Raw genomic sequence first — 57,671 nt, 5'->3', positions numbered from 1 at the left:
CGTCGTCGACTTTCTTCCCAAGGTGAAAGTCGAAGTCATTGTAGCGGATGAAACCGTGGACAACGCGATTGAAGCCATCCGCAAGGCAGCCCAGACGGGTCGCATCGGCGACGGCAAGATTTTCGTCTCCAACATTGAAGAAGTCATTCGTATCCGCACCGGTGAATCCGGCGTCGATGCCATCTGATTAACACCTGCATACCTCTCCTTCGTCGTGCAAACAGGGAATTAAAATGACGACCGCCAACGATATTCTGAAACAGATCAAAGACAACGACATCAAGTTTGTCGACCTTCGCTTCACCGACCCGAAGGGCAAGCTCCAGCACGTTACGATGGATATCGGCCTCGTTGACGAAGAAATGTTCGTTGACGGCGTCATGTTTGACGGCTCCTCGATCGCCGGCTGGAAGGCCATCAACGAATCCGACATGGTTCTGATGCCTGATCCGGCGACGGCCCATATCGACCCGTTCTTCGCCCAGTCCACGCTGGTCATTCTTTGCGACATTCTCGAGCCGATCTCGGGCGAGGCTTACAGCCGCGATCCGCGCACGACCGCAAAGAAGGCAGAAGCCTACATGAAGTCGCTCGGCATCGGCGACACGGTCTATGTCGGCCCGGAAGCTGAATTCTTCGTCTTCGACGACGTCAAGTACAAGGCAGATCCGTACAATACCGGATTCAAGCTCGATTCCACCGAACTGCCGTCCAACGACGACACCGACTATGAAACCGGCAATCTCGGCCACCGTCCGCGCGTCAAGGGCGGCTATTTCCCGGTTCCGCCGATCGACAGCTGCCAGGACATGCGTTCCGAAATGCTCACCGTTCTGACGGAAATGGGCGTAACGGTTGAAAAGCATCACCACGAAGTGGCATCGGCCCAGCACGAACTCGGCGTCAAGTTCGACTCCCTCGTTCGCAACGCCGACAAGATGCAGATCTACAAGTATGTTGTGCATCAGGTCGCCAATGCCTATGGCAAGACCGCAACCTTCATGCCGAAGCCGATTTTCGGCGACAACGGCTCGGGCATGCACGTTCACTTCTCGATCTGGAAAGACGGCAAGCCGACCTTTGCTGGCAATGAATATGCCGGTCTGTCGGAAAACTGCCTGTTCTTCATCGGCGGCGTCATCAAGCATGCCAAGGCTGTGAACGCATTCACCAACCCGTCGACCAATTCGTACAAGCGTCTGGTTCCGGGCTATGAAGCTCCGGTTCTGCTGGCCTACTCGGCACGCAACCGTTCGGCTTCCTGCCGTATTCCTTTCGGCTCTTCGCCGAAGTCGAAGCGCCTTGAAGTCCGCTTTCCGGATCCGGCTGCCAATCCGTATCTCTGCTTCGCAGCGCTGCTGATGGCTGGCCTCGACGGCATTAAGAACAAGATCCATCCCGGCCAGGCCATGGACAAGGATCTGTATGACCTGCCGGCAAAGGAACTGAAGAAGATCCCGACCGTTTGCGGCTCGCTTCGTGAAGCGCTCCAGTCGCTCGACAAGGATCGCGAATTCCTCAAGGCCGGTGGCGTGTTCACCGACGACCAGATCGACTCGTTCATCGAACTAAAGATGGCCGAAGTGATGCGTTACGAAATGACCCCGCATCCGGTCGAATTCGACATGTACTACTCGGTCTAATAACGGCGATGCGGGAGCGCTTGCGCTCCCGCCATTCCATGAGTTACCGAGGGGAACGACGCGTTTTTAAAAACGCGCAAAAGAAAACCCGGCCTTATGGCCGGGTTTTCTTTTTGTAATCAATGCCTTGGATAAACTATTTGAGAAATAGTTTCAGTTGGCTCAAAGCGCCTTGATTACCCGCGCTGCGATCATCATTTCGACCGCGCGCGCCTTGCGCCGTGCAGCCGCTTCCGCGTCTTCGCCCCACTGTTCGGTCGTCCAGTCTTCGTCGATATGCGCCAGTGTCCAGCCGTCTTCGGCGGATACTTCGCCCTTGGCGATGGCCAGCGCGATGATGGCCGAGCCGGTTAGCGTCGTCATCGTATGGAGCGAAGCAAGCGCAATCGGGTCGGTGAATGCGGACAGATGAATGCCAAATGCCGTAATCGCCTCACGCGACTGCTCCACATGCATCACGCCTTCGGCAAGCGTAAAGCGCGCGCCCAGCGTTTCCGCCCAGTCGATCAGCGGGTCCCACCGCGCCGTCTGGCGCGACACCAGTTCCTGTGGCGCGTCGGCGCGATAGCAGAGCAAATCCGTGCCTGCGAAGCGCAATATGTCTTCAAGCACCGCCTGCGGGTCCTGCGCGATGCCGTCAATGGCCGTGTTCACAAGGCGCGTTGCGGGCATTTTACCCGGATCGATAACCTTTTCCTGCGCACGGAATTCTTCAGCAACGATCTCTGCCGCCGAAGCCGTCGGAAGCATGAGGAGACTGCGCGCTGGTGTCTTTACCGGGCGACCGTCGAGATGAACGGCAAAACCACCTTCCACTTCAGCGACTTCCACCTGCTCATAGAACCGCTTCGGCAGTTGCGCCTGCATCAGCTTCTGCGCTCGTATGATGGGATTCTCGTCGGAAAGCTGCTTTCCGGCTTCAAGATCGCTTAAAGTATCACGCATGGGGTCTTTCCAACTTTTTAAAGTGCATCCATTGCTTTCAGCAGCGGATGAAGGTCGTGCGGCGTAGCCAATATGTGGTGCGCACCGGCTTCGACGAGCGCATGCCGGTCATGATAACCCCATGACACGCCCGCCGCCATGGCTCCTGCCGAGCGCGCCATCTGCATATCGTAAATCGCATCGCCGATAACAATGGTTCGGTCGGGTTCTATCCCCATTTCCGCGCAGGATTCAAGCACCATCGCCGGATGGGGTTTGGACGGGCAGTCGTCCGCCGTGCGAATGACCAGAAAATGCTTGCCGATGCCATGGCGTTCGAACACCGCATGGACGCCGCGACGAGATTTGCCCGTGACGATCCCCAACAGAAGATCGTCCCGCTCGCCGAGTTCGGTCAGAAGCGGCAGAATGCCGTCATAGAGCGGCTCCGAGAAATCCGGCGCCTGCCGCAGTCGCACGAAATTATCCTTGTAGCGCTGCGTCAACCAATTGACCTGTTCATCAGGCTCGCGGCCCAGCAATCGCGCAATGGCCAACGGAAGCGACAGACCGATGATGGAATGCGTCTGGGCTTGTTCCGGTGGCGTTAGCCCCGCATCGGCAAAGCTCTCTGCCATGCAGCGATGGATGAAGTCACCGCTATCGACCAAAGTGCCGTCGCAATCGAAAAGAACAAGTTTCATCGTGCTGCTGCCGCCTTTGCCGGTCGATTGATGATTATCAAGCCAAGGCCGATCAGGATCAAGGCTGCGAATATCTTCCAGCTCAAGGCCTCGCCGAGCACGATTCCGCTCAGCAACACGCCAAAAGCGGGCGTGAGAAAGGCAAAGTTGGAAAGCTTCGACGCCGGATAGCGATTCACCATCCAGAACCAGAGCGGATAGGTGAATGCGACCACAAAGAAGGACTGAAACAGCAGCGAGATTACCGAAAGAACTTTCGGATCGCGCACGAGTGGGCCGGCAAGGCCGATAAACGGTAGCGGCACCAACGTGGCGACGACCAGCTGATACAGCAGGATTTTCTCAGGAACGGCATAAGCGAGTTTGCTGCGCTTGATAACCAGCGTGGTCAGCCCCCAGAGAATGCCCGAAACAAGCGCCAGCAAATCGCCATAGAACGCATAGGGCCCCGGTCGGCTGACATGATCAGAAAACACCACAAACACACCCAGAAACGCCACGCACATGCCGATGAACGCCCGGATCGACATGCGCTCGCCGAGCAGGAAATGGCTGCCGATCGCCACCCAGAACGGCATGACATTCATCATCAGTGTCACGCGACTGACGCTGGTGAGGTCCATCGCGAGAAAAATCAGCACAAACTCGGTGCCAAACAACAGCCCCGCAAGAATGCCCGGCAGCAGGGTTCCGTCATTTCTGAACAGCGGAATGCGTCGCCAGAAACACCAGAAAAACACGCATATGCCGCCGAGAGCGGAACGCCCGGCGGCCATCAGCATCGGATTGAAACCCTGATTGCCGATCTTCACGGCAACCTGATTAAGCCCCCAGCTGAACATGATGAAGATGACCAACGCCACGGCCAGCCCATCGAAAGAAGCCCGGCCCGGCGCCAGCGCTTCAACTTTCCCCTGCCCCATTTTCGCACCGAAATCGTCAGTTTGACTTTATTGGTTAGTCTTCCGCACTGTCCTCATCGAAACCAAGCAGGTTCCACGACTGAACCATGTGCGGCGGCAGCGGCGCGGTCACATCAATGATCCCGCCCGATGGGTTTGGGATGCGGATGCGGCGCGCATGCAGATGCAGACGCTTCTGAATGCCGCCGGGAAACTCCCAGTTCTGGTCGGCTTCGAAATATTTCGGATCGCCGATGATTGGATGACCGATATAGGCGGCGTGAACGCGCAGCTGGTGCGTGCGGCCCGTATAGGGCTCCATTTCCAGCCATGTCAGATTGTTGCCCACCTTTTCGATGATGCGATAATAGGAAACTGCGTGATCGGAATCCGGTTCGCCATGCTGGCAAACGCGCATCTTGTCGCCATCGGGTGTCTGTTCCTTGACCAGCCAGGTCGAAATCTTGTCTTCACGCTTGCGCGGAACACCCTTCACCAAAGCCCAGTAGGTCTTTTTGGTATCACGTTCGCGGAAAGCGGCAGTCAGAGCCTGCGCCGCGCCGCGCGTGCGCGCCACCACAAGCACGCCCGATGTATCGCGGTCGATGCGATGAACAAGCCGCGGCTTTTCGCCCTTCTTGTTGCGCCACGCTTCCAGCATACCGTCAACGTGACGGGTCAGTCCCGAACCGCCCTGCACGGCGAGACCCGCTGGCTTGTTGAAGACAAACACCTTCGGGTCTTCGTAAATCAGCATCTGCGAGAGAACGTCGCCGTCCTGCTGGCTGCGGATGGTACGCGCTGTGACTGGGCCAGTTGCCTTTTCATCGACACCGAGCGGCGGGATGCGAACCATCTGGTTCGCCTGAAGGCGCGTATCAGCCTTGGCGCGACCACCATCGACGCGAACCTGACCGGAACGCAGCAATTTTTGCAGATGGCCGAAGCCCAGCCCAGGAAAGTGAACCTTGAACCAGCGATCGAGGCGCATGCCCGCTTCGCTTGTATCCACAATCTTCTGTTCAACGCCTGCCATGAGAAACCCGATCAATATCTTTCTGCCACGCGCAATCGGCGTGTCTGAGTGTTATTCCTGTCAATAGACGTGAGTTTCCACGATTGCTAGTGCTCTGATGCCGACATTTGATTTCCGCCATCCTCAGAGCGGATTTTGACGCCGAATTCGAATGCGTGGCGTAGAATTCCATAAAACTTGAAACTGCAAGCTTTAAGTTTAGTTTTCGCTCATATTGGCGCGAAATCCGCTGAATCTTCACACTCAGTTACATACGTTTTTAATTTATGGCCGGATTTGACACCCGATAGCCACTTCTTGCAGTCATAGAATATTGATACAAAGGCGGGGCTATACCATGTAGCCCCGTAAATAGAACGAGCGGGAGTGCGAAAGTGTCATTGCTCAAAATATACTGGCGAGCCATGGAATATCTTGCGGTCGAGAAAGCCGCAACGATATCGATGTGTGTCGCGAGTGTCCTTGTTGCCCTTGTAACTCTGGCCGAGCCTATCCTTTTCGGTAAGGTCATTCAGGCCATTTCCGACAAGGGAGATATCTTCTCCCCGCTGTCGATGTGGGCAGCCCTTGGCGTTTTCAACATCATCGCAGCCGTTTTTGTGGCGCGTGGTGCGGATAGGCTTGCGCATCGCCGCCGTCTCGGCGTGATGATCGACTCCTATGAGCGCCTGATCACCATGCCGCTTGCCTGGCATCAGAAGCGCGGCACGTCGAATGCGCTGCACACGCTGATCCGCGCGACGGACTCGCTCTTCACGCTCTGGCTCGAATTCATGCGTCAGCACCTGACCACGGTTGTGGCGCTGGCGACGCTTATTCCGGTTGCCATGAACATGGATATGCGCATGTCGCTCGTCCTGATCGTGCTCGGCGTCATCTATGTCATGATCGGCCAACTGGTCATGCGCAAGACCAAGGACGGCCAGATGGCCGTTGAGAAGCACCACCACAAGCTTTTCGAACATGTCAGCGATACGATCAGCAATGTTTCGGTCGTGCAGAGCTATAACCGCATTGCCTCGGAAACGCAGGCGCTGCGCGACTATGCCCGCAATCTGGAAAAGGCACAGTTTCCGGTTCTTAACTGGTGGGCACTTGCCAGCGGTCTGAACCGGATGGCTTCGACCTTCTCCATGGTGGTCGTGCTGGTTCTCGGTGCTTATTTCGTGACCAAAGGCCAGATGCGCGTTGGCGATGTGATTGCCTTTATCGGCTTCGCACAGCTGATGATCGGCCGTCTCGACCAGATCAGCGCCTTCATCAACCAGACCGTGACCGCACGCGCCAAGCTCGAAGAATTCTTCGAAATGGAAGATGCGACTGCCGACCGTCAGGAGCCGCAGGACGTCGCCGATCTGGAAAACGTCAAGGGCGACATCGTCTTCGACAATGTCACCTTCGAGTTCCCGAATTCGGGTCAGGGCGTCTATGATGTTTCCTTCGAGGTGAAGCCCGGCCAGACGGTGGCCATCGTCGGTCCGACCGGTGCAGGCAAGACGACGCTGATCAATATCCTCCAGCGCGTGTTCGATCCGGCCGCAGGTCGCGTGCTGATCGACGGCGTCGATACACGCACCGTCAGCCGCCGTTCGCTGCGTCATGCGATTGCCACCGTGTTTCAGGATGCCGGTCTCTTCAATCGTTCCGTGGAGGAGAATATCCGCGTCGGTCGTGAAGATGCCACGCATGAAGACGTCCATGCCGCCGCCAAGGCTGCCGCCGCGCACGACTTCGTTCTCGCCAAGGCAAACGGTTACGACACGGTTGTCGGCGAGCGCGGCTCGCAGCTTTCGGGCGGCGAACGCCAGCGTCTGGCGATTGCACGCGCCATCCTGAAGGATTCGCCGATCCTCGTGCTCGACGAAGCGACAAGCGCGCTCGACGTCGAGACCGAAGAAAAAGTGAAGCAGGCTGTGGACGATCTGAGCCAGAACCGCACAACCTTCATCATCGCGCACCGTCTTTCGACGGTACGCTCAGCGGATCAGGTTCTGTTCATGGACAAGGGCCATCTGGTCGAACGCGGCAGCTTCGATGAGCTTGCAGCCCGCGGCGGTCGTTTCTCCGACCTGCTCCGCGCCGGTGGTCTTGCTCTGGAAGACAAGCAGGCCAAGCCCGCAGAAGGCAGTAATGTGATGCCTTTCCCGGCCCGTGCCTGATCGCTGATGATAGCAAACACGAAAAAGCCCGGCAGAGATGCCGGGCTTATTATTTTAGGCCGGGATTTCAAACCGGAGCCCATCATATCCGGGCTCAACATTCTCAGGCGTTTCACGCAGCACCGTTTCGTAGTCCAGTGGCACATGCATATGCGTGAGTATTGCCCGCCTGGGCGCAAACAGCTCAATCCATTCCAGCGCCTGTTCGAGCGAGAAATGGCTCGGATGCGGGCGATATTGCAAGGCACCAAGGATCAGCACATCCGCATGCCGGATATAGCGCAGGCTCTCATCCGGGAACGCACTGACATCCGTGCAATAGACAACATTGCCGATACGGAAGCCGAGCGACTCGATATCGCCGTGGATCTGCCGGAAGGGTTCGAACCGGATCTCACCTCCTTCACCGTCGACGGTGAAGGGTGTTTCCGCTGCAATATCATGCATGCTCAGGATCGGCGGATAGCTTGAGCCCGCCGGCGTCTCAAAACAATAGCCAAAGGCGTCGTAGAGCCGGTTACGCGTGAAGCGGTTGGCATAGACATCCATCAGCCGCCGATTATCCACCACATAGGTGCGCAGATCGTCGATCCCGTGAATGTGGTCGGCATGCGGATGGGTATAGACCGCCGCATCGAGCGCGTGCACGCTGGCATTGATCATCTGCGTGCGAAAATCCGGCCCCGTATCGATCACCACCGTGGTGTGGTTGCCGCTCTCATTAAAACGCTCAACCAGCAGCGAGGTACGCGTGCGACGGTTTTTCGGGTTTTGCGGATCGCATTTCCCCCAATCGCCATTGACGCGCGGCACGCCGGGCGACGAACCGCAGCCCAGAATCGTAAATCGCAGGCAATTTCGGGGAGAAGTCACGCTCAAACTTCCTCTGAAGGCCGGGGCATCTTGGAGAAGAGCCTGAACACGTTGTCGCTCGTGATGCGGGCGACTTCTTCATTGCTCACGCCAATCGTCTCGGCCAGCATGGCAGCGGTGTGCTGCACGAAAGACGGTTCGTTGCGCTTGCCACGATGCGGCAGCGGCGCAAGGAACGGCGCATCCGTTTCCACCAGCAGACGGTCACGCGGAACGATGGTCGCAATTTCGCGGATTTCCGGCGAGTTCTTGAAAGTCAGAATGCCGGAAAACGAAACATAGCCGCCCAGTTCAACACCTTTTTCCGCCAGTGCGCGACCGGACGAGAAACAATGGAGAATGAAGGGAAACGCGCCCTTGGCGGTTTCTTGCTCCAGAATTTCGGCCATGTCGTCATCGGCGCTGCGCGCATGGATGACCAGCGGCAGTTGCGTGCGGCGCGCGGCTTCGATGTGGACGAGAAACCCCTGGCGCTGCGCTTCCGGCGGAGCGTAGTCGTAATGATAATCGAGACCCGCCTCGCCTATGGCGACAACTTTCGGGTGTTCCGCGAGGCGCACCAGATCGTCAGCCGTAATGTCCAGTTCTTCATGCGCATTGTTCGGATGGGTGCCGACCGAGCAATAAACGGACTCATAGGTTTCCGCGATAGCGCGGATCGAATCGAATTTACGCACCCGTGTGGAGATCGTCACCATGCGCTTGATCCCGGCGTCGAGCGCGCGCTGCACAACAGCATCGCGCTCCGGCTCGAAATCGGCAAAATCCAGGTGACAATGGCTATCGACAAGCATCATCGCACTCAGTTCTGCTCTTCGGTTTCCACATAGCGCGGGAAGACCGGCTGCGGGGCTGGCAGATCGGCGCCACCGATGAGCTGGCTTGCTGCCACGTCAGTGAACTGGCGCTTGTCGGCAGGGATGGCCAGAATATCGAGCAGCTTTTCCGCCGACTGCGGGATGAAAGGCTGCACCATGATGCCGACACGGCGAATAACTTCCGCCGTCACATAAAGCACAGTGCCCATGCGCGCCGGATCGGTCTTGCGCAGTGCCCATGGCTCCTGCCCGGCGAAATAGCGGTTCGCTTCGGCGACAACCGCAAAGATCGCGCCGAGCGCCAGATGCAGCGCCTGATCGTCCATGGCCTTACGCGCTGTTTCCAGCGCCGCATCGGCCTGATCGAGAATGGCCTTGTCGGCGTCCGAGAATTCACCCGGCTGCGGCACCTTGCCTTCGCAATTCTTGGCGATCATCGACAGCGAACGCTGCGCCAGATTGCCAAGATCGTTGGCAAGATCAGCATTGGTGCGGTTGACGATGGCGTCATGGCTGTAGCTGCCATCCTGTCCGAACGGCACTTCGCGCATCAGGAAGTAACGCAGCTGATCCAGCCCGTAACGCTCGACCAGACCGAACGGATCGATGACGTTGCCGAGCGACTTCGACATTTTCTCGCCGCGGTTGAACAGGAAGCCGTGTGCAAACACGCGCTTCGGCAGCGGAATGCCTGCCGACATCAGGAATGCAGGCCAGTAGACGGCATGGAAACGCGAAATATCCTTGCCGATGATATGCGCATCGGCAGGCCAATAGGCCCACTTGTCGCCGGTCGTATCGGGATAGCCGAGTGCGGTAATGTAATTGGTCAGCGCATCGACCCAGACATACATGACGTGCTTTTCGTCGCCCGGCACCGGAATGCCCCAATCGAAAGTGGTGCGCGAAATCGACAGGTCCTTCAGACCGGACTTCACGAAGCTCACAATTTCATTGCGGCGTTCGGCAGGCATGATGAAGCCCGGATTCTTTTCATAAAGATCGAGCAGCTTGTCCTGATATTGCGAGAGACGGAAGAAATAGCTTTCCTCTTCAACCCACTCGACAGGCGTGCCTTGTGGACCGTAGCGAACATTATCCGCGCGGACTTCGGTTTCTTCCTCGCCGTAATAAGCTTCGTCGCGAACCGAGTACCAGCCCGCATAGCCGCCCTTATAGATGTCGCCATTGGCGGCCATTGCCTGCCAGATGGCCTGGCTGGCCTTGTAGTGACGCTCTTCGGAGGTGCGGATATAATCGTCGTTCGAGCTGTTCAGAACCTCGGCCATGCGACGGAAAGCTTCGGTATTGCGGTCTGCAAGCTCGCGAGGCGTGATGCCTTCCTTGCGCGCGCTTTGCAGCATCTTGATGCCGTGTTCGTCCGTACCGGTCAGGAAATGCACATCCTTGCCGTTCAGGCGCTGAAAACGCGCCATCGCGTCGGTTGCGATCAGTTCATAGGCATGACCGATATGCGGCTTGCCGTTGGGGTAAGCAATCGCGGTGGTGATATAGTATTTTTCGCGGCTCATTATGGACCCGGTCTTTCGATGTTTGAAAGCGCGCCTGACCGTTTGCGGGAACGATCACCAGACACACACAAGAGAAAATCGTCGGCTGTGACATAACCCATGTGAGCAGTCATGTCACGCCGCAGTGCAGCAAGTTGGGCCAATCTGGAGCTATGATCCAGCGCCAGTGTGAAAAGCGCGATGCGTCTTCTCCAGCAGGATCACAACCGCTTGCTTGCGATCAAGATTATAGGTTTCAGCATCGATGATCTCGCGACCGAGATCGCTCCAGAATCGCGACCACTGATCGGCCTCCCGCAATTGCCCTGCTTCGGCGCGCTGGCGCGCTTCCGTGGCGATGCGCTCCATCAGATGATCGCGGAAAAGTTGATACTGAATTTCCGCCTCACGCCCCGTCAGGACGCTGGCCAACGCCTGCGCCTTGGGCAGATCGAAGGCCGGCCTCTCCAGTATCCCATCGACGGTGTCGGAAATCTCAATGCCGCCATGCGCCAGAAGCAGAAGCGCCTTGCGCACGCTGCCTTCGGCGCGTTCCAGAAGCGTCGGCGTGACACCCGATGCATCCAGCCCAATATGCGCGCTGACATGAGTCAGCGCATCCTTCATGGCGATTTCGTCCAGCGGACGCAGCTGAATGCTCTGGCAGCGGGAACGGATGGTCGGCAAAAGGCGACCGGATGAATGCGACACTAGAACGAACAGCGCGCGCGCTGGCGGTTCTTCCAGTGTCTTCAATAGCGCATTGGCCGCATTGCGGTTCATATCGTCGGCGGGATCGACGATGACGATGCGCCAAGCATGGTCCGAGGCGGTGCGGGTCAGAAAATGCGTGACGCGACGGATTTCCTCGACCGTGATACCGGTGCGGAATTTGCCGGTCTTCTGGTCGAACGGGCGATTGATATGCAACACTGCTGGGTGCATGCCACCCGCGATCTGCCGCCAAAGAGGCCTCGAAAAATCCGGCGTACCGATATCTTCCGGCGCATTGGTCTGATCGCCGTGGGTCAGCATATGCCCCGCCAGATGGAAAGCGAGCGTCGCCTTGCCGATGCCCTGCTCGCCCTCGAGCAACAAAGCATGGTGCATCCGGCCTTCGCGATAGGCCTGCGCCAGAAAGCGTGTCACCTCCCCGTGACCGGTCAGAAAATCACTCGCGGATGGTCCCGGAATACCTTCAATGGAATCATGCGCCTTGGGGACGTCGAGTTCGTCGATCACAACAGCCCCTTCTTTTTCAAAAGTTCGCTGGCCAGTGCGCCGATATCTTCAGCTATTTCTTCCTGCGATCGATCAGCTGCAACAACCTTGCAGCGCTCTGGCTCCGCAGCCGCAATGGCCAGAAATGCCTGACGGCGCGCCTCATGCACGGCAATGTCTTCCTTCTCAAATCGATCCGCAGTCTCGTTACCGCGTCGCTTTCCGGCACGGGAAAGCCCTTTTTCAGCCGGAATATCGAGAATGATTGTCATGTCGGGAACAGCACCGTCGATTGCAATGCGTTCAATGGCTGCCATATAGGTCGCGTCGAGATTGCCAGTCACACCCTGATAGGCGCGGCTGGAATCGATGAAGCGGTCGCAAAGCACCACGCGCCCCTCAGCAAGCGCCGGGCGGATCAGCTGATCGACATGATCGGCGCGGGCGGCTGCAAACAACATTGCCTCCATGGCCGGACCATAGCTTTCGGCATTGCCGCTCAGGATGACGTGCCGCACAGCCTCAGCGCCCGGCGAACCACCGGGTTCGCGCGTAATGACGGGATCAAATCCGTTTGCGCGCAGATATTTGGCAAGCAAGGCGATCTGCGTCGACTTGCCTGCACCTTCGCCGCCTTCGAATGTAATGAATAATCCTGACACTCTGGCTTCCGCATTACGTTCTGAAAAGATTCAATAGCCACAAGAGCTTGATTCAAGTTCATACCGGCCTTTGGCGGTGAGGTCGAGAATTTTGAGCATGTCCCGAAAACTGTCTAAAGATATTTGCGCAACCAGCCGGTCGAAAGTTCCACCGCGCTGCTCCATGCTCTTTGCACAAGACTGCCTTTCTCGACGGATTGCGCAGCAAACAGCGGCACTTGCTGAACCATATTGCCGTTGAGATCAAACTCCAGCATACCGACCTTGCTTTCAACTGCGACCGGCGCATGCAGCGGCCCCTCATAAATGAACCGTGCCTTCAGCTTTTCCCGCCCCTCTTTGGGCAGCAGTAATTCGACATCGTCCTTCACTTTCAGCGAAACACTGGCCTGTGTCCCGCCGAAAACCTGCGCTTCCCCCACAATATCGTTTGCCGAATAAAGACGCATATCGTCAAACGACGTCATGCCCCACTGGATCAGCTTTCTGGCTTCCTCTTCGCGCTCCTTGACGCTGGCGAGACCGCTCAACGCAAGAAACAGACGCCGCCCGTTCTGCTCAGCCGATGCGACTAGAGCGTAACCAGATGCTTCCGTGTAACCGGTGCCCATGCCATCCGCGCCAACATCCAGCCGCAAAAGCGGATTGCGGTTGCGCTGGGTGATATTGTTCCAGGTAAAAGCTTCCTGCGCATAATATTTGTAGAAATCCGGATGGGCCGAATGAATATGCCGGGCAAGCTTGGCCAGATCATCGAGCGTGACGCTTTGCCCATCTGCCGGTAGCCCCGTTGAATTGACGAATACGGAACCCGACAGGCCGAGTTCCTTCGCGCGCCCGTTCATGCGTTCCGCGAAGCCTTTTTCACTTCCCGCAAGTCCTTCGGCAAGAATGATGGCGCCATCATTAGCCGACTGAACAATCAGCCCCTGAAGAAGATCCGCGACAGTCGGCGCGGACTTGATGCGGGCGAACATCGTCGATGTGCCTGACGGCGCACCGCCCGTCCGCCATGCGTTTTCGCTGACCGTATAGGGCGTTTCAAGCGTGGTCTGGCCTTTTTCCAGCGCTTCGAACACCACTTCCGCGGTCATGAGCTTGGCAAGGGAGGCAGGCGGGATCGGCACATCGGCGTTTTTCGACAAAAGCACGGTACCGCTGCGGTCATCGATCAGCAGGGCCTGTGGAGCCTTGACCACGAATGACGTTTCAACAGGAGCCGCTTCGGCGATCACAGAAGTCAGCGCAGCAGCGATTCCCATCGCTCCTGCTACCCAAACCCCGGCAATTCTCGAATGAAGCCCCATGGAAATCCTGTCACGCCAGCTGAGAGACAAGCTTACGCAACGAATTCGGCTAAAATCAATCCTTCAAACCGCATCACTCGATTATGATAGGGGTTGAATGACTTTAGTGTCTGAATCAAAAAGCGGCAGGCCGTGGCGAAAATGGTGATTTCGATAACCGGAGCGCAGCGTACATTTGGGTACGTGAGCACCGGAAGCGCAGAATTTGCCATTTGCAGACCGGCATGGCGACTTTTGGATCAGACACTTAATCCATGCGGACCACGAATGCGTCCCTTGCACCGGCTTTCCAGGCTGCGCGCAGCAGGGCGTCGTTGCCGCCCTTCTGCGCAACTGCCGTCAGCTCGTAGAACTCGCCTTTTTCGGTCGGTACCTTGGTGCGGCTGACCTTGGCCGTCTTCGGCAAAGCGCGCTGCATCTTGTCGGCGGCTTCAAGCGTATCGAAAAGGCCAAGCTCGACATATTCGCCGTGTTCCTCGGCGTTGCGGCGCTTCCAGGCATCGGAAACCGCACTCGCGGTCAGGATGCTGCCATAAGTGCGTTCTTCCGTATAAGCGCTCGCTGCGATCCGGTCAGATGCATAGCCCGCCAGCCCGCTGATGTGACCCGCATTGGCCACACCAAAGCTTCCATTCGGCTTGCGCGACGGCAGAGGTACGTTCGGTGGCAAAACCGGCGCCGGACCCGACGCATCGCCATAGGCCGGATTAACCGAGAACGGCGATTCCTGCGGCACAGGCGCGGAAACCGGCATGGGTGCGCTTTGCGGCGCCATGGCAGGTATCGGAACAGCAGATTTCGGCGAGGTTGGCGTCGGGCCGTTCATGGCCATCATTACGCCCGTTGCAGGCTGGCCGATCATATCGCTGCCAGCCGGGCGATAGGATGCCATCAGATAGGCATCATCTTTGCCGTCGAGCGGCGCACGCCCGACATATTCCACCTTCACATTGGCCGTGCCGTGATGCTGGTAATCGAGCATTTCCGCCGCTTTCTGCGACAGATCGATCACGCGATCATATTCATAGGGACCGCGATCATTGACACGCACGATGACTGAGCTACCGGTATCCATATTGGTCACGCGGGCATAGCTCGGCAACGGCATGGTCGGATGCGCTGCGGTCAGATGCGTCATGTCATAGACTTCGCCATTGGCAGTGAGACGGCCATGGAAGGCCTCGCCATACCAGGACGCACGACCGACGGCGGTATAATTCTTGTCTTCTTTGGGATAATACCAGCGGCCCTTGACCTTGTAAGGCTGGCCCGTCTGATCTCGTCCGCCCCCACGGGGCATAGGCTTACCGGTGCCATAGGCAACACGCGGGCTTGCCTTCACGCCATATTTGGATTCTGCAAAATATTCCTTGGAGCGCTTCGGCTTGGAAGCCGGCGGTGTCGCGCAACCGGCCAGAGCAACGGCCATGGCCATGAAAGTCATCATGGCGACCGAGCCGCGCTTATCACGCAACATCGCCGCCTTCTCGCTGACCGAAATTTTCAGCCCACGCTTCGAACTCATACGCCACACGCCCGCTACTCGACACGCAGCCAAAAACGCTGGCTGCACTTTACATAAATCCAGTGATGTCACCGATTTATTGACGGATCATTAAAACTTTCAGAAAAGCCGTCATTTGAGTCGCCACACGCACAAGATGATTAACGGAGCCGACGATCACCGCCTTGAATTGTGGAACCAATCTGCCTCCCACAGAGTTGGAAATACACAACAAGGAGAACACCATGTTTCGAGCACTCATTCTTTGGCTTCTGGGCGTACCATTCATCCTCGTGCTGATTATCTGGTATTTTTTCTTCTAAACACGGAACATTCGCAGGACTACTCCGTTTTAGAAGTGGCTCTCTTGACCTCTGAGCCAGTCACCTAACGTCATGATTAGGCCCGCGCTTCATAGCTGCGGGCCCTTTTTTTTGGCTCGAGTTTATCGGTCGCGCGCCGGTTAAGTGGGAATAAGCGCGTTGATGGCCTGCCGGTGGAGCTTGAAATGCGCCGGTGTCCAGGTGGAAAGCTCGCCATCGGTATTCACCGCGCGCGGCTTCTTGGTGCGGATAATCACTTCTGTCGTCGGAAAGGCGCGCACATCATTCCATTTCGACTGCGTGCCGCGCCGCAGGCTCGGCAGTAAACGAAGCAGATGCCACCAGTGATCAACTTCGAGACTGTAGAAATCCAGCTTGCCGTCATCGATGGCCGCGTCCTTTTCAACGGCCATGCCACCACCGTAAAACTTGCCGTTGCCGACGGAAACCTGCAATGTTTTGATCTTTTCGGTGATGCCATCATGTTCGAGATAGGCGGTAAACAGCTCTGACCGCATCAAAATGCGCGCCGCGACGATACCATAGCCGAGCTTGCCCCATTTCTTTTTCGCGTCCGCGCTCAGTTGCTGCGCAAGTTCCGCGCTGAAACCGATACTGGCGACGTTGAAATAGAGGTGACCGTTCACCTCGCCGAGATCGATGGGATGCACCTTATAGGTCGCAATCTGACGGGCAGCCTCCACCGGATCGGCTGGAATGCCCACGGTTCGGGCAAAATCATTAGCTGTTCCGAGCGGCAAAATGGCGAGCGGCATGCCGGTTTCCATAAGCCCCTTTGCAGCCGCATTGAGGGAACCGTCACCGCCGCCGATGACGACCAGATCATGGTCCCGCTCGCGCGAAATGACATCGGAGATCGTTTCGCCCTCGCGCGGCTGGTGCTCGAACAGTTCCAGCCCACCGCGCTCAAGTTCCGTCCTCATCGCGCCGCCGAACCCTTTCCCATTACGGGCATTGGGGTTCACAATCAGCAATGCGCGACGCTTCGTTGTCTTTGCCATAGAGTATCCGTCGGGTCCGTTTCGTTTCACCCACCGCAAGTTGCAGCAAGTCGTAAAAGGCTTGTTCAGCAGATGGCGACGGATCGGCGGATATCAATATGCGCAAATGCTAATTCTGCTACCTTTGACAGTAAAGTGAAGACTGTAACAGCATGTGATCGCGACAGCTGAGCGACTTTTCGCAGGCCCCACCCTGCCGCCGCAATCTTACAGATTGACGGGTGGATAAAGAGAACATAGCTTGTGCCCAAGAGTGCCAAACTCTCCAATCTGATCGAGCCCGATGTGGCTTCAAGATACTGAAATATCTTGCAGATTGCGGGTATGATGTAATGGTAGCCTGTCAGCTTCCCAAGCTCAGTACAATTCAATGTTTTCAATAACTTAATTGTAAAACATGGCAAATGCGCCCTATAAAAATCAATACGTTAGGTAGGCATTGTAAAACGATTTTCACGACTGAGGCGCTTAAGGTTTTTTATCTGACGCCAGCACGGCCAGCACTTGGTCGAGACGCTTGTTTGTCTCTTTCAAACCTTCTCGTGTCTCGTCGCGCATCTCTTTCATGCCGTCCCGCAATTGCTTTACGTGATCGTCAAGATCGACGCGGCGAACATACTCATCTCGTACTCGGTTCACACGGTCATGAAGCTGATCGTCGCCCTTCCGCTGAGAATTGGACAGTGAGCGAAACGCCGCGATCAGCGCGCCACTGAAAAAGACAATCAGCGTGACCGCCGTACCCATGAGCCATTTCAAGTCTTCGCTCATTACCCGCCGCCCCTTTTATTTTTTGTCATGAATAGCGCACTCGTCTTTCGACCAGACGCCGCCTGCACATCCGCGCACTATCGTGCGGTCGATCTTCCGTTGATCCGCCTCGGTTGCCCCGCGAGCGCCTAGCAGATCAGTTCCGAGGACGTTACGGACGCCGCTCACATTTGCCGGTCCTGAATGTCCACACCCCGCCAGCGTCAATGCACTCATCATAAGAATGAGCAGCGTCCAGAGCTTTGCCTGTGGCTTCATTGTTCTGTCTTTCGATTTTGGTTTCCGTGCTGGCCGTTCCTGAGAGCCTTCCGGCCACATACCCACCCGCCAGAAGTAGAAACGCCGCCACAAGGGCAGCGAGCGAGTATTTCAGCCATGAGGGAATGAGCGCCCAGATCATGAGCGCGTCTTCCGCCAGATGCCCCAGAGGGTCAGAGCGACAATCACACCAGCAATCGCCACACGCACCCACTGACCGCTAGACAATTCGTCCTGCTGATTTGAGATGGTGCTGACAATTTCCGGGATGACAGGGCCGACCGTTGCCGCTGCACCAGCAGCACCGGCACCGCCAATCGTGGCGACATCGGTCTTATTGGCTGTCGTCTTCGCTGGAACGTAATTTGACGATACGAAATCGCCTTTCGCCCAGAGACCAGCTTCAGCGGCCCGGCGATTGACAAGGCCCTGTACCTTCTTGCCGCCAGCATTCACCCATTTCATGAGTTCGACCGGAACGGCGGCATAATCGCCCTTGTTCAGCTTCTTCAGCAGCGTGGACTTATCCAGCGCTCCGGTGTTGAAGTCGAACGAAACGAGCGCGGCGAACTGATTGTCGGTCAGCGGAACCTTAACGAACCGCTCCACCCTCGCCTCGAATTTGGCCAGATCGGTTTTCAGGATGCGCTCGGCTTCGGCGTCTCCGATTGCCATCCCCGGCGTAACCGTAGGCGCACCGGCTGCGCTCGTATGGCCGTAACCGATGGTTAGGACACCGGCAACATCCCGATAAGCTGTATTCTTGAGGCCTTCCCACTGTTTGACGAGCGAAAGCCCCGCCGCGTTGATGCGTCGTGCCATTGGTGATTTCCTTTCGGCAAAGAAAAAGCCGCCTCAGTGGGCGGCGGTGACAGAATATTTTATCTGCCGTTCTACTGACCTGATGGTTGTACACCCTCTACGATGTCAGGTCGGTTGAGATAACCATCTCATCAGCCCAGCGAATGCTCTTATGTGCTGAGTGTATCTCCATCGTGAAGCAATATTTCTATTGTCCCCACAAGCTAAAAGTGTATCGAGAGGAGTGCAATTGAAATCGTCTTTAAAGACCTCTGTATACCACGTCCCGTAGGTGGCTACCGTATCTGCGAAATTGTGCTCCGCATAAGCATTCCCCCCTTTGATGCAATCGACGCAGAAGTTTGGATATTCTCCCCGCAAAATAGCTTTACGTGTTTGATAATAGGCGCTCCCGCCCCATACATCCTCTCCTGTCTTACCCTTCACGCTATCAAACCGGGTGGTAGACGGTGCGTTGCAGCAAGGCTTAACGTCGAGATTTCGCCCGATATACATCGTGTTGAACGGCTCCAAGCAGTACATTCCATCTGCTTTGAGTGGCCTGGCTGACAGTAAAGCCAAATCGTTGCCGGATATCTCGGTTACAGTAACTCTCGCCGGCTTTTTAGGTGTTACGGATTTCGCTATTTCTCGCAGTTCAATGATGGGCAATGCTGGCGGAAGATCATCCGGGTTAAGACCAAATCCACGCTGGAGCGCCCTCATCTTCTTTTTGTAATGATCTTCATCCGTAGCTCCACCGGAGAAATACAGATCGGCATTGAAGATAATGCCTCGCTCCTTTGCCTTGGCAATAGCCCGCTCTATTACCGGGCCTTCAACCCAATGGCGGAATATAGAGGCGTGCTGTCCAAGCACTGGTACAGTTGGAACAGGAACGAGCGGCTTCAAATAGATGACGCCCACACCAGCATCTCCCATGACGTCTACGAACCTATCCAGCGTCTCGACGTGATGGCGATACGCCAAGCTATTCACAGAAATGATTGGATAACTAGTGCCACGTTCCTTCTTGCGATCACTGATAAGCTTCAGGCCAGCAAGTACCGTCTCCCACACGCCCCCCATATAAACGGCCTCATAATCTTCCTTGGTCGAGCCGGAGAAGCTAATGGTAATTTCGTGGACGCGGCTTTCGATGATTTTGTTCACTACCACATCGGAGAAATGCATCCCGTTGCTGAAGAAGCTGATGAGTGTTTCGTATTCTCCTGCCAGATCAAGAAAATCGAGAAAGTCTGGGTTTAGCGTCGGTTCTCCATATCCGAATACTTGTATCCGCAAGGCGTGACGAAGAATATTCTCAATTCTCTCCCGTGGCGGGGCCTTCATGAAGCCCCGATCCTCTTCCTTCAAGGAAAAAAGGCGCATGTCGTTAAGTGCAGAAAACGGTCCGCACATTGCGCATTTCAGGTCGCAAAGGTTTGAAACTTCCAGAAACACATTCGCAGGATACTTCGGGTACTCCCTCCCTCTCATGAACAGATGGATAGAGGAGATGGTTTCATATTTTGATGCGACATGTTTCCCAGCCATACTGCAACATGAATTGCCAAGCCGCGATTGTCAAACCATCGCATCACATTAAACCCGCTTGCCGACTTCAACCAGACGATGTAATATGTTGCAGGGCAATTATGGGGTTTCGGCAAGTGTTGCAGGTATTGGCGCGCTTAGACCAGAGAATTGAAACACTGGTCGGTTCAACTATTCCAAACGAAATTATGTCTGAAGAAGACCAGCATGGCCTTTTAAGGTTAGTGCAATGGGTGGCAGACAACGGTGGTAGCGTTTACTATAGCCACGATTTCGATGATGAGACGCAACGTGTTGTTGACGTTGCTGAGAGATTTGGCCTTCTGAAAAGCTTATCACCAGATGGCATCTCAGGTGGTGCTCTTCATCTTACATGGAAATCCCGCGCAGCTTTGGACATGAAGACATTGCTTCAGAAATTATGCACGGGATTTCGGAAGGTTAGTACTGCGTCAGCGTAGCCCCGACGCATCGGGCAACATTGCCATTGGTTCCTGTTGAGATAAACATCGGGAACCCGCTTCTGATTGTGACCGCCCCAGCGCTAAAATCAGCTTTCAAAACGCCATCCACCAGGAACGAGGCTGCGCCGCTTGCTTGGATGATCATATCGACAGTGGCATCCAAATCACCGGCTGCGAAAGCCCCCGTCTCCGTATAGATCAGCGCTTCTGTACCAGCGACACGCTGATAAATTTGCATGTCAGTACCGTTTCTAAGCCAAAGCAACTGATTGTTGGAACCTCTGTCACTTGAAATATCGCGTCCGCCCATGATGCCAGCCCCGACGATTGCCGCTGCCTTGGCCTGAATGTGCGTCGAGATATTGTATGTACCAACGACCTTTTCACTCCAGTCCACCATGCGGAAGTTTCCGCTCTGACCGGGCGGCACGACTGATACGAGTGGCAGAGGCTTGTTTATTCCCGCTACCGATTGCGCGCTCGCTTCCGGGCGAACAAAGTCTATTCGTTCGATGAATAGTGCCTGCCCGCCCATGGGTACGATCTTGAAGCAACGATATCCCTTGCTGAGACGCATACCCACGAAACGGCGAGATGGGGTAAGTGAGCCTGTCTGGATATGGTCGTAGACCTCGTAATTCCGACCTGCAACGATATCGCCGCCATAAACGATTGTGAAAGAGCGATTAACCGCACCTGACGCATTGTATGCCCGGATGATGAGGATAACATCTTCCTGCGCGTCAATGCCAACAGTCAAAACATCATTATCTAGGCGAAGGAAAGCGCCGTCCACTGCGTCGTTTGATCCAAGTATCTCACCACCAACCCCAAGGCCATCACTGGCAGAAAATCGGCTCCCGCCCGCAACAGGCTTTACCCTGCCGCCTCGATCAGCAAACAATGATGCCAGATGAGCGCCCCATTCCTCATATGCCTCCGGCGTCAAATGAGAGCCATCAGTCCAGCGCTGTGCGATGTGACGGATTTGCTGTTCCACATCGATGCACGTCACGCCTGCGTCAGCTGCTGCCTCCGCAGCGGCCTGTTTGAAGGAGCGAACGTTCATGGCCTGCGGGGAAGACCGCAAACCCGGAGCGAGCAGAATGACCGGAACGGCACCCTGTGAGCGGGCATAGTCAATCCATTGAAGCATCGAGTGCCGGAAGTCCTTGACCGTATCGAAGCCGCCGATATCAACCGTTTCATTGGTGCCGTAGCAAATGAACCATACATCAGCGGGGTCAAGGTTTCCTTCCCATCGCTCATAACCACTCTTAGCCCGGTCGCCGGGGAAGCCGTAGTTTCGCACAGTTACGGAACCGAAAATATGCTGCAATGAAAGCGCCAGCATGTCGGGGTACGGGGTCGAACTACGCGTTGCTGTAGACCCGTTAATCGGTGGCAATGTTCCGGTAGCAGTCGTATCATAGCCATAGGTCAGGCTGTCACCGATGCAGTTTACCCGGATCGAGTTTCGGCCAACGGCCTCGTGAATACGTTGTGCCAGATTGAGATCGACGACGTTCTGCCACCAGTTTCCATTCGCGTCCGTAATCTTGCCAACATTGTTAGGTTCCGTGGCTTGCCTAGTGAAGTTCGCACCGCCACCGTCACCCACAGAAGCAAAGCCCCCGGTCTTGAAATGGTTTACGCCAGCAGGGATTGAAAGGCTCGGAACCGATGTTGTTGCAGAAATGCCAGGGTCCATTCCGCCTGTGAGCGCGTCACTAGCGTAATTCGAAGCTTGATCGCGCGCCGCTTCTGCCGCCGCTGCTGCCGCTTCGGCTTCACTAACAATGGCCTCCATCTCGCCGTAGGACAACATGCGAAGTTCCGTACCGGTGTCGATACAGAGCACGGCCATTCCCGGTGTGAGATAGCCCGCCGGAATAGGTTTGCTGGTGTTCGTTACAAGTCTTCGATTTATCGCTCCAGAAATCGTAACCGGTCCTGTGTTTTCCTGAGTAACATTCAGGATGTACAAAACCTGATATGCGGCAACAGGGGTAGGAACGGAGGCTGTCACTACGATATTATTGGGCGTTCCGAGATTGGCATTATTCAACCGAATAACGCGGTTGTCAGGAAAGGCGCTTATCCCTTCGAGCAGCGCCTTCAACGTATCGCGGATGTCTGGCTTGTACGGGTTAAATGCACCCGAAGCAGGAACGCCAGGAATAACGAAATCGCGAAAAATATCGTCAATCGTGCGAACGGTCATGCGAATGCTCCATAGCAAAGCACCCCGCCAAAGCAGGGTATGAATTTCTCAGGTTGTCTGGTCAATCAGGGTGTCGTTTTGATCGTGCTGGCTGAGTAAGAGCCTACTCGGCCTTTTTGCGTTCGTACTGCCAACTGGAATTCGTACTGGGTCGTTGCGGACAGGATAGGCGTCTCAAAACTTTCGGCACTGTTTTCCAGCGGCCCGGCTACCCGCCATTCGGTTTCGACGGTCTTTCTCCATCGCACCATATAAGTAAGCAAAATGTTGCCCGTAGGCGGGAAACCAAGTAAGGCGGCAGGACCATCAATTATGAGGACATCCGGCGCATCAGGAACCGGCAGTTCGTCATCCCGCGTTGTTTCATCCGACACCGGCGGAGTTCCCTCTTGCGAACTATCCCACTGGTATGCACCTTGCGGCATGGACTGAACCTGTATAGTCGCACCCTGAAGGATGCCGCCTTCACCAAGAATGAATTTGAAATCAAGGACTTCAAAAACACTGTTAATTCCAAATAGCGAGTATTGAATACGGATAAGCCGCTCCCCGAATGCTGCGAGGCCCATCAGGTTCGTATTGAAGGTTCCTACCCAGTTCGGGTTTGCTCGGAACCATTCGAGCTTCATCAGTCGTCTAGCCTGACTATGCGATGGAGCCATGTTGAACTGTACGTCTCTGGCTTCCTCACCACGCTCGGATACATCGTCTTCATCCGCCCAAGGGTCGGCGTCCGTGGCCTGATAATCCTGGCTTGGATCAAGGAATGTTGACGATCAAGCAGAAATTCGGCGGCAAGTGCGCTTATTGTGGCTGCGAACTTCCTGAAAAGGGCTGGCACGTCGATCATGCAGAACCCGTCATTCGCAAGTCTCAATGGGAAAGCACTGGCTATTCAACAGGCCGTTTTGTTCCGACTGGCGAGGTTTTCCGCCCGGAGAACAACACCATTGAAAACCTCATGCCTGCCTGCGCGTCATGCAATCTCTATAAGTCTTCGATGAATATTGAAGGGCTCCGTTGGGAACTAGAACGGCAGATCGAACGGGCGCGAAAAACCAGTGTGAATTTTCGTCTCGCTGAAAAGTTCGGGCTTCTGACTGTCAATGAAACAGCAGTCGTTTTCCACTTCGAGCGGTATTCTGCCGGTCGCCAAGCCCTGAACGGCGGTGACCATGGCTAAGCTCGAACGCTTCGATAAGGATTGTTACAGGATTGTCGAGGCAGGAAGCGTTGTCGCCTTTGCATTGCGCCTCACGAACGACAGGTGGCGCTTGTCAGATGTAGACGATGTGCCCCTGCTTGGTAGGAAATCTTTCGCAAAACCAGCTGAGGTGCTTGCCGCATGGGAAGCCATGAACGCCAGCCGCGCCGCACTGCGGGAAAGGGAGTGAGGATGTCAGCGGCCAATGCGGTGATAATCCTTACCCCAAAACCGAGACTTCGCAATGGTCTCACCGGCGCTCATGACTTCCCTGCCAAGGCGATCCAGAAGCTTATAATCTTCACTGCCAATCTCCAGATTGGTCAAGCAGCTGTTCATAAGCTCTTTCAACGCAATCATCCGGGACAGCAGTTGCTGCTTTTCAGCTTCGGTAAGCGCCGGATTGCGGATCGTTTTAAATCGAGACATGTCGTTTCTCCCTGTTCAAGCGGTCACTCATATACCGTGAACAATCAGAGAACAAATCACAATCTCAGAAAGGAGGATTAAATGGCACAGAAGGCACTTCGTTTCACGAAAGCGGATATAGCCCGCGCTGCCTCCGTAGCCAAAGACCTCGGTGTCATGCTTAAATTATGCACCGATGGGGCAATCCTGATTTATTCAGACAACGACGAACGTGTCATTGATCAGGATAGCGATCTAGACAAAGAGCTAAGGGCGTTTGAAGCAAAGCATGGTTACAGTTGATTTGAAAGGCGTCCACAAGGTCAATGCAAAGGGCCGCACGTATTACTATGCGTGGCGTGGCGGCCCTGCTCTTCGTGGAGAACCGGGATCGGCTGAATTTATGGCATCGCTTCAAGAGGCGAATGATAGCCGGATAATTCCCGACGCTTCCAAATTTCGCGCCGTCATTACGGCATATAAGGCCAGCCACGACTACCAGAAGTTAGCCGACAGCACGAAACGCAATTGGAATGGATGGCTGGATAGGATCGGCAGGAAATTCGGTGACTTGAGCATCGCGCAGTTTGATCGGCCTCAGAAAATAAGGCCAGTCATTCGAAAGTGGCGCGGGGAATTTGAGGAGAAGCCACGAACGGCAGATTATGGGATGCAAGTCCTTTCTCGCGTTCTGTCCTATGCCGTAGACCCGCTTGGCAAGATTAGCCAAAATCCATGTGAAGGTATTAAACAGCTCTATAAAAATGACCGCGCTGCCATCATATGGACAGATCAGGATATCGCGCAGCTTAAAACGAAATGCTCACCCGAAGTCGCATGGGCGGTTGATCTGGCTGCCCACACAGGTTTGCGAGCTGGCGATCTTTTGCGCCTGTCATGGTCTCATATCACCGAGAACGCCATAATTCTTCCCACCGGGAAAAGCCGACACACGAAGGAAGCGGTCATTCCTCTTTACGCAGAATTGAGGACATTGCTCCAAACGATCCCACGCCGGTCGCCTATCGTTCTGACGAATACCAGGAAGGCACCTTGGACGGTAAACGGATTTGGATCGTCTTTTTCCGACTGCCGAGAAGAAGCCAAGCTTGGCGATAGAGATTTGCACTTTCACGACTTCCGTGGGACGGCGGCGACAAAGTTCTATATCGCCGGTCTGTCAGAGCGTGTAATTGCTGAAATTATGGGATGGGAAGAAGAAACCGTGCGGAACATTATCCGCCGATATGTGAGCCGAACGGCAGCTATCGAGGCCACGATAAAACAGATTGACGAGGCCAGAAAGAGAACATAGCCTGTAAAACAGTCTGTAAAACTTTATTGGCGGTAAACCAAAATTATCGCCGTAAGATACTGAAATATCTTGCAGATTGCGGGTATGATGTAATGGTAGCCTGTCAGCTTCCCAAGCTGAACGCGCGGGTTCGATTCCCGCTACCCGCTCCAGTTTTTCCCAATACTCACAATCAATGACTGTTGCGACTGCGCCTCCTCGCACGACATCGCGCATCTCGCTTAATACTTTAAACGCCAAATCATTACACCATTATAAGTATATTATAATTTAGTAATTTATAATATTTATTATTTGCTCCCTAATACTTGCCGTATTAACTATTTTCATTTCAATATAGAATTTCGGATAACTTAAGAACGAGATATTTCATGCAGCGATATTCGATTCTGATTTCAGTGGTAACGAGAAACCGCCCGGCGATGCTCGCCGCACTTCTCAAGTCATTGGAAAGCGTCGTGGTGCCGGAACAGGTGTCGCTGCATTTTCTGGTCGTCGAGAACGATTCCCGCAAATCGCTGGATGAACAGGTGACGGCTTTTGCTGCGCGCATGCCGGACCATATCGTGCAGTATCGGCTTGAACCGAGGATCGGCATTTCGCACTCCCGCAATTGCGCGCTGAACCATGCCGTCGATAACGGCCACGATTTTCTGGTCTTCATCGATGACGACGAAATTCCAGAACCAAACTGGTTGATTGAACTCTTTGCTGAGCAACAGAGGGAGAGCCTGGATATCGTCGGCTCGCCGGTGCGCCCGATGCCTGTCGAGGGCGAATTGAACATCTGGCAGAAATTCGTCTGGTCCGGGCTGGACCGCCTTGCCAGTCGCTCGGAGCGGAAATCACGCGCGAAATGGGAAAATGGCCTGGCTGGCGGCATCAAGGTCGCCACGGGAAGCTGGATGGGCAGGCTCGATTTCTTTCGCGAGACGGGACTGCGATTCGATTCCTATTTCGGCCTGACGGGCGGTGAAGACTGGCATTTGTGGGCCAAGGCCAAAACGCTCAATGCGAAAACGGGATGGGCGCCGGACGCCATCGTCTACGAGACTGTGCCGCTCAGCCGCCTGACCCTCGCCTATCACTTCCGCCGTAATCGCGATCACAACACGACGGAGTTCATTTCGTCCTACAAGAAGAACCCATCGCGGGCGCTCGGTAAACTGCCTTCGCTGCTGGCCAGCCGCAGCTGGAAATTACTGGTTTCGGTTCTCTCCATTCCGCTGAAAGGCGCGCCGGCAGTGCTGGCCTCCGCGACAGCGCTTGGAGGTCTTGTCGGGTTGCTCCGCGGCTGCCGAGGCAAGCAATCCATGCATTATGCGAAAACGACCGGGCACTGAGCATTTTTTCGAAAGTGTGAGCGGTTCTCGTAATAGATCGAACAAACAAAAACAGCCCCGTAAGACGGGGCTGTTTGCATTTCAAAATCTGGACAGGCAATCAATACCAGCCGACAGCGACCTGCGCTTCTTCGGACATACGGTCTGCGGTCCATGGCGGATCGAAGGTCATCGAAACTTCGACCATGGAAACCCCTTCCACCGCTCCAACGGCGTTTTCCACCCAGCCCGGCATTTCGCCAGCCACCGGGCAGCCGGGGGCCGTCAGGGTCATTTCGATCTTTACGGTACGGTCGTCTTCTATATCGATCTTGTAGACAAGGCCAAGCTCGTAGATATCCGCCGGGATTTCCGGGTCATAGACGGTTTTCAAAGCCGCAATGATGTCATCCGTCATGCGCAGGAGTTCTTCCTGCGGAAGAGCGGAGGCAGAGAAAACAGCGCTGCCTTCGGCTTTCGCCGTTTCATCGGCAGGCTTGGTTGCAGCCTGATCCTGAACTTTTTGTTCCATCTCGGTCATCCGAAAAACTTCCTCGCCTTTTCCAAGGCTTCCGCCAATGCATCCACTTCAGCGCGGGTATTGTACATGGCAAAGGATGCACGGCATGTAGAGGTGACGCCAAAGCGTTTCAAGAGGGGCTGTGCGCAATGCGTACCCGCACGCACCGCCACCCCGGCCCTGTCGATCACCATCGACACGTCATGCGCATGGATGCCTTCCAGCGCAAACGAGATGATCGCGCCCTTGTCCGGCGCATGACCGAAAATGCGGAGCGAATTGATTTTGCCCAGTTGTTCGTGGGCGTAATCGCGCAAATCTTCCTCATGGGCGAGAATGGCGTGACGACCAATCTTTTCCATATATTCGAGCGCCGCACCAAGACCGATTGCCTGAACGATGGGTGGCGTGCCAGCTTCGAAACGGTGTGGCGGATGATTATAGGTCACGTATTCTTCCGTGACTTCCTCGATCATTTCGCCGCCGCCCTGGAAGGGGCGCATCTTTTCCAGCATTTCGGCGCGACCATAAAGGACACCGATACCGGACGGACCATAAACTTTGTGGCCAGTGAAGACATACCAGTCGCAGCCCAGATCCTGCACATCGACCGGCAGGTGCACCGCGCCCTGACTGCCATCGACCAGAACCGGAATGCCCCGCGCATGGGCAAGCTCAACGATCTTCTTGATCGGCGTCACGGTGCCAAGCGCATTGGACATATGCGTGATGGCGACCAGCTTTGTGCGATCGGTCAGACGCTTCTCGAATTCCTCGATATGGAATATGCCCTGATCGTCCACCGGAGCGAAAACCAGCTTGGCGCCCTGTCGCTCACGGATGAAATGCCACGGCACGATATTGGAGTGGTGCTCCATGATCGAGACCAGAATCTCGTCGCCCTCGCCAATATGCGGCATGCCGTAGCCATAGGCGACCGTATTGATTGCCTCGGTGGCGTTCTTGGTGAAGACGATCTCATCGACCGAGCCCGCATTCAGAAAACGCCGCACGGTTTCGCGCGACTTTTCATAAGCATCGGTTGCAGCATTCGACAAAAAATGCAGGCCGCGATGCACATTCGCATATTCGTTGGAATAAGCGTGCGTCACCGCACCGATGACGCTTTGCGGCTTTTGCGCCGAAGCGCCATTGTCGAGATAGACAAGCGGCTTGCCGTGGACTTCGCGCGACAGAATTGGAAAATCCCGGCGGATGGCTTCCACGTCATAGGCCGCAACAAGCGGATTCTTCTGGTCCATGATCGTTCCTTTTGCCGTTCGGCAGGAAGGACGGCGCGCACATCTGAGCGCACCGTCCTATTCAATCAGGCATGAACGGCGAGCCAGTTGGACAGCACGGCTTCCAGCGCTTCCACCAGCGTTTCGTCTTCCAGCTCTTCAATGATCTCGGCGATGAACGCCTTGATCAGCAGGCCACGCGCCTCGTTTTCCGGAACACCGCGGGCCATCAGATAGAACAGATAGTCCTTGGAAAGCTCGGCAACCGTTGCACCGTGACCGCAGGCCACGTCATCGGCAAAGATTTCGAGTTCCGGTTTGGCGTCGAACTCGCCTTCGTCCGAAAGCAGAAGCGTGTTGCAGGCCATGCGGGCATCGGTCTTCTGGGCGATCTGCGCAACGCGGATCATGCCCTGGAAAACGCCGCGCGCGCGGTCCTTCACCACATTGCGGATGATCTGGGTCGAACGGGTGTTCTCCACCAGATGGCCAACCGTCATGGTGATGTCGGTGTGGGTGTCGTCGGCCAGAAGATTGAGGCCGCGAAGCTCGAAGTCGGAATCTTCGCCCGTTACATTGACGTGCACTTCCTGACGAACCAGCTTGCCGCCCGCATTGACGATGTAGAGCGTGAGCTTGGAGCCTTTGCCAATCGTCGCAATGAACTGCGAAAGCTGCGTCGCCTGGCCGAAATCACGCAGGATGACCCAGAGGACTTCTGCGCCGTCACCAACCGAAACGTGGCTCACCGACGTCGAGAACGCATCGCCCTCGCCGCCATTCTGGCGCTCGATGATCGTTGCCTTGACATCCGAACCGATGCGAACCGGGAAACGCGTGTGGCTCTGCCCGGTCTTCTGGATGTTCTGGATTTCGAGAGGCGCTTCCAGCTCGGTGCCATCGGCAATCGAAACCATCCAGCCATCGCTGACATAGGCAGCGTTGATCTGGCCAATCGTATCGTCGGTGCCACGTGCTTTAAGCTGGAGTGCCAGCGAACCGTCGGCCAACGCTTCGCGAACCGGGGTCAGCGAAACGCCTTCCGGCGCCTTGGCGTCGAGCGCAGCGCCATTGCTGGCGGCAAGAATGGTGGAACCGGTGAGCAAAGCCGCAAGCGGCTTCGTACCGGCAGCGCTATCAAAAGGCGCGACGCCCTTCAAAAGTGTGCGGAAATCCGTGTAATGCCAGCTTTCGACGCGGCGCGACGGAAGCCCGTTGCTCTTGAGCAGCTCAAGCGCGGTATCGCGTGCGACGACAACATCGCCATTGCCCGACAAATCGCCGATATAATCGCCAAAATTGTCGATCAGCGCGCTTTCAGCGGGCGTCCTCGGCTTTGCGGTCTGAGCGGTCTGGATATTCATAATCCAATCCTCCTCAGGCTGCTTCGCCGATTACTTCGGCATAACCGTTTTCTTCCAGATGCAGTGCGAGGCTCTTGTCGCCAGATTTGATGACCTGGCCCTTGTAAAGCACGTGCACGCTATCGGGAACGATGTATTCGAGCAGACGCTGATAGTGGGTGATGACGATCACGGCGCGATCCGGCGAACGCAGCGCATTGACGCCTTCCGAAACGATCTTCAGCGCATCAATGTCGAGGCCGGAGTCGGTTTCGTCGAGCACGCACAGGCTTGGCTCCAGAAGCTGCATTTGAAGAATTTCAGCGCGCTTCTTTTCGCCGCCCGAGAAGCCAACATTGAGCGGACGCTTCAGCATGTTCATGTCGATGTTGAGGCCGCCGGCGACGTCCTTCACGCGCTTGATGAATTCCGGAATCTTCAGTTCCGGCTCACCGCGCGCCTTGCGCTGGCTGTTCATCGCGACCTTCAGGAATTCCATCGTGGCAACGCCCGGTATTTCCATCGGATACTGGAAAGCGAGAAAAATGCCCTTGGCAGCGCGTTCTGCCGGGTCGAGTTCGAGGATCGACTCGCCGTTATAGAGAATGTCGCCTTCGGTCACTTCGTAGTCGTCGCGACCAGCGAGGATGTAAGACAGCGTGGACTTGCCCGAACCGTTCGGCCCCATGATCGCAGCCACTTCACCCTTGTTCACGGTGAGGTTCAGGCCACGGATGATTTCGGTGTCCGTATCGGCGATCTTTGCGTGGAGGTTCTTGATCTCAAGCATGAATGTAAACCTTGTTCTAATGCCAGGAAAAGGCTGGCCAGAAAAATCAATGGGGAAGAGGCGTGTCGATTGGTTAGCCGACACTGCCTTCAAGCGAGATGCCGATCAGCTTCTGGGCTTCGACGGCGAACTCCATCGGCAGTTCCTGAATAACTTCCTTCACGAAGCCATTGACGATGAGAGCGATTGCCTCCTCTTCCGGAATGCCGCGCTGCATCACATAGAACAGCTGGTCTTCCGAAATCTTGGAGGTGGTTGCCTCGTGCTCGAACTGCGCCGTAGCGTTCTTCGCTTCGATGTACGGCACCGTATGCGCGCCGCAATCGTTGCCGATCAAAAGCGAGTCGCACTGGGTGAAGTTGCGGGCATTCTCGGCCTTGCGATGCGCCGAAACCTGTCCGCGATAGGTGTTGTTCGACTTGCCAGCCGAAATTCCCTTGGAAATGATGCGGCTCGACGTGTTCTTGCCGAGATGGATCATCTTGGTGCCCGAGTCGATCTGCTGATAACCGTTCGACACGGCAATCGAGTAGAACTCACCGCGTGAATTGTCGCCGCGCAGAATGCAGGACGGGTATTTCCAGGTGATGGCGGAGCCGGTTTCAACCTGTGTCCAGGAGATCTTGGAATTGTCGCCACGGCAATCGCCACGCTTGGTGACGAAGTTGTAGATGCCGCCCTTGCCGCTGCTATCGCCCGGATACCAGTTCTGGACCGTCGAATACTTGATTTCGGCGTTTTCCATCGCAACCAGTTCCACCACGGCGGCGTGCAGCTGGTTTTCGTCGCGCTGTGGTGCCGTGCAGCCTTCCAGATAGGAAACATAGGCGCCTTCATCGGCGATGATGAGGGTGCGCTCGAACTGGCCGGTGTTCTTCTCGTTGATGCGGAAATAGGTCGAAAGCTCCATCGGGCAGCGAACGCCCTTCGGAACATAGACGAACGAACCGTCGGTGAAGACAGCCGAATTCAGCGTCGCATAATAGTTGTCCGACACCGGAACAACCGACGCCAGATATTTCTGCACCAGTTCAGGATGTTCACGGATTGCTTCCGAAATCGAGCAGAAGATCACGCCCGCCTTGGAGAGTTCTTCCTTGAAGGTGGTCACGACCGACACGCTGTCGAACACCGCATCGACGGCAACACGGCCGGACGCATAGACATTGTCTGACGGATTGCCGTCGATTTCGCTCGGATCGCCCTGCTTGCGCACGCCCGCAAGAATTTCCTGCTCGCGCAGCGGAATGCCAAGCTTTTCGTAGGTCTTGAGAAGTTCCGGATCGACTTCATCCAGCGACTTCGGGCCGCTCTGGTTCTTCGGCGCCGCATAATAATAGGCGTCCTGGAAATCGATCTTCGGATAATCGACACGCGCCCAGCTTGGCTCTTCCATGGTGAGCCAGCGTTCATAGGCCTTCAGACGCCATTCCAGCATCCATTCCGGTTCATTCTTCTTGGCGGAGATGAAGCGAATGATATCTTCGTTCAGGCCCTTGGGAGCCTTCTCTGCTTCGATCGTCGTCTCGAAGCCGTACTTGTACTGATCCACGTCAAGGCCGCGGACCTGATCAATGGTCTCCTGCACTGCAGGCATTGGCGTTCTCCATCCTCGTCGGGGTCAAGGCCCGACAGTTGCAAACGTCAAGGTGATATGTCTTGAACAATACCGCCTCAATATAGTGTGCGTGACGCTTCTTTAAAACCTCTCTAAACTAGATTTCAAGCGCCGCACGTAAATTTGTCCGAAAAATTCAAGAATATTTTGGGAATGGCGCAAACTTGGCGCCCATTCGAGTACTGAAACACAATTCAGCCGCCTATTTCCTGCCTTCGTAACGCTCAACAATTTTGCGCAGGACGGCGAGAAACGCTTCGACCGAATCCGCACTGACAGCCGGTTCCAGCGAAACTCGGATCGCGCCGGGGCCGTCTTCATGGCCCATGGCCGCCAGCACGTGGCTTGGACCGACCTTGCCTGACGAACAGGCCGAACCCGCCGAAAGCGCTATTCCGCCGAGGTCGAAGGCGATCTGGACTGTCTCGGCCTTCTGGCCATCGAGCGAAAAGAACGTTGTGTTCGGAAGACGATCCACGGCCTTGCCGTGAATCACTGCCCCGGGTGCGATTTCTAAAATCCCCGCTTCCAGCCTGTCCCGCATATCGGGAGACCAGCCGCCACTTTCAAGCCGCGCTTTCGCAACGGTTGCAGCAGCGCCGAAGCCCGCAATCAGCGGCAAGGCTTCTGTACCGGCACGGTGTCCCTTCTCCTGACCGCCGCCGCGCACCAGCGCACGCGGCATCATCAGATCGGAAATGGCAATAACCGCACCGACGCCTTTCGGGCCGCCGATCTTGTGGGACGAAACGATGAGATAATCGCCGCAATTATCTGAAATATCGAGCGGAATACGCCCTGCCGCCTGAACGGCATCGACGACATAAATGCCGCCCGCAGCCTTCACGATAGCGGCAATCTCTGCCACGGGCTGAACGACACCGGTTTCGTTATTCGCGGCCTGCACGGCGACCAGCGGCAAGCCCTTGCTTTTGTCATGGGCAGCAAGCGCTTGCTCCAGCACATCGAGCCGCAAAATGCCGTTTGCATCGACAGGCAATGTCGTGATGCTGTCAGCGGCAAACTGACCGCCAGCGGTCATGCAGGGGTGTTCTGTCGCGCTGACATAAAGATGCGAAAGGCGCACCGGCGAACGCCCCATCATATAATTCGGCGTCAAAAGCGTCGATGCAGCTTCGGTCGCGCCGGAGGTAAAGAAGACATGTTCGGGCTTGGCGTTGACCAGCGACGCGACGTTGCGGCGCGCCGCCTCAACCAGCGCGCGGGCAGCGCGGCCCTCACGATGCACGGAGGACGGATTGCCCGTAATGCTCAACGCCTCGATGACCGCATTGCGCGCTTCATCGAGCAAAGGCGCACTGGCGTTATAGTCCAGATAGAGCCTCTTGCCGCTCCCGTTCACCGTCCCTATCTCCTAAATAACGTCAAGAATGAGCTTCGAGCGCAATTTCCTTGAATTTTCAATCGGGAAAAGCCTATTAAGCCATTACTGCGTGCTGAACTTCAGGTTCAGCCTGTCCAAATTTCAAATCGGTTCTAGAAGCGGCGTCCCCCAACGTCAAGTTCGCAGCTTCGGTCCGATCATCCCGTTACAAGCGGAGTACACATGCCAGAAGTCATTTTTAACGGACCAGCCGGACGCCTCGAAGGCCGCTATCAGCCTTCCAAGGAAAAGAACGCGCCCATCGCGCTCATCCTGCATCCGCATCCGCAATTCGGCGGCACGATGAACAACAAGATCGTCTACGATCTGTTCTACATGTTCCAGCAGCGCGGGTTTACGACGCTGCGCTTCAACTTCCGCGGCATCGGTCGCAGCCAGGGCGAATTCGACCACGGCGCGGGCGAATTGTCGGATGCCGCGAGCGCGCTCGACTGGGTGCAGGCCCTGCATCCGGATTCCAAGAATTGCTGGGTTGCCGGTTATTCCTTCGGTTCCTGGATTGGCATGCAGCTTCTGATGCGCCGCCCGGAAATCGAAGGCTTCATCTCGGTCGCACCGCAGCCGAACACCTACGACTTCTCGTTCCTCGCGCCCTGCCCTTCGTCCGGCCTCATCATCCATGGTGATCAGGACAAGGTGGCACCGCCTAAGGACGTGCAGGCGCTGGTGGACAAGCTCAAAACCCAGAAGGGCATCACCATCACACAGAACACGATTGAAGGCGCCAACCACTTCTTTGCCGGTCATGGCGACCAGCTGATTGAGGAATGCTCGGAATATCTCGACCGCCGGCTGATGGGCGAACTGGTCGAAGCGCGCCCGAAGCGTCTGCGCTAAACAAGAAAATCGGTCGCAAACCAGATTGACCTGGTCTTATCCGGCGGATCGCTCCGCCGGATTTTTTGTGCATATTGATTTCGTCAGATCGATTCGTTTCTCAGCAGGTGCGCCATGCCGGTCTATGCCCTTCTCGCCATTGCCATCTGCTCCGAAGTCATCGGCACATTGAGCCTCAAGGCGTCGGAAGGGTTCACCCGGCCCATTCCATCTATTATTGTGGTCGTCACCTATGGGCTTGCCTTCTATTTTCTATCCCTGACATTGAAGACTATTCCCGTCGGCATTGCCTATGCAGTCTGGTCGGGGATCGGCGTCACACTGGTCGCGCTGATCGGCTGGCTCGTCTTCGGTCAGAAGCTGGATTTTGCCGCCGTGGCGGGCATGGCATTGATTATCGCAGGCGTAGTGGTTCTCAATCTGTTTTCAGGCACAGCACAGCACTGAACAATCGAAGCTGTTGACGAAACCTGCGCAAATTGCGTGTTTCGCCAGACGTTCGGGAGTTTCCTTGTTATTGGCGGTTGATTGGTGCTAAAGGCCAACTTATCACTTTGTTGTAAGCATCCGCTTACTCCAGTTTCAACTTCGCCTTACCAGTCAGGAAAAAGGAATGTCCGGTTTCAAATCCGATTTTCTTCGCACGCTTTCCGAGCGTGGCTTCATTCATCAGATTTCCGATGAAAGCGGCCTCGACGAATTGTTGGCCAAGGAAACCGTGACGGCTTATATCGGCTTCGACCCGACGGCACCAAGTCTGCACGCGGGCGGTCTTATCCAGATCATGATGCTGCACTGGTTCCAGCAGACCGGCCACAAGCCGGTGGCCCTGATGGGCGGCGGCACCGGCATGGTCGGCGATCCGTCCTTCAAGGACGAAGCGCGCAAGCTAATGACCGAAGATACGATTGCCGAGAACATTGCCGGCATCAAGCGCGTCTTCGCCAACTACCTCACCTTTGGCGACGGCGCCACCGACGCGCTGATGGTCAACAATGCCGACTGGCTGCGCAACATCAATTACCTCGAATTCCTGCGCGATGTGGGTCGTCATTTCTCGGTCAATCGCATGTTGTCCTTCGATTCGGTGAAGATGCGCCTTGACCGCGAGCAGTCGCTGTCCTTCCTCGAATTCAACTACATGATCCTGCAGGCTTACGACTTCGTGGAACTGAGCAAGCGCCATAATATCCGCCTGCAAATGGGCGGCTCGGACCAGTGGGGCAATATCATCAACGGTATCGACCTCGGCCACCGTATGGGGACGCCGCAGCTCTATGCCCTGACCTCGCCACTGCTGACCACCGCTTCCGGCCAGAAGATGGGCAAGTCGCTGGGCGGCGCCATCTGGCTCAATGCGGACATGCTGAGCGCCTACGACTTCTGGCAATACTGGCGCAACACCGAGGACGCAGACGTGGAACGCTTCCTGAAGCTCTACACGACGCTGCCGATGGATGAGATCGCCAAGCTTGCCGCGCTCGAAGGTTCTGAGATCAACGAAGCGAAAAAGATCCTCGCGACGGAGATAACGGCTATATTGCATGGCCGTGATGCCGCCGAGGAATCCGCCGAGACGGCCCGCAAGACCTTTGAAGACGGCGAACTGTCTGAAAATCTTCCGACGGTCGGCGTCCACAAGGCAACGCTCAACAGCGGCATCGGCATTCTGGCGCTGATGGTTCTGGCAGAACTCTGCACCACCAACGGTGAAGCCCGCCGTCATGTTGAAGGCGGTGCCGTGCGCATCAATGACGAGCCGGTCACCGATCCGCGCATGACGATCGACGCCGGTGCGTTGAACGATCAGGGCGTCATCAAGCTGTCGCTCGGCAAGAAGCGCCACGTGCTTATCCGCCCGGCCTGATCTGGCCAGCCCAATAATTGAAACGAAAAAGCCGGGCTCCTGCCCGGCTTTTTCACATCCGTATTATCGGCGCTAACCCGCTTTAAAACTCGAAGATCGAGCGGAAGATGCCTGGCGCAATGATCGAAATAGGATTGACGATCACCTGCGGCTGTTTTGCGCTTCCCGAAAGCTTGTAGGTGATGCCGATCAGGCCACGGTCGCGACCATTGCCCAGCAGCATACCCACGATAGGCACTTCCCCGAACAGGCGGTTCACACCATAGGCAGGCATGAAGGTGCCGGTGATCGCCATATTGCCTTGCTTGTCGTAAAGCGTTCCCTGGAACGTTGTGCCGACCGATGGTCCGCGCACCACACCCTTCGACAGGTTGAGATAGCCATCGCCCTTTTCAATCAGCGAGAAGCCCCGCTCGACATCGACGCGCGACACGTCAATGTCACGCTTCACCGCCTGATTGAGGCTTGCACCACCGGTTGCAGGCGGGCTCGACACGAGCTTGGCCAGACGCGGCTCGTTGATGATCGCGAAGTTGCGGGCATCGATCTGTCCACGCAGCGGGCCATCGCCCTGCGCCGCAAGCCCAACGGTTATCTTGCCGCCGCGCATCTTGTCATAGAAATCGAAAAAGCGCAGCACCGCGCCCGCATCATTGGACTGGAGCGAAATTGAGCGGGCATCGCCCTGATCATTATTCGTCGCGACGAATGATTGACCGGACGAAGTCTGGGCGTTGACGGAAACACCCGCAATGCGATTGCCGGAGCTTTCATAGGAAATAGCGACATTGCGCAAGGATTCGCCGTTGAAGCCGCTGACTTCATCGACCTGCGCGCTCACGACCACACGCGGCCCCTTGCTTTTGCCGCCGCTGCCCTTGCCGCCCAGATCTGAAGCCTGCTTGATCAAGGCCCGCGCATCGAATTGCGATCCGCGCACATTGACCCGATAGCCATTGGCACCCTTGGTAGCCTTGACCGACAGACGGTCATTCCGGTTGAGACGCAATTCGCTGAAATCAGCCGACTGGAAATCGCCCTTGGCAATCGACAGATCGCCCTTTACGCCGAATGCATCCCCCGTGAAGACCAGATTGTTGATATCGATCTTGCTCTTATCATCCGGATTCTGGATGAAATCGAAGGTGGCCTTGGCCGGTATGCCAGCGCCCTTACGCCAGCCAAGCCATGACAGGTCCACCTGTGTTCTGCCAAGGTCGGCCGTGACGTGGCGCTTACCGCCTTCCGCCATGCCGAGATCAACCGACATTGGCCCGGAAAAGACGGAGTTCAGCCCCGGAAACACCGCATTGCGTGTCTTGTCGTCGATTTCCAGCTTGATCTTCTGATCGCGCTTGGCCGGTCCGGACAGATTAACCGGCTCGGTCATCGTCACCTTGCCGGGCACGCCATCGAGTTTAGCATCAGCGGTGATGACAGCGGCGGTCTGGTCAACCTTGATCGTGCCTGTCGCATTGCTGACATTCGATCCGCCCACCGGCTTTGCAATATCCAGATTGTTGAAGCCGATATCGGCGCTCCATTTCAAAGTACCGGGCGGCGGGTCCTTTGATACAGCGAAGCTCACCTTTACCTGCGCCTTCACATCGCCCGATACGTCTTCCGGCAGAAAGGGCACGTTTTTCAGGACGTCGATCGGCTTTTTGCCGGCAATCTCAGCGATAGCGGATGCATCGCCCGAAACCGTAATATCGAGATCGGAAATAACCGGGCGCTGCGGACCCCATGGAATGATCAGCGTGCCATTGGAAACGTCGGCCTTTCTGTTTTGCGCCGTATAGACGACACCCTTGGGGAGCTTGATCGTCGTATGCGCACCGCGAACGGTGATCACACCATCGGCATCGCGAACCGGCGGCAATTCACCGACCACGTCAAGACGTGTGTCGAAAACCTTGAAATCACCTTTGATTTCATCGCCCGTCAGGGGTGGCGGCAGACCCGGACCGTTAAAGCGTCCGGCAGCCAGCGAGATGTCGATCTGGCTATCTTTCAGCGTGCCGCCGTAAAGGTTTTTCAGAACCCATTCACGCGCGCCATCGGCCACGTCGATGGGCCAGAGATGCTTGGCGTCAGCCACCGGCATTTTCGGAATGCGCAGCATGAAGATCATTTCAGGCGAGCCATTGCCGAACGCCATCCCGCCCTGCCCGTAAAGCTGGCCGTTTTCGGTCTGCACATCGAGATTGGCAAACTGCACACGCAGCTGATCAGCCAGAAAACGACCAGATATGCGGGTTGCGAAGGACAGCGGCTGCTCTGTAGACTCCGCTGGCATGCTCGTCGCCGAACTGGTCAGAACCTCGAAACGATAGGCCGGACCGTCCTCATTGCCCGCATCCTCCGGTTCTGGCCCGAATGCGCCGTTGAACTGCGCCTGAAGTCCCCCCAATTGCAGCCGCGATTGCTTGATCTCGATCTTGCGGCTACCCACCTGATGCTCAAGGCTCAAAAGCGCACTGCCGCGCACGTCCTCGACCCGCCCCATCTGCATGTCGATGCCATCGACGCCCAGATCAACGCCAAGGCGTTCGGGCCGGTCGCCCGTCGCGGCTGTGCCGGAAAGCGTAATTTTTGCCTGCCCGTCCAGCTCGAAATGCGCCGGATTGATCCTGTTGTTCGCCATGACAGGCGTTACTTCAGGCGGCGATCCGAGCTTAACGGGAATATCATTGATGTTAAGCGCGAAGCCCTGAAGGCTGTTATCAGCAACATCGCGATCAATCTTGCCGTCAATCGCGATCCTCTTGCCCTGCCAGAGCAGATCACCCGTGATGGCGATCTTGCCTTGATCTTCCACCAGTCGCGCAGTCTTGATTTCCACGGATTGCTGAGCATCACCTGCCTTGAAGCGGATGGTGCTGTTGAAAATGCCAATGGCGCGGGTGTCCTGCTGGCGCAAAAGCTCGACGCTCTTGCGCATTGCCGCGAAAATCTGCGCCGAAACGGCATCGAAATCGACGATGCCGCGCTCATCGTAAGGCAGGGACTTCCAGAAACCGTCGCCCTTCGCCTCCGGCATATCGAAGGTCACGCCCTCGACTTCGAGCTGCGCCACGCGCACCGAGCCGGTCAAGAGCGGCAGAGGCGCCAAACCAAGGCGCACAGACCGGATGCCTTTGATTTCAACGCCTTGCCTGGGGTCGATCACGGAAACGTCCCGCGCTTCCATGGCGACATGGCTATCCTGATCGAGCGAAAGCGCGGCGCTGCCAATCGAAGCGGACGCGCCATCCCCCAGCACGCCGACCAGAGCCTTCTGCGCTTCATTACGCAAAAGCTCGCTGTTCACGCCGCCACGAAGAATGAGAAAACCCGCACCACCGACCAGAACAAGCAGAATGCAAATCGAAACGAAAGCATGGGAACAACGCGAAATAAATGACCGCCCCGAGCGCAACGGGCCGTCTGCGAGACCATCTGCGCCATCAGCGGCCAGACGCTCGATTCTATCCATCTCCCGCTTCGTGAAGCGGATTCGTTTCGGTTTTTCTGTCAACAACCCAGCCGGATATCAAGTGCTGCAATCGACGACGCTTCATAAGATGAATCATGAAACTATCGTATTGAATTGATTTTACTCACCCTTTCCATCTGAGACGGTGCCTGCGGTTTGCGCTTGCGTCCATTTTCCGACATTTCGCCAATCTGCGAAACGATGCGGTTTCCATGGTTGCACAAGCGTCACTCGAATGCGATAGCTCGGACTGTAACAGGTGATTTCCATGCTAATCCATAAAAGAAAGGCACAGATATGGCTCATCCCCAAGTTGGCGAAACGGCACCGGATTTCAGCTTGCCGTCAGATGGACTTTCGGGAAGCGGTCAACTCACCCTTTCGTCGTTGAAAGGCAAGCCTGTCGTCCTCTATTTCTATCCCAAGGATGACACGTCGGGCTGCACCAAGGAAGCGATTGCCTTTTCACAATTGAAGCCGGAATTCGACAAAATCGGTGCGCGGGTAATCGGCCTGTCGCCAGACAGCGCCACGAAACATGCCAAGTTTCGCAAAAAGCACGATCTGACCGTCGATCTCGTCGCAGACGAAGAACGCACAGCTCTGGAAGCCTATGGCGTGTGGGTCGAGAAAAGCATGTATGGCCGCAAATATATGGGCGTCGAGCGTACAACCTTTCTGATTGATGCCGCTGGCCGTATCGCACGGGTCTGGAATAAGGTGAAAGTTGCCGGTCACGCCGAAGACGTGCTGGAAGCGGCTCGCGCCCTATAGCCCGACGGAGTGTATCCTGTGATGCGCGAGACCAAGGCTCCCGAACAAACGCTACGTGGCAATGCCATCCGTGCCATTGCTGCAGCCGATCTGGACGACAAAGTCCGCCTCACGCGCGAGACGGCGGCGCGCTGGTTCGGGCGCACGCTCTCGGTGCGAAGCCCGCTCGACCCGCCTTTGCCAGATCGCCCGGGCCGTCCGGACAAGCCGGAGCTTGTCCCGCCGCGCATGATGAAGAAGCGCTCGCTCCACACGGAGCATGGCCGTATCGCGCTGATGCACGCTCTTGCGCATATCGAGTTGAATGCCATCGATCTGGCGCTCGATATCGTGGCCCGCTTTGCAGCCAAGCCCATTCCGCGCAGCTTTTTCGATGGCTGGATGAAAGTCGCTGATGACGAGGCGCGGCATTTCACTTTGCTGCGCAATCGCCTGAAAGACCTTGGCGCCGATTATGGTGACATGCCTGCTCATGACGGGCTGTGGCAATCGGCGCATCAAACGCGCAATGATCTGGAGGCGCGGCTGGCCGTGGTGCCGCTGATACTCGAAGCGCGTGGGCTGGATTTGACGCCGTCGCTTCTGGAAAAGATGATCGAAACCGGCGATCACGAGACGGCAGCGATACTGGACATCATCTATAACGACGAGAAAACCCATGTCGCGGTCGGCGCGAAATGGTTTCGCTTTTTCTGCGCGCGTAATCGCATCGATCCGGTCGCCCGCTTTCAGGAACTGGTGCGCACCAATTTTCGAGGCGATCTCAAGCCGCCGTTCAACGATCTGGCACGGGCCGAAGCCGGGCTGACGCCGTCCTTTTATCGCAACCTGTCTCCGGTCTCGATCTGAGACACTTTCCGGCCCGCATGGCTGGCGCAAGCCACGAATGCAAAGCTTTATTAACCCTAATAAGTTGTAATCAAACTTAGGGAATCGGTGCGTTTTCCAGAACGTTCCGCCAGAATTTTGCAGTTCGCATCCGTGTTCAGGTTCCGAGCTGCTCTATCGGGGGGCATGTGGGTGCCATGACGAATAAACGGGCGAAAACAACGGGAAAGACGGTCTTCGGTGAACGCAAGGAACCGCCTGTCGTCATTATCGCTCGCGGCGAGAAAATCAGCCATTTCACGTTTCGCCCTTGGATGGCCATTGCAGGCGGAGCGGCGTTTCTGGCGCTTTCAACTGCCTATCTCGGCTCCACCGCCTATCTCGTGCTGCGCGATGATCTGATCAGTTCCGGCATTGCGCGACAGGCACGCAACCAGCAGCTTTATGAAGACCGGATTTCGCTGCTGCGCACGGAAGTGGACCGCATTACGAGCCGCCAGATGCTTGACCAGCAGGTCATGGAAAACAAGCTCGCTGAACTCATGCAGCGTCAGCAGACGCTGAGCGCGCGCGATGGCAAGCTTGCGCCTTTGCTGGAACGGGCATCGAAGTTGCAGCCCATGCCGGATATGCCGACACAGCCCGTCCCCTTCGCCGAAGAGCATAGCCAGCTTATCCCGGATGAGGCGATTGGCGGGCGGGATTTTCCCGGCATCGATCCGATCATAACCGGGCCTGTGCCCGCGAATGTCAAACCGGAGCGTCGTGCCGATGCGGGACCGCTGGGTCTGCGTCTTGCGGGCGGCATGTCGGGTGAATCCACAATCGAGACCTCCGACAAGTTGCTTGCCACCATCAACCAGACCTTGCATCGCATCGAAAGCGAACAGAATGGCAAGGTGCGCAATCTGGCGGATGCCGCTTATGAAAAAGCCGACACCATCGTCGACACGCTGAATTCCGCCGGGCTTCGCATCGAAACCTCGGACCAGGCGCATTCTGCCATGGGCGGCCCGCTGATTCCGATTTCAGCGCCCGGCACAATCGTCAACGATTTCGACATGCAGATCCGCAATCTCGACAGTGCACTGGAACGGCTCGATAGCGTTCGCAAACAAATCACGGCGATGCCGCTCGCGAACCCTGCCCCCGGTATGCCGGTGACGAGCCTTTTCGGATATCGCAGCGACCCGTTTTTCGGCAGCTCCGCCTTTCATTCAGGTATCGATTTTCGCGCCGCCTACGGCCAGACAATCCGGGCCACGGCTGCCGGAATGGTCATGAAGGCAGGACGCTTTGGCGGCTATGGCAATATGGTCGAGATCGACCACGGCAATGGTTTTGCCACACGCTTTGCGCATCTCTCGCAGGTTCTGGTCCGTGACGGGCAGAAGATCGCCCGCGGCACGGTCATCGGTCAGGCGGGCAGCACCGGGCGTTCGACCGGGAGTCACCTTCATTATGAAGTGCGCGAGAACGGTCGTCCCGTCAATCCGGTCAATTTTCTCAAAGCGGGCAAACAGATAGAGCCGCTGCTTTAACAACAGCCATAAAAAACCCGGCGCTGAGGCCGGGTTTTTGTTATTCGCGGATTTCGAACAGATATCAGTCGATATCGTCGATCATCTCGCCACCACCCTGAATGCGGTGTGCGAGCGCTGCTTCCATGAAAGGCGTTACCGCGCCATCCAGCACTTCCTGTGGATTGGTGCTTTCCACGCCGGTGCGCAAATCCTTCACCAACTGGTATGGCTGCAGAACGTAGGAACGAATCTGATGCCCCCAGCCGATATCCGTCTTGGTGGCATTGGCTGCGTCCGTCGCTTCTTCGCGCTTTTTCAACTCTTCCTCGTACAAACGCGCGCGCAGCATCGACCATGCTTTTTCACGGTTCTTGTGCTGCGAACGTTCCGCCTGACACTGCACCACGATACCGCTCGCGATATGCGTGATACGCACTGCGGAGTCCGTCGTGTTGACGTGCTGACCACCGGCACCCGATGCACGATAGGTATCAATGCGAACGTCTGCTTCCGTCACCTGCACATCGATATTGTCATCGATCACCGGATAAACCCAGATACTGGCGAAGGACGTATGGCGGCGGGCATTGGAATCGTAGGGCGAGATGCGGACCAGACGATGAACGCCTGATTCGGTCTTCATCATGCCGTATGAATTGTGCCCCTTGACGAGAATGGTCGCGGATTTGATGCCCGCTTCATCGCCATCGTGCACTTCCATCACTTCGACCTTGCGGCCGTTGCGTTCTGCCCAGCGCGTATACATGCGCAGCAGCATCGACGCCCAGTCCTGGCTTTCCGTGCCACCGGCGCCGGCATGCACTTCGACATAGGTGTCGTTGGCATCGGCTTCGCCCGACAGCAGCATGTCGATCTGGCGGCGATCGATCTCGACCTTGAGTTCGCGGATGGTGTTTTCCGCGTCGTCGATGATCGACTTGTCGCCTTCCTCCTCGCCCATGGCGATGAGTTCGATGCTGTCATTCAATGTCTGGGTAAGCTGATTGATACCGTTAATGCTGTCTTCCAGCTGCTGGCGCTCACGCATCAGCTTCTGGGCTTCCTGGGCATCATTCCAGAGTGTGGGATCTTCGGCCTTCTGATTGAGATAGCCGAGACGTTTTATCGCCTGATCCCAGTCAAAGATGCCTCCTCAGCAGGCTTATGGCCTGCTTGATTTCGTCAACCAGCGTCTCGATTTCCGCGCGCATGGGCAAATCGTTCCTTCAGTAATTCCTATTTCAATGGGAAACCAAACCGGACGCAAAGCCCGGCTCGTCATTTCCAGCGTCGGACAGCCTGTCCAAGCGCCGCGGACCATAGTGACGCGGCCACGCTGTGTAAAGGCCAAAGCCCTGTAACCGGATCAGTAAAGTCCGCCCGAGCCGGAGTTGATTGCACGGGTTGCTTGCGGCGATTGCGGTGCGACAGGCGCGCCTTCACGGAACGAATCCATACCGATGACCGAATAGCTGTCGGATGGTCCCGTGCCCGGCTTGAAGGCTTCCATGATCAGATTCGGATCGCCCTGATTGGTGCGCATGCCGGTCTTGCGGTTGATCGCAATAAGGGTCATGCCTTCCGGTACGCGGAAATCCACCTTGGGCGTTCCAGCCAGCGCCTGCTCCATGAAGGATTTGAACACCGGTGCAGCCAGACCGCCGCCCGTGCCGCCCCGTCCGAGCGATTCCGGAGTATCGTAGCCCATAAATACACCGACCACGAGGTCGGGCGTGAAGCCGACGAACCATGCGTCTTTTTCGTCATTGGACGTGCCGGTCTTGCCAGCCAGCGGACGGTCGAGGCTCTTCAGAATCTGCGCCGTGCCGCGCTGAACAACGCCTTCCATCATCGATGTGATCTGATAGGCCGTCATCGGGTCCAGCACCTGATCGCGATTGTCGATCAGGGTCGGCTCTTCCTGATTGGCCCAATCCTGTGCATTGCAGCCTTCGCACTGGCGCGCATCGTGCTTGAACACGGTCTTGCCGTAACGGTCCTGAATACGGTCGATCATCGACGGCGTGATGCTCTGGCCACCATTGGCGATGACGGAATAGGCCGTTACCATGCGCAGTACGGTGGTTTCACCCGCGCCGAGCGACATGGAGAGAACCGGCAGCATCTTGTCGTAAACGCCGAAACGTTCGGCATATTCAGCGACAAGCTTCATGCCCATGTCCTGTGCCAGACGCACGGTCATGACGTTACGCGACTGCTCGATACCGTAGCGAAGCGTGGACGGACCGGCGAATTTACCCGAATAGTTCTTCGGCGCCCAGACACCGAGCGTACCGCCCTGATTGACTTCCAGCGGACCGTCCAGAACCACGGAAGCAGGCGTATAACCATTGTCGAGCGCCGCAGCGTAGACGAACGGCTTGAACGACGAACCCGGCTGGCGATAGGCCTGCGTGGCGCGGTTGAATTCCGATTCCGCATAGGAGAAGCCGCCGACCATTGCCAGCACACGGCCCGTATGCGGGTCCATGGCGACGAGCGCGCCTTCAAGCTTCGGCGGCTGCTGAAGCCGATAGCCGTTGCCTTCCTTCGAGACATAGATGATGTCGCCGGTGTTGAGTACACCTTCCGGCGACTTCGCACTGCTGCGCTTGCCATCGATATTGGTGACGCGCATCGCCCACTTCATGTCGTCGGCGGTGATAAAGGCGCGCTTGCGCTCCTTGCTGCGCGATCCGGACGCTTCGACTTCCGGCTGGAGGCCGATATCGGCACCGGCAGCGGAAACATTCAGCACAATGGCGAGCTGCCATTCCGGAACATCCGAATAGGACTGCATGTCGCCGAAGGCGGTGCCCCAATCATTGCCGAGATCGACATTCTTCAACGGACCGCGCCAGCCGCGTGCCTCGTCATAGCGCAGAAGTGCAGACTGCAGCGATTTGCGTGCTTCGACCTGCAAGGTCGGGTTCAGTGTCGTGCGGACCGACAGGCCGCCTTCATACAGGGCGTCGACACCATATTTCTGGATGATCTGCCGGCGCACTTCCTCGGTGAAATATTCCGATGCGAAGACATAGTGCATATCGCTGCGCGATGTGACACCGAGTGGCTGCTTCTTCGCGTCTTCCGCCTCCGCTGTCGTGATATAGCCGTTTTCGGCCATACGATCGATCACCCAGTTGCGACGTTCCATGGCGCGGGCTGGCTGGCGGAAGGGATGGTAATTGTTCGGGCCTTTCGGGAGTGCTGCGAGATACGCGCTCTCCGCGATGTTCAGTTCGCCGACCGACTTGTCAAAATAGGTCAGTGCCGCGCTGGCGATACCGTAAGAGCCAAGGCCGAAGAAGATTTCATTCAGATAGAGTTCGAGAATGCGATCCTTGGAATAGGCCTGCTCGATACGCATGGCCAGAATCGCTTCACGAATCTTGCGGTCATAGGTCTGGGTCGAGGACAGGAGGAAGTTCTTCGCGACCTGCTGCGTGATGGTCGACGCGCCCATCGGGCGGCGACCCGAGCCCATATTCTTGACGTTAGTGATAACGGCGCGTGCCAGACCACCGAAATCGAGACCATGATGTTCGTAGAAGGTCTTGTCTTCGGCGGAGATGAACGCAGCCTTGACCCGGTTCGGCACAGCCTGGATTGGCAAGTACATGCGACGCTCGCGCGCGAACTCCGCCATCAGGCTGCCGTCCGATGCATGAACGCGGGTCATGACCGGCGGCTCGTACTTCGCCAGCACCTCATAATCGGGCAAATCTTTGCTAAGGCTTCCGACGTAAAGGGCAACGCCGCCTGCTGCCAGAAGCATCAGCACCGCACCAATCCCGAAGAAATAACCGATAAGCCTTACCATATTTGCGGAATCCTGCCGTCAGATTATGCCCATGATAAGCGTCAATGCGCCAACCGCCAACCCACGAGCCCCGTAAGGTTCATGGTATCAGGCTTAGTGACCATCAAATGCGTCAAACGCAAGATCGTTTATGCGTTTTAACAGAATTAACATCTTTAGGCTCGGTCCCGGAATAAAAATACGACAAACTGTTGCATGCATGCATCGTCGTGCTGGTGCTCAACCTTTTGTTACGATTGCCGGGCGTCGTAACGTTTCGAACGACTTGATTGCCAAAGCAAGTCGGTCAGCAAGTTTTTTCCGCCATTCCGGGTTGCTTATGAGTTTTTCGTCTTCTGCATTCGACAGATAGCCGATTTCGATCAATACAGAAGGCACGTCCGGGGCGCGCAGCACCTGAAATCCGGCAAAACGGTGCGGATTGTTGATGAGATTAACCTGCCCCTGCAATTGTGCGATCACCTTTTCCGCAAAGCTCAGCGAGAAGCTATGGGTCTCGCGGCGCGTCAGATCGAGCAGAATATCGGCAACTTCCGGCACTTCTTCCGGCGCGGTGCCTCCCAGATTGTCGGATTTGTTTTCACGTTCCGCCATGGCGCGCGCTACCGCATCCGACGCCTTGTCGGAAATCGTATAGACCGTCGCGCCGCGAATATCCTGCTGATTGATCGTATCAGCATGGATGGAGATGAACAGATCGGCCTCATGCTGGCGGGCGATGCGGACGCGTTCGGACAAGCGAAGATAAGTATCGTCGTCCCGTGTCATCAGAACCTGAATGTTCTTTTCCTGCGCAAGACGATCGCGCAATTCGACACCGAAGGCGAGCGTCAGGTCCTTTTCCTTGATACCGCTCAGGCTTTCGGCACCGCTGTCGATGCCGCCATGGCCCGGATCGATCATCACCGTAAACGGACGGGTCTCGATCTTGGTTGATTGAGCAGAAAGCGCAGCCTTGCGCTCGGTCGAACTCGTGATTTCTGAACGTCCTTGCAGTTGTGCGGTGAATTCCCGGTCGGACGTTGCGACCATATCCGCCACAAGACGATAACCGGACGCGCTTTCATTTTTCAAAACGCGCAGATTTTCCACCTTGAAGGGGCCACGCAAGGTCAGGATAAGGCGCGAACGCCCCTTCCCCGCCAGACCGTAACGAACATTGGAAACCAGACCTCTGGCTTCAAGGCTCTTTTCGTCGAACCCGAAACGGGTTTCGGGCAACTCGATCACCAGACGATGGGGATTGTCGAAAAGGCGCGTCGTCAGTTCCGGCTCGCGGTCGAACATCACGACGATGCGGGTGCGCAGATCATCGCCTGCCATGCGAAAAGTGAGCGCCGTCAGCGGCTGTCCGGACTGATCGGCGGCCAGAGCGGCGCCCACCTGAAAGAGCCCCACAAAGAGAAAGACCGCAAGCGCCAGCCATTGCCGCGCAGTTGCAGAGATTGTCGTTGCTTTTTCACCGTTTCGAAAATGCATTCGCCATCACGATCGAATAATATTGAATTGGTGGCACCGAATAGCGATGCCCGCGCTTTTATGTGCGCCTCAATGCGCAACTGTCCACCCGACCCGCTGCACGCAACTCATGAAACTGTCGTACAGAACTACGGTTAACGAAGGATTTCCAGCCGCAATTGAGCCGCGAATATGACCTACATTCGGGTTACGACGAAATTGCGATGCGAATGTCAACTGATATTCGTACTTGTCATCATGCATTCGACGCCATAAAAGCTAATGCAGGTTACGGGTTAGCTGTCAGAATCGTTTGCCGGTTTTCGAATATGACCGGAGAGAACGAGAGCGAGAACAGTGGTTTATACGCTCACAGTCCCGGTGGCCGGAACAGAATTCAGTGGAGATATGGCTCCCCCGCCCTCCACTTTTGATTGGTCGATTGCGCATTGTTACGCGCTGTCGCCACCGCATGGAACTTAAAGCCGGGTCCGGCTTCAGGATAGAACGGTGCGTGGATTTGAGAATTTAAGGTGTCCTTGTGCGTCCAGTTAGACGCACGGCGCTTTAACGCTCGAGAAGAGCAATGAAATCGGCCCGGTCTCCGGGTCATATATTGAGGTCGTTTCGTTCGGAACAGCTATGGGTCTAGTAAGACTGACCATCGCAAGCCTAAAGACCGTGATCGCCACGTGGCCGTCGCGCGTAAAGGCAGCAGCTTATGTTCCGGCGAACCCAGAACCATCCGGCAGATGCAATACGGTTAGGTCGGCAGCCTTCAGGGCTTCCTCCGGCGCACGTGTTTTGCGTCTTCGCGCCGGTAGGAAAGACACTAATGTCCAACAAAATGCTCATCGATGCCTCCCACCCGGAGGAAACCCGCGTCATTGTTACGCGCGGTAACAAGATTGAAGAATTCGACTTCGAGTCGGAACACAAGAAGCAGCTGAAAGGCAATATCTACCTCGCGCGGGTCACGCGCGTCGAACCTTCGCTTCAGGCTGCATTTGTGGAATATGGCGGCAACCGTCACGGTTTCCTCGCCTTCTCGGAAATCCATCCCGATTATTACCAGATTCCGGTCGCGGATCGTTTGGCGCTGCTTGAAGCGGAAGCCAAGGCGCAGCGCGCCGAAGACGACGATGATGACGAGCCGCGCGCCAAGAGCGAACGCTCTGGCGAGCGTTCGGGTGAACGGTCGAATGACCGCTCGCGTCGCAATCGCCGCCGCGGTGGCCGCGACAACCAGAACAAGGCACAGGCCAGCGCATCGGATAACGGCCTGCCCGCAGCCGAGCCCGTCGGTCCCGGTTTTGCAAATTATGTGCCTGGCACACCTGCAAGCGCCCTGTCGCATAAGGGCGACGTAATTTCGGAAGCCATCGACAATGGCGACGAAGACGATGTCGAGCATGAAGAAGACATGGTCGAATCGGTCGGTTCGGAAGATGCGCTGGAAGAACTGCCGACGCATACCCGCACCCATCGCCGCCAGTACAACATTCAGGAAGTCATCAAGCGCCGCCAGATTCTGCTGGTGCAGGTGGTCAAGGAAGAGCGCGGCAACAAGGGCGCTGCTCTCACGACCTATCTGTCGCTGGCTGGTCGTTATTCGGTGCTGATGCCCAACACCGCGCGTGGCGGCGGCATTTCCCGCAAGATCACCCAACCGCAGGATCGCAAGCGACTGAAGGAAATCGTCAAGGAACTCGAAGTGCCGCAGGGCATGGGCGTGATCCTGCGTACGGCTGGCGCCAATCGCACCAAGGCGGAAGTCAAGCGCGACTACGAATATCTGATGCGCCTTTGGGAAAATGTCCGCACGCTGACCTTGCAGTCGACGGCGCCGTCCCTCGTCTATGAAGAAGGCAGCCTGATCAAACGCTCGATCCGCGACCTTTATAACAAGGACATCACAGAAATCCTCGTTTCCGGCGAGAACGGCTATCGCGAGGCCAAGGACTTTATGCGCATGCTCATGCCGAGCCATGCCAAGGTGGTCCAACCCTATCGCGAACAGGTGCCGATCTTCACGCGCAATGGCGTCGAAGCCCAGCTCGACCGCATGCTGCTACCGCAGGTGACGCTGAAATCGGGTGGCTATCTGATCATCAACCAGACTGAAGCGCTGGTTGCCATCGACGTCAACTCCGGTCGCTCGACACGCGAACATTCCATCGAAGACACCGCGCTCCAGACCAATCTGGAAGCAGCCGAAGAAGTGGCGCGCCAGCTGCGCCTGCGCGACCTTGCCGGCTTGATCGTCGTCGACTTCATCGACATGGAAGAAAAGCGCAACAATCGCGCTGTCGAAAAGAAGATGAAGGACTGCCTGAAGGACGACCGCGCCCGCATTCAGGTTGGTCGCATCTCGCATTTCGGCCTTCTGGAAATGTCGCGCCAGCGCATTCGCGCATCGGTGCTGGAAAGCACGATGCAGGTTTGCCAGCATTGCGGCGGCACCGGCCATGTCCGCTCGGACTCGTCGATGGCGCTGCATATCATTCGCGGCATTGAAGATTATCTGCTGCGTCATTCGGGCTTTGACATCAATGTTCGCACGCCAGCGGCTTCGGCGCTTTATGTGCTGAACCACAAGCGCCAGTTGCTGGCCGATCTGGAAGGCCGCTTTGGCGTCGCCATCAGCATCGACGCCGATGAAAGCGTCGGTCACCAGCATTTTGCGATCGACAAGGGCGCGCCGTCCACCCGTCCGGTGACACAGCCTCCTGTCCAGCCGATGGCCTATATCGAAGACGACATCGAAGATCCTGAAATTCCGGTCGAGGAAGACGAGGAAGAAGACGACGTCAAGGCCGAAGCGCCGGCTCGGGAAGAGCGCAGCGAGGAAGGCGACCGCAAGCGTCGTCGCCGTCGTCGCCGTCGTGGCGGCAAGGATCGCGACAACCGCGAGCAGACCGCTCAGGACAATGCTGCTTCCGAAGATGCCGAAGACGATGCGGATGAAGGCGATGAAGCTTCTGAACCGCGGTCGGATGCCGCTTTGAGCGAAGATGATCGCCGCAAGAAGCGCCGTCGTGGCCGTCGCGGCGGACGCAAGAATCGTCGTGAAGACGAGGTGCGCGGTCGCAAGGTTCCGGATCCGGAATTCGTCGGCTACACGCCTGTTCTGCCGGTAAAGGCCGAGGCCGCTATTGAAGCTGCTGCAGCCGAAGTCGTCGCTGCCAAGGCCGAAATTGTTGAGGTTGTTGAAGCGGTTGCTGTTGCAACGGAAGCTGCCGAAGCGCCGGCTGAAGCCGAAAAGCCAGCCAAGTCTGCCCGCAAGCCGCGTGCCCGCAAGTCTGCAAAGACTGAGGAAGCCGCAGATGAGGTGGTTGCTGCAGAAGTCGAAGAAGCGCCAGCCAAGCCAGCCCGGAAGACCCGGTCTCGCAAGAAGGCCGACGACGCCACACCGGAAGCCGTAGAAGCGCCTGAAGCCGTGGAAGCTGAAAAGCCGAAGCGCCGCACCCGCAAAGCAGCTGCCAAGCCGGTAGAGGTTGAAGAAGCTGCTGCCGAGGCTGTTGAAGTCGAAACCGAAGTGGCTGTGATCGAAGAACCGGCCAAGAATGTTGAGCCTGTCGTCACATCGAGCGAGAGTGACGAACAGAAGCCGAAGCGTGGCGGCTGGTGGCAGAAGAAGGGTTTCTTTTAAGCCCTGCACGAACATCAGAAATAAAAAACCGGCGGAAACGCCGGTTTTTTTGCATCTTTGGTTTCAGGCTGACTGTTGCGGAAGCCAATCTTCCAGGCGGCGAACCGCTTCCTGCATTTCCTCGACTTTTCCAGCATAGGAAAAGCGCATGGTACGGTGGCCATCCAGCGGATCGAAATCGCGGCCCGGTGTTGCGGCGATGTTGATCTCCGCAATCATCTTGCGCGCAAATTCCATGCTGTCATTGGTGAAGCGTGAAACGTCGCAATAAGCGTAGAATGCACCGTCCATCGGTGCCGCGAGTTTCAGCCCCATTTGCGGCAGGTGCTCCAGCAGGATGGCGCGGTTCTGGCGATAGCGATCCTTGATGCGCTCCAGTTCGGCGGTGGCGTGGAAAGCCTCTATGGCCGCGCGCTGCGAAAGTTCTGGCGCGGAAATATAAAGGCTCTGGCTCAGTCGTTCGATGGCGCGAACATCGCCTTCCGGCAGAACCATCCAGCCGATGCGCCAGCCCGTCATGCAGTAATATTTCGAGAACGAATTGATGATCGTGACATCGTCGGCGATTTCAAGCGCCGTCACATCGTCGGTTTCATAGGAAAGCCGGTGATAGATTTCGTCCGAAATCACGCGAATGCCGAGCGAACGGGCCGTATCGATGATCGCCCTCAGTTCAGGCTTAGCGATCACTGCGCCCGTCGGATTGGCCGGGCTTGCAAATAATACGCCCTTCAACGGCTTTTCGGCGTGCGCAGCCGCCAATGCCTCGGCAGTCAGAGCCGCCGATGTGCCATTGCCGGTTGGGATTTCCACCACTTCCAGCCCAAGCGCTGTCAGAATATTGCGGTAAGCCGGATAACCCGGACGCGTGATCGCCACCCGGTCGCCTGGATCGAAATAGACGACAAAAGCCAGATTGAAGGCCGCCGAAGAGCCGGTCGTAACCGCTATTCGATCCGCCGAAACGGAAACGCCGTAATGATCGGCATAATGTGCGGCAATCGCTTCACGCAGTTCAACCAGCCCAAGCGCGTCGGTATAGCCGATGCGCCCGTCTTTCAACGCCTGTTCGGCGGCCTGCCGCACGATTTGCGGTGCCGGATCTGCGGGCTGGCCAACCGCCATCGAAATGATCGGATGGCCTGCGGCGCGGCGGCGGTTGGCTTCGGCCAGAACATCCATGGCGTGGAATGGCTCAACCGCGCTGCGGCTAGAAAGACTGATCAACTTTACCTCCAGAACATTGCAGGCGCTCCGCTGGAGCCGCCGCACGGACAGAACACAACATCACCGCCGTATAAACGCCGGATTGCTAAAGCAACAGCGCTTTTAGGAAATTGGGTACATTGTCTTGGATGAATGCTTGCAAACAACACCGGTACCGCAGTCATAACGCGCTTTGGGGTCTACAGATTGATGGCAACAATATCGGAATTGACCGGATATCAAAGTCGGCAGAGATTGCACGCCCGATATCCGACTTTTAAGATCATGCTGCCTTGTCGAGATATCGTTTAAAATGCGCTGAGACGGCTATAAGGTCCTGAACCGGAACTTGTTTCCCGATACGATGAATGAACCGATGCGAGATTCGCATGAAATGACGAGGAGGACGACGAGCATTATGGCAGCATTGATCGCGCCGTTCCCGACTGGAACCTTATCCTTTGGACGATTTGTCCGCCGTTCTGTGGCCGCACTTTCAGCACTTGCCGTGGCGGTGACGGGCGTTATGCCTGCATCCGCCCAGTCGCGTGGTGTACCGATCGTGCGCGACGCGGAAATCGAAGCACTGGTTTCAGATTATGCCGCGCCGATCCTGAAGGCTGCAGGTCTTTCCAGCCGTGGCGTGCGCGTCATCCTCGTCAATTCGCCGAGCTTCAACGCCTTTGTCGATGGGCGGCGCATTTTCATCAATACCGGCGCGATCATGCAGGCCGATACGCCCAATGAAATCATCGGCGTGATCGCGCATGAGGCGGGTCATCTGGCGGGCGGGCATCAGGATCGCCTGCGGGAACAGTTGAGCCGGGCGCGGACCATGGCGGTGATCGGCATGTTGCTCGGCGTGGGCGCAGGCGTTGCAGGCGCAGCAGCAGGCAGCGGGTCTGCAGCCGGTGCAGGCGGCGGCATCGCGCTTGGCAGCGCCGAGGCGGCGATGCGCAGCCTGCTCAGCTATCAGCGTACCGAGGAAATGACCGCCGACCGTATGGCAGTCAATTATCTCAATGCGACCGGGCAGTCGTCCAAGGGAATGCTGGACACGTTCCAGCGTTTTGCCTCCGCCCTCTCCCTTTCAGGCACGCAGATCGATCAGTATCGCATCAGCCACCCGCTTCCGCGTGAACGTATCGCCAATCTGGAAGAACTGGCCAAGAAGAGCCCAAACTTCAACAAGACGGATTCGCCCGCACTTCAATTGCGTCACGACATGGCACGCGCCAAGATTGCCGCTTATTCGGGCAATATGGGCGCGCTGCAACGCATGTTTCGCAGCAATCCCGGCGGGCTTCCGGCGCGCTATGGCAGCGCCATCACCACCTATCTGAACGGTGCTGCGCGTTCCGCCCAGCCCAAATTCGACGCGCTGATCAAGGAACAGCCGAAGAACCCTTATTTCTATGAAATGCGTGGCGAAGTTCTCATCAAGGCGAATGATGCCGCCGGCGCAGCAAAGGCTTTCCAGACCGCCGTATCGCTCGACCCACGCAAGTCTCCGCTGCTGCGCATGAGCTACGGACGGGCACTCATGCTGACGGGCACAAAGGCGAACATGCCAACCGCAATCAAGGAGATCAAAGCGGGCATTGCTTCCGATCCCGAGTTTCCGGGCGGCTATGGATATCTCGCGCAGGCCTATGGCCAGCAGGGCAATATGGGCCTTGCAGACCTCGCAACCGCCGACATGAACTTCTATGCGGGCAAACTTCAGGATGCCCAAATATTCGCAATCCGCGCACAGAAGCAGCTGAAATCCGGCTCGCCGGACTGGTTGCGTGCGCAGGACATTATCAATACGAAGAAAAGCAAATAACGCCCGACATAGTCCTCCTGGCAGGGCGTATTTTTAAACGGATTGGAATTTGAAGATGAAGAACGCAGTTTCCATCACGCTGGCAAGCGGCATTGTCGGTCTGGCAGCGCTGGCTCTCGGCTATGGTGCGGGTCTGTCGCGCCATTCGGCTGCGCCCGTCGCCCCAGCAGCAGCGGCAGCAACGGCTGAGGCACCGCTTAACCAGCAAGCCATTGAAAATGTGGTGCGCAACTATCTTCTCAAGAACCCAGAACTGATGCTGGAAGTGCAGACCGCGCTCGAAACCAAGCAGGCGCATGACGCGCAGGAGCAGGTCAAGAAGGTGCTGGCTGCCAACCAGAGCGCACTTTACCACCCCGAACATGATGCCGTTTTCGGCAATCCGAACGGCGACGTCACCGTCTATGAGTTCTTCGATTACAATTGCGGCTATTGCAAGCGCGCCCTGCCCGACATGCAGGCCATCCTGAAAAACGATCCGAATGTTCGTTTCGTCATGAAGGAATTTCCAATCCTCGGCCCGGATTCGGTGAAGGCGCATATTGTTGCGCAGGCCTTCAAGGCGCTGATGCCGGAAAAATATGCTGAATTCCACGGCGTTTTGCTGGGCGCACAGGAGCGCGCGACCGAGGCATCCGCGATTGCCGATGCCGTCAAACTTGGCGCCGATGAAACCGCACTGCGCGAAAAGATGAAAGACCCGGCGATCACCGGCGCTTTCCAGGATACCTATCAATTGGCAACGCAGCTCAACATCACCGGCACGCCGTCCTATATCATCGGCAGCGAGCTGGTGCCGGGCGCCATCGGTGTCGATGGTCTGGTGGAGAGAATCGCCGCAGCACGTACCGCCGCCAAGAAGTAAAACTGACACCTGTGCCCGATACGCTTTTCCCTGACAGGCGTTTCGGGCACAGACTTATCAAAACTCGGTGATAACCGGCGATTAAAGCAAATATGCCGCAATGCCGGTGCATCTCGCAAAGAATAGCGGGAAAAACCGGTCAGGCGGGACATCTGCACTGAATTATAGGGTTTCGGCTTGCATCCAAGCTCTCTATATGGAAAGCGAAGTGTTACTAAATTTTCGTGGTAACACGATATCGGTTGCAAAGGATTTGGCGCGGACACAATGGCAAAGACGGTTTTTGTTCTAAACGGTCCCAATCTCAATCTTCTGGGAAAGCGTGAACCGGGGATTTATGGCGTTGCGACGCTGGCCGACATTGAAGAGGCTTGCAAGCGCGAAGCCGGTTCTCTCGATCTCGACGTTGATTTCCGCCAATCCAATTATGAAGGCGATCTGGTCACTTGGATTCAGGAAGCGGGCGAGAAAGACGCCTATGTCCTGATCAATCCGGCGGCCTACAGCCACACTTCAATTGCCATTCACGACGCGATCCGCTCTGCAAAGGTCACGGTTGTGGAAGTGCATCTTTCGAACATTCATACGCGTGAGGCCTTCCGGCACCACTCTTATGTATCCGCAGTCGCCAAAGGCGTCATTTGCGGCTTTGGCGCGGAAGGGTATCTGCTCGGCCTACGCGCGCTCGCGGCAATTGCCAAAGAACAAGAACACAACGGGCAAAGCGTAAAAGGGGCCTGATATGTCCAGCAAAAACACTGTCATCGACAAAGAAACCATCCGCGATCTGGCGGATATCCTCAACGATACCGACCTCACGGATATCGAAATCGAACATGGCGATCTGCGCATCCGCGTTTCGCGCAATGTAACGGTTCAGGCCGCAGCGACCGTTTATCCGGCCGCAGCACCGGCTGCTGTTGCAGCGCCTGCCGCCGCTCCGTCAGCCGCCGAGCCGACCAAGGCTGAACTGGCAAAGAATGCCGTTCCTTCGCCGATGGTTGGCACCGCCTATCTCGCTCCGGCACCGGGCGCCCGCAACTTCATCGAAGTCGGCACACAGGTGAAGGAAGGCCAGACCCTCCTCATCATCGAAGCCATGAAGACCATGAACCAGATCCCCGCCCCGCGCGCCGGTACGGTCAAGGCCATTTTGATTGATGACGCCCAGCCGGTTGAATTCGGCGAACCGCTCGTCGTGATCGAATAAGCGTCGCTCAACCATTGTTTGACGTGTCTTCACTTCACGAAACGGGAACTGGCAGCAAGCGCATGTTTCAAAAGATCCTCATAGCCAATCGTGGCGAAATCGCTCTTCGCGTGCTCAGAGCCTGTAAGGAACTGGGCATCAAGACGGTCGCCGTTCACTCCACGGCAGATGCCGACGCGATGCATGTCCGTCTGGCGGATGAAAGTGTTTGTATCGGACCGCCGCCCTCTCGCGACAGCTATCTGAACATTCACCAGATCGTTGCTGCTTGCGAGATCACCGGCGCCGACGCGATCCATCCGGGCTACGGCTTCCTGTCCGAAAACGCAAAGTTTGCGGAAATTCTCGAAGCACACAACATCACCTTCATCGGCCCCACCGCCTCGCATATCCGCATCATGGGCGACAAGATCGAAGCCAAGCGCACAGCCAAGCGCCTTGGCATTCCGGTCGTTCCGGGTTCGGATGGCGG

47 protein-coding genes, 1 tRNA gene and 3 pseudogenes (2 of these 51 running past the window's edge) are annotated in these 57,671 nt (G+C 56.5%); 21 read left to right on the top strand and 30 right to left on the bottom strand.

The features are described 5' to 3' along the window. Together FIC94_RS13225 and glnA are read left to right on the top strand one after the other, a co-directional pair. On the top strand, window positions 1-187 hold the 3' portion of the coding sequence (locus FIC94_RS13225; RefSeq protein WP_078338549.1) for a P-II family nitrogen regulator. Its footprint begins 152 nt before the window's first position; only the last 187 of its 339 coding nucleotides appear in the window; its start codon lies beyond the left edge, outside the window; the stop codon is at window positions 185-187. Between the two features lie 46 nt (window positions 188-233). Further along, complete coding sequence (gene glnA, locus FIC94_RS13220) at window positions 234-1,643, top strand: type I glutamate--ammonia ligase (protein ID WP_109368912.1); 1,410 nt, start codon at window positions 234-236, stop codon at window positions 1,641-1,643. Between the two features lie 162 nt (window positions 1,644-1,805). Here glnA and FIC94_RS13215 read toward each other — a convergent pair whose 3' ends face one another. The 4 genes from FIC94_RS13215 to FIC94_RS13200 are packed head-to-tail and all read right to left on the bottom strand — an operon-like array spanning window position 1,806 to window position 5,209. Next, window positions 1,806-2,588: an ATP12 family chaperone protein gene (locus tag FIC94_RS13215; RefSeq protein WP_140025170.1), complete on the bottom strand. Its 783-nt coding sequence runs from the start codon at window positions 2,586-2,588 to the stop codon at window positions 1,806-1,808. A 17-nt stretch (window positions 2,589-2,605) separates the two neighbouring features. Continuing rightward, the gene (locus tag FIC94_RS13210; protein WP_124915984.1) at window positions 2,606-3,271 is read right to left on the bottom strand and encodes an HAD-IA family hydrolase; all 666 of its coding nucleotides are present in this window, start codon (window positions 3,269-3,271) and stop codon (window positions 2,606-2,608) included. Continuing rightward, complete coding sequence (locus FIC94_RS13205) at window positions 3,268-4,194, bottom strand: DMT family transporter (protein WP_140025169.1); 927 nt, start codon at window positions 4,192-4,194, stop codon at window positions 3,268-3,270. Before FIC94_RS13205 ends, FIC94_RS13210 begins: the two co-directional genes overlap by 4 nt. A gap of 34 nt (window positions 4,195-4,228) precedes the next feature. Beyond that, window positions 4,229-5,209, bottom strand: a complete 981-nt coding sequence (locus FIC94_RS13200) for an RluA family pseudouridine synthase (RefSeq protein WP_121536300.1) — start codon at window positions 5,207-5,209, stop codon at window positions 4,229-4,231. Between the two features lie 374 nt (window positions 5,210-5,583). On the opposite strand from FIC94_RS13200, the gene FIC94_RS13195 reads away from it, so the two are divergent. After that, window positions 5,584-7,368 carry a glucan ABC transporter ATP-binding protein/ permease gene (locus FIC94_RS13195; RefSeq protein WP_140025168.1) on the top strand — a complete coding sequence of 595 codons (1,785 nt, stop codon included), beginning with the start codon at window positions 5,584-5,586 and terminating at the stop codon, window positions 7,366-7,368. A gap of 54 nt (window positions 7,369-7,422) precedes the next feature. Here the strand turns inward: FIC94_RS13195 and FIC94_RS13190 are convergent, their stop codons facing one another. The 13 genes and pseudogenes from FIC94_RS13190 to FIC94_RS13110 form a co-directional block, all read right to left on the bottom strand. Next, window positions 7,423-8,241 (bottom strand): MBL fold metallo-hydrolase, encoded by an 819-nt coding sequence (locus tag FIC94_RS13190; RefSeq protein ID WP_140025167.1) that lies wholly within the window; start codon window positions 8,239-8,241, stop codon window positions 7,423-7,425. Between the two features lie 2 nt (window positions 8,242-8,243). After that, window positions 8,244-9,035 (bottom strand): TatD family hydrolase, encoded by a 792-nt coding sequence (locus FIC94_RS13185; protein WP_140025204.1) that lies wholly within the window; start codon window positions 9,033-9,035, stop codon window positions 8,244-8,246. Window positions 9,036-9,043: 8 nt separating this feature from the next. Beyond that, window positions 9,044-10,591 (bottom strand): methionine--tRNA ligase, encoded by a 1,548-nt coding sequence (metG, locus tag FIC94_RS13180; RefSeq protein ID WP_140025166.1) that lies wholly within the window; start codon window positions 10,589-10,591, stop codon window positions 9,044-9,046. 150 nt (window positions 10,592-10,741) lie between these two features. Further along, window positions 10,742-11,812 carry a DNA polymerase III subunit delta' gene (locus tag FIC94_RS13175; RefSeq protein ID WP_140025165.1) on the bottom strand — a complete coding sequence of 357 codons (1,071 nt, stop codon included), beginning with the start codon at window positions 11,810-11,812 and terminating at the stop codon, window positions 10,742-10,744. Beyond that, window positions 11,809-12,453, bottom strand: coding sequence for a dTMP kinase (gene tmk, locus FIC94_RS13170; RefSeq protein WP_121536069.1), 645 nt, complete (start codon window positions 12,451-12,453; stop codon window positions 11,809-11,811). The genes FIC94_RS13175 and tmk overlap by 4 nt, the downstream gene beginning before the upstream one ends. A 113-nt stretch (window positions 12,454-12,566) precedes the next feature. Beyond that, the gene (locus tag FIC94_RS13165) at window positions 12,567-13,760 is read right to left on the bottom strand and encodes a D-alanyl-D-alanine carboxypeptidase family protein (protein WP_371830912.1); all 1,194 of its coding nucleotides are present in this window, start codon (window positions 13,758-13,760) and stop codon (window positions 12,567-12,569) included. Between the two features lie 247 nt (window positions 13,761-14,007). Beyond that, on the bottom strand, window positions 14,008-15,285 hold the full coding sequence (locus FIC94_RS13155) for a septal ring lytic transglycosylase RlpA family protein (protein ID WP_140025162.1): 1,278 nt from the start codon (window positions 15,283-15,285) through the stop codon (window positions 14,008-14,010). 442 nt (window positions 15,286-15,727) lie between these two features. Next, window positions 15,728-16,609 (bottom strand): lipid kinase, encoded by an 882-nt coding sequence (locus FIC94_RS13150; RefSeq protein ID WP_140025161.1) that lies wholly within the window; start codon window positions 16,607-16,609, stop codon window positions 15,728-15,730. A gap of 468 nt (window positions 16,610-17,077) precedes the next feature. Then, entirely contained in the window at window positions 17,078-17,380 is a 303-nt protein-coding gene (locus tag FIC94_RS13140; protein WP_140025159.1) for a hypothetical protein, read from the bottom strand. 396 nt (window positions 17,381-17,776) lie between these two features. Then, the gene (locus FIC94_RS13125) at window positions 17,777-18,460 is read right to left on the bottom strand and encodes a lysozyme (RefSeq protein WP_140025157.1); all 684 of its coding nucleotides are present in this window, start codon (window positions 18,458-18,460) and stop codon (window positions 17,777-17,779) included. Between the two features lie 105 nt (window positions 18,461-18,565). After that, on the bottom strand, window positions 18,566-19,996 hold the full coding sequence (locus FIC94_RS13120) for a radical SAM/SPASM domain-containing protein (RefSeq protein ID WP_140025156.1): 1,431 nt from the start codon (window positions 19,994-19,996) through the stop codon (window positions 18,566-18,568). Between the two features lie 1,389 nt (window positions 19,997-21,385). Then, window positions 21,386-22,684: pseudogene (locus FIC94_RS22810) on the bottom strand (SGNH/GDSL hydrolase family protein); the annotation flags it as partial. Window positions 22,685-22,821: 137 nt separating this feature from the next. Further along, a pseudogene (locus FIC94_RS13110) lies at window positions 22,822-23,457 on the bottom strand (fibronectin type III domain-containing protein); the annotation flags it as partial. Here FIC94_RS13110 and FIC94_RS13105 point away from each other — a divergent pair. Together FIC94_RS13105 and FIC94_RS13100 are read left to right on the top strand one after the other, a co-directional pair. Further along, window positions 23,451-23,867 carry an HNH endonuclease gene (locus FIC94_RS13105; protein WP_140025155.1) on the top strand — a complete coding sequence of 139 codons (417 nt, stop codon included), beginning with the start codon at window positions 23,451-23,453 and terminating at the stop codon, window positions 23,865-23,867. The pseudogene FIC94_RS13110 and the gene FIC94_RS13105 overlap by 7 nt on opposite strands. Further along, window positions 23,860-24,078 (top strand): hypothetical protein, encoded by a 219-nt coding sequence (locus tag FIC94_RS13100; protein WP_140025154.1) that lies wholly within the window; start codon window positions 23,860-23,862, stop codon window positions 24,076-24,078. The genes FIC94_RS13105 and FIC94_RS13100 overlap by 8 nt, the downstream gene beginning before the upstream one ends. 5 nt (window positions 24,079-24,083) lie before the next feature. Here the strand turns inward: FIC94_RS13100 and FIC94_RS13095 are convergent, their stop codons facing one another. Beyond that, window positions 24,084-24,317: a hypothetical protein gene (locus FIC94_RS13095; RefSeq protein WP_140025153.1), complete on the bottom strand. Its 234-nt coding sequence runs from the start codon at window positions 24,315-24,317 to the stop codon at window positions 24,084-24,086. An 81-nt stretch (window positions 24,318-24,398) separates the two neighbouring features. On the opposite strand from FIC94_RS13095, the gene FIC94_RS13090 reads away from it, so the two are divergent. The 4 genes from FIC94_RS13090 (at window position 24,399) to FIC94_RS13075 (ending at window position 26,954) form a co-directional block, all read left to right on the top strand. Next, window positions 24,399-24,599: a hypothetical protein gene (locus FIC94_RS13090; RefSeq protein ID WP_140025152.1), complete on the top strand. Its 201-nt coding sequence runs from the start codon at window positions 24,399-24,401 to the stop codon at window positions 24,597-24,599. Continuing rightward, window positions 24,586-25,611 (top strand): tyrosine-type recombinase/integrase, encoded by a 1,026-nt coding sequence (locus FIC94_RS13085; protein ID WP_140025151.1) that lies wholly within the window; start codon window positions 24,586-24,588, stop codon window positions 25,609-25,611. Before FIC94_RS13090 ends, FIC94_RS13085 begins: the two co-directional genes overlap by 14 nt. 78 nt (window positions 25,612-25,689) lie before the next feature. After that, a tRNA-Gly gene (locus FIC94_RS13080) sits at window positions 25,690-25,763 on the top strand. Between the two features lie 219 nt (window positions 25,764-25,982). After that, window positions 25,983-26,954: a glycosyltransferase family 2 protein gene (locus FIC94_RS13075; RefSeq protein ID WP_140025150.1), complete on the top strand. Its 972-nt coding sequence runs from the start codon at window positions 25,983-25,985 to the stop codon at window positions 26,952-26,954. Between the two features lie 100 nt (window positions 26,955-27,054). On the opposite strand, the gene FIC94_RS13070 is transcribed toward FIC94_RS13075, so the two are convergent. From FIC94_RS13070 to FIC94_RS13045, 6 genes are all read right to left on the bottom strand, one after another. Beyond that, window positions 27,055-27,474 carry an SUF system Fe-S cluster assembly protein gene (locus FIC94_RS13070; RefSeq protein ID WP_109368899.1) on the bottom strand — a complete coding sequence of 140 codons (420 nt, stop codon included), beginning with the start codon at window positions 27,472-27,474 and terminating at the stop codon, window positions 27,055-27,057. Beyond that, complete coding sequence (locus FIC94_RS13065) at window positions 27,471-28,715, bottom strand: cysteine desulfurase (protein WP_140025149.1); 1,245 nt, start codon at window positions 28,713-28,715, stop codon at window positions 27,471-27,473. The genes FIC94_RS13070 and FIC94_RS13065 overlap by 4 nt, the downstream gene beginning before the upstream one ends. A gap of 65 nt (window positions 28,716-28,780) precedes the next feature. Then, on the bottom strand, window positions 28,781-30,058 hold the full coding sequence (gene sufD / locus FIC94_RS13060) for a Fe-S cluster assembly protein SufD (RefSeq protein WP_140025148.1): 1,278 nt from the start codon (window positions 30,056-30,058) through the stop codon (window positions 28,781-28,783). A 13-nt stretch (window positions 30,059-30,071) separates the two neighbouring features. Then, entirely contained in the window at window positions 30,072-30,827 is a 756-nt protein-coding gene (gene sufC, locus FIC94_RS13055) for a Fe-S cluster assembly ATPase SufC (protein WP_078338532.1), read from the bottom strand. 73 nt (window positions 30,828-30,900) lie between these two features. Then, window positions 30,901-32,424 (bottom strand): Fe-S cluster assembly protein SufB, encoded by a 1,524-nt coding sequence (gene sufB, locus FIC94_RS13050; RefSeq protein ID WP_078338531.1) that lies wholly within the window; start codon window positions 32,422-32,424, stop codon window positions 30,901-30,903. Window positions 32,425-32,647: 223 nt separating this feature from the next. Continuing rightward, a complete protein-coding gene (locus FIC94_RS13045) occupies window positions 32,648-33,808 on the bottom strand; it encodes a cysteine desulfurase family protein (protein WP_140025147.1) in 1,161 nt (386 codons plus the stop codon). A 204-nt stretch (window positions 33,809-34,012) separates the two neighbouring features. On the opposite strand from FIC94_RS13045, the gene FIC94_RS13040 reads away from it, so the two are divergent. From FIC94_RS13040 to tyrS, 3 genes are all read left to right on the top strand, one after another. After that, window positions 34,013-34,687 carry an alpha/beta hydrolase gene (locus tag FIC94_RS13040; RefSeq protein WP_078338528.1) on the top strand — a complete coding sequence of 225 codons (675 nt, stop codon included), beginning with the start codon at window positions 34,013-34,015 and terminating at the stop codon, window positions 34,685-34,687. A 114-nt stretch (window positions 34,688-34,801) separates the two neighbouring features. Continuing rightward, on the top strand, window positions 34,802-35,134 hold the full coding sequence (locus FIC94_RS13035; RefSeq protein WP_109368894.1) for a DMT family transporter: 333 nt from the start codon (window positions 34,802-34,804) through the stop codon (window positions 35,132-35,134). A 166-nt stretch (window positions 35,135-35,300) separates the two neighbouring features. Next, window positions 35,301-36,554, top strand: coding sequence for a tyrosine--tRNA ligase (gene tyrS, locus FIC94_RS13030; protein ID WP_109368893.1), 1,254 nt, complete (start codon window positions 35,301-35,303; stop codon window positions 36,552-36,554). 82 nt (window positions 36,555-36,636) lie between these two features. Here tyrS and FIC94_RS13025 read toward each other — a convergent pair whose 3' ends face one another. After that, window positions 36,637-40,032, bottom strand: coding sequence for a DUF3971 domain-containing protein (locus FIC94_RS13025; RefSeq protein ID WP_140025146.1), 3,396 nt, complete (start codon window positions 40,030-40,032; stop codon window positions 36,637-36,639). A gap of 297 nt (window positions 40,033-40,329) precedes the next feature. Between FIC94_RS13025 and FIC94_RS13020 the strand changes: the two genes are divergently transcribed. The 3 genes from FIC94_RS13020 to FIC94_RS13010 all read left to right on the top strand — a co-directional run bounded on the left by FIC94_RS13020 (window position 40,330) and on the right by FIC94_RS13010 (window position 43,175). Further along, window positions 40,330-40,806 (top strand): peroxiredoxin, encoded by a 477-nt coding sequence (locus FIC94_RS13020; protein ID WP_109368891.1) that lies wholly within the window; start codon window positions 40,330-40,332, stop codon window positions 40,804-40,806. A 21-nt stretch (window positions 40,807-40,827) separates the two neighbouring features. Further along, a complete protein-coding gene (locus FIC94_RS13015) occupies window positions 40,828-41,655 on the top strand; it encodes a ferritin-like domain-containing protein (protein WP_121536039.1) in 828 nt (275 codons plus the stop codon). 176 nt (window positions 41,656-41,831) lie between these two features. Beyond that, entirely contained in the window at window positions 41,832-43,175 is a 1,344-nt protein-coding gene (locus FIC94_RS13010) for a M23 family metallopeptidase (RefSeq protein ID WP_140025145.1), read from the top strand. 64 nt (window positions 43,176-43,239) lie between these two features. Here FIC94_RS13010 and prfB read toward each other — a convergent pair. From prfB to FIC94_RS12990, 4 genes and pseudogenes are all read right to left on the bottom strand, one after another. Beyond that, window positions 43,240-44,368, bottom strand: a protein-coding gene (gene prfB, locus FIC94_RS13005) for a peptide chain release factor 2 (protein WP_140025144.1) whose coding sequence is annotated in 2 segments (ribosomal slippage) — window positions 43,240-44,298 and window positions 44,300-44,368 — 1,128 coding nt in all. Because the reading frame shifts where the segments join, the coding sequence is not laid out codon by codon here. 155 nt (window positions 44,369-44,523) lie between these two features. Further along, a complete protein-coding gene (locus FIC94_RS13000) occupies window positions 44,524-46,980 on the bottom strand; it encodes a penicillin-binding protein 1A (RefSeq protein WP_140025143.1) in 2,457 nt (818 codons plus the stop codon). A gap of 219 nt (window positions 46,981-47,199) precedes the next feature. Next, window positions 47,200-48,459, bottom strand: coding sequence for an N-acetylmuramoyl-L-alanine amidase (locus FIC94_RS12995; RefSeq protein ID WP_140025142.1), 1,260 nt, complete (start codon window positions 48,457-48,459; stop codon window positions 47,200-47,202). 632 nt (window positions 48,460-49,091) lie between these two features. Further along, window positions 49,092-49,271: pseudogene (locus tag FIC94_RS12990) on the bottom strand (hypothetical protein); the annotation flags it as partial. 2 nt (window positions 49,272-49,273) lie between these two features. On the opposite strand from FIC94_RS12990, the gene FIC94_RS12985 reads away from it, so the two are divergent. Continuing rightward, window positions 49,274-52,090, top strand: coding sequence for an Rne/Rng family ribonuclease (locus FIC94_RS12985; RefSeq protein WP_140025141.1), 2,817 nt, complete (start codon window positions 49,274-49,276; stop codon window positions 52,088-52,090). A 63-nt stretch (window positions 52,091-52,153) separates the two neighbouring features. On the opposite strand, the gene FIC94_RS12980 is transcribed toward FIC94_RS12985, so the two are convergent. Next, complete coding sequence (locus tag FIC94_RS12980) at window positions 52,154-53,317, bottom strand: pyridoxal phosphate-dependent aminotransferase (RefSeq protein ID WP_140025140.1); 1,164 nt, start codon at window positions 53,315-53,317, stop codon at window positions 52,154-52,156. Window positions 53,318-53,714: 397 nt separating this feature from the next. Between FIC94_RS12980 and FIC94_RS12975 the strand changes: the two genes are divergently transcribed. From FIC94_RS12975 to accC, 5 genes are all read left to right on the top strand, one after another. Then, on the top strand, window positions 53,715-55,124 hold the full coding sequence (locus FIC94_RS12975) for a M48 family metalloprotease (RefSeq protein ID WP_140025139.1): 1,410 nt from the start codon (window positions 53,715-53,717) through the stop codon (window positions 55,122-55,124). A gap of 55 nt (window positions 55,125-55,179) precedes the next feature. Further along, complete coding sequence (locus FIC94_RS12970) at window positions 55,180-55,989, top strand: DsbA family protein (RefSeq protein WP_140025138.1); 810 nt, start codon at window positions 55,180-55,182, stop codon at window positions 55,987-55,989. A gap of 267 nt (window positions 55,990-56,256) precedes the next feature. Next, window positions 56,257-56,730 (top strand): type II 3-dehydroquinate dehydratase, encoded by a 474-nt coding sequence (aroQ, locus tag FIC94_RS12965; protein ID WP_109368881.1) that lies wholly within the window; start codon window positions 56,257-56,259, stop codon window positions 56,728-56,730. A 1-nt stretch (window position 56,731) separates the two neighbouring features. Then, window positions 56,732-57,199, top strand: a complete 468-nt coding sequence (accB, locus tag FIC94_RS12960; RefSeq protein ID WP_140025137.1) for an acetyl-CoA carboxylase biotin carboxyl carrier protein — start codon at window positions 56,732-56,734, stop codon at window positions 57,197-57,199. A gap of 62 nt (window positions 57,200-57,261) precedes the next feature. Next, window positions 57,262-57,671, top strand: partial view of an acetyl-CoA carboxylase biotin carboxylase subunit gene (accC, locus tag FIC94_RS12955; RefSeq protein WP_121536006.1) — the beginning only. It continues 949 nt past the right edge of the window; only the first 410 of its 1,359 coding nucleotides appear in the window; it begins with the start codon at window positions 57,262-57,264; its stop codon lies off the right edge, out of view.

The organism is Ochrobactrum teleogrylli (assembly GCF_006376685.1).
Lineage (GTDB): Bacteria > Pseudomonadota > Alphaproteobacteria > Rhizobiales > Rhizobiaceae > Brucella > Brucella teleogrylli.
This window is presented reverse-complemented; position numbering and strand designations above follow the sequence as displayed.

Coding starts and splice junctions, on each gene's coding strand:
- glnA (WP_109368912.1), top strand. CDS start 234: ATGACGACCGCCAACGATATTCTGAAACAGATCAAAGACAACGACATC.
- FIC94_RS13215 (WP_140025170.1), bottom strand. CDS start 2,588: ATGCGTGATACTTTAAGCGATCTTGAAGCCGGAAAGCAGCTTTCCGAC.
- FIC94_RS13210 (WP_124915984.1), bottom strand. CDS start 3,271: ATGAAACTTGTTCTTTTCGATTGCGACGGCACTTTGGTCGATAGCGGT.
- FIC94_RS13205 (WP_140025169.1), bottom strand. CDS start 4,194: ATGGGGCAGGGGAAAGTTGAAGCGCTGGCGCCGGGCCGGGCTTCTTTC.
- FIC94_RS13200 (WP_121536300.1), bottom strand. CDS start 5,209: ATGGCAGGCGTTGAACAGAAGATTGTGGATACAAGCGAAGCGGGCATG.
- FIC94_RS13185 (WP_140025204.1), bottom strand. CDS start 9,035: ATGCTTGTCGATAGCCATTGTCACCTGGATTTTGCCGATTTCGAGCCG.
- metG (WP_140025166.1), bottom strand. CDS start 10,591: ATGAGCCGCGAAAAATACTATATCACCACCGCGATTGCTTACCCCAAC.
- FIC94_RS13165 (WP_371830912.1), bottom strand. CDS start 13,760: ATGGGGCTTCATTCGAGAATTGCCGGGGTTTGGGTAGCAGGAGCGATG.
- FIC94_RS13155 (WP_140025162.1), bottom strand. CDS start 15,285: ATGAGTTCGAAGCGTGGGCTGAAAATTTCGGTCAGCGAGAAGGCGGCG.
- FIC94_RS13150 (WP_140025161.1), bottom strand. CDS start 16,609: ATGGCAAAGACAACGAAGCGTCGCGCATTGCTGATTGTGAACCCCAAT.
- FIC94_RS13140 (WP_140025159.1), bottom strand. CDS start 17,380: ATGAGCGAAGACTTGAAATGGCTCATGGGTACGGCGGTCACGCTGATT.
- FIC94_RS13125 (WP_140025157.1), bottom strand. CDS start 18,460: ATGGCACGACGCATCAACGCGGCGGGGCTTTCGCTCGTCAAACAGTGG.
- FIC94_RS13120 (WP_140025156.1), bottom strand. CDS start 19,996: ATGGCTGGGAAACATGTCGCATCAAAATATGAAACCATCTCCTCTATC.
- FIC94_RS13105 (WP_140025155.1), top strand. CDS start 23,451: ATGTTGACGATCAAGCAGAAATTCGGCGGCAAGTGCGCTTATTGTGGC.
- FIC94_RS13100 (WP_140025154.1), top strand. CDS start 23,860: ATGGCTAAGCTCGAACGCTTCGATAAGGATTGTTACAGGATTGTCGAG.
- FIC94_RS13095 (WP_140025153.1), bottom strand. CDS start 24,317: ATGTCTCGATTTAAAACGATCCGCAATCCGGCGCTTACCGAAGCTGAA.
- FIC94_RS13090 (WP_140025152.1), top strand. CDS start 24,399: ATGGCACAGAAGGCACTTCGTTTCACGAAAGCGGATATAGCCCGCGCT.
- FIC94_RS13085 (WP_140025151.1), top strand. CDS start 24,586: ATGGTTACAGTTGATTTGAAAGGCGTCCACAAGGTCAATGCAAAGGGC.
- FIC94_RS13075 (WP_140025150.1), top strand. CDS start 25,983: ATGCAGCGATATTCGATTCTGATTTCAGTGGTAACGAGAAACCGCCCG.
- FIC94_RS13070 (WP_109368899.1), bottom strand. CDS start 27,474: ATGACCGAGATGGAACAAAAAGTTCAGGATCAGGCTGCAACCAAGCCT.
- FIC94_RS13065 (WP_140025149.1), bottom strand. CDS start 28,715: ATGGACCAGAAGAATCCGCTTGTTGCGGCCTATGACGTGGAAGCCATC.
- sufD (WP_140025148.1), bottom strand. CDS start 30,058: ATGAATATCCAGACCGCTCAGACCGCAAAGCCGAGGACGCCCGCTGAA.
- sufC (WP_078338532.1), bottom strand. CDS start 30,827: ATGCTTGAGATCAAGAACCTCCACGCAAAGATCGCCGATACGGACACC.
- sufB (WP_078338531.1), bottom strand. CDS start 32,424: ATGCCTGCAGTGCAGGAGACCATTGATCAGGTCCGCGGCCTTGACGTG.
- FIC94_RS13040 (WP_078338528.1), top strand. CDS start 34,013: ATGCCAGAAGTCATTTTTAACGGACCAGCCGGACGCCTCGAAGGCCGC.
- FIC94_RS13035 (WP_109368894.1), top strand. CDS start 34,802: ATGCCGGTCTATGCCCTTCTCGCCATTGCCATCTGCTCCGAAGTCATC.
- tyrS (WP_109368893.1), top strand. CDS start 35,301: ATGTCCGGTTTCAAATCCGATTTTCTTCGCACGCTTTCCGAGCGTGGC.
- FIC94_RS13025 (WP_140025146.1), bottom strand. CDS start 40,032: ATGGATAGAATCGAGCGTCTGGCCGCTGATGGCGCAGATGGTCTCGCA.
- FIC94_RS13020 (WP_109368891.1), top strand. CDS start 40,330: ATGGCTCATCCCCAAGTTGGCGAAACGGCACCGGATTTCAGCTTGCCG.
- FIC94_RS13015 (WP_121536039.1), top strand. CDS start 40,828: ATGCGCGAGACCAAGGCTCCCGAACAAACGCTACGTGGCAATGCCATC.
- FIC94_RS13010 (WP_140025145.1), top strand. CDS start 41,832: ATGACGAATAAACGGGCGAAAACAACGGGAAAGACGGTCTTCGGTGAA.
- FIC94_RS13000 (WP_140025143.1), bottom strand. CDS start 46,980: ATGGTAAGGCTTATCGGTTATTTCTTCGGGATTGGTGCGGTGCTGATG.
- FIC94_RS12995 (WP_140025142.1), bottom strand. CDS start 48,459: ATGCATTTTCGAAACGGTGAAAAAGCAACGACAATCTCTGCAACTGCG.
- FIC94_RS12985 (WP_140025141.1), top strand. CDS start 49,274: ATGTCCAACAAAATGCTCATCGATGCCTCCCACCCGGAGGAAACCCGC.
- FIC94_RS12975 (WP_140025139.1), top strand. CDS start 53,715: ATGGCAGCATTGATCGCGCCGTTCCCGACTGGAACCTTATCCTTTGGA.
- FIC94_RS12970 (WP_140025138.1), top strand. CDS start 55,180: ATGAAGAACGCAGTTTCCATCACGCTGGCAAGCGGCATTGTCGGTCTG.
- aroQ (WP_109368881.1), top strand. CDS start 56,257: ATGGCAAAGACGGTTTTTGTTCTAAACGGTCCCAATCTCAATCTTCTG.
- accB (WP_140025137.1), top strand. CDS start 56,732: ATGTCCAGCAAAAACACTGTCATCGACAAAGAAACCATCCGCGATCTG.